This is a genomic window from Nocardioides koreensis (assembly GCF_039531775.1).
GTDB classification, from domain to species: domain Bacteria; phylum Actinomycetota; class Actinomycetes; order Propionibacteriales; family Nocardioidaceae; genus Nocardioides; species Nocardioides koreensis.
The window spans coordinates 283,811-340,473 of sequence record NZ_BAAAQR010000003.1; the positions used below are offsets into that span (position 1 = coordinate 283,811).

The window sequence follows — 56,663 nt, forward strand, 5'->3', positions numbered from 1 at the left end:
GTAGTCCGCGAGGATCGGCAGCGCCATCAGGTGGTCCACCGGGCCGTCGAAGAAGCCCTGGATCTGGTCGGCGTGCAGGTCGACCGTGATCAGGCGGTCCGCGCCGGCGGTCTTGAAGAGGTCGGCCATCAGGCGGGCCGAGATCGGCTCGCGGCCGCGGTGCTTCTTGTCCTGGCGGGCGTAGCCGTAGAACGGCATGACCACGGTGATCCGCTTGGCGCTCGCCCGCTTCAGGGCGTCGACCATGATCAGGTGCTCCATGATCCACTCGTTGATCGGAGCCGTGTGGCTCTGGATCACGAAGGCGTCGCACCCGCGGACGGACTCCTCGTAGCGGACGTAGATCTCGGAGTTCGCGAACTCGTACGCCGACTGCGGCACGAGGTCGGTCCCCAGCAGGCTGGCGACCTCCTGGGCGAGCTCGGGGTGAGCCCGTCCGCTGAAGACCATGAGGTTCTTCTCGGTGGTCCGCTTCATTCCGGTCACGGGGACAGCTCCTGGATCGCCGAACAGGTGCGTTTCAGGATTGTTCCTCACCGGAGCCGGTCTGCCCAACTCCGGACCGGTCCTCGTGAGACGCGTCTCGTTCACCCTGCGGTTCCTGCCCGGTCGCCGCGGCCGCCGCCTCGGCCTGGGCGGTGCCGGGACGCTTCCGCTCGGCCCAGCCCTCGAGGTTGCGCTGGGGTCCGCCGGAGACCGCGAGCGCACCCGGCGGGACGTCACGGCGTACGACGGTCCCGCCCGCGGTGCCGGCGCCGTCGCCGATCTCCACGGGGGCGACGAAGGTGTTGTTGGCGCCCGTCTTCGCGTGCCGGCCGACCTTGGTCCGGTGCTTCTTGACGCCGTCGTAGTTGGCGACGATCGTGCCCGCGCCGATGTTGGCGCCCTCGCCGACCTCCGCGTCGCCGACGTAGGAGAGGTGCGGCACCTTGGCCCCCTCGCCGATCACGGAGTTCTTGGTCTCCACGAAGGCGCCGATCTTGCCGCGCGCGCGGACCTCGCTGCCGGGCCGCAGGTAGGAGAACGGGCCGACGTTGGCGCCCTCGCCGATGACCGCCAGCTCCGCGTGCGCCCGGACCACGCGCGCACCGGACCCGATCTCGCAGTCCTTGAGCGTGCAGTCGGGGCCGATCACGGCATCCTCGGCCACGACGGTCGCGCCGAGCAGCTGGGTGCCGGGCAGGATCGTGACGTCCGGGGCGAGGACCACGTCGGCGTCGATCCACGTGGTGGCGGGGTCCATGACCGTCACGCCGTCCTTCATCCACTGGGTGACGATGCGTCGGTTGAGCTCCCGGCCGAGCTCGGCCAGCTGGGCGCGGTCGTTGGCGCCCTCGGTCTGCATCACGTCGTCGATCGGGTGGGCGCCGACGGTGAGGCCGGCGTCGCGGGCCAGCTGGACCGCGTCGGTGAGGTAGTACTCACCCTTGGCGTTGTCGTTGTCGATCTTGGGCAGCGCCTCGAGCAGGAACTCCGCGTCGAAGGCGAGGATCCCCGAGTTGATCTCGCGGATCTCCCGCTGAGCCGCGGTGGCGTCCTTCTCCTCGACGATCGCCTCGACGTCACCCTCGTCGTTGCGGACGATCCGGCCGTAGCCGAACGGGTCCGGCACCAGGCCGGACAGGATGCTGACCGCTCGCTGGGCGGCCTCGTGCTCCTCGGCGAACGCGCGCAGGCTGTCGCCCCGCAGCAGCGGGGTGTCCCCGGTGACCACGAGCACGGTGCCGCCCGTCGTACCCGCCGCCTCGACCGCCACCCGTACGGCGTGGCCGGTGCCGTCCTGCGTCTCCTGGACGGCCAGCACGGCGTCCGGCACCAGCTCCTGGATGTGCGGGCCGACCTGCTCGCGCTGGTGGCCGACCACCGCCACGATGCGCTCGGGCTCGATCTCCCGCACCGCGGTCAGCACGTGGCCGATCATGCTGCGCCCGCCGACCGGGTGGAGCACCTTCATGGTCTTGGACTTCATGCGGGTGCCCCCGCCGGCGGCGAGGACGATGACGGTCAGGTTGTGTCGAGCATTGGCCATGCTCCCCGGGTAGGAGTCGAACCTACGTCGCTAGTCCTGATTCAAAGTCAGGCGGGCCCTGCCGGCAGACCAACCGGGGATTGCATCCCAGCGGGGATGACGGCCACAGGCTACTTGTCATCACCGGGTGTCATACGAACTGGCCGCGCGGGCAGCCCCCTCGTACGACGTCCCGGCGGCCGGACGGCACGAAGGAGGGCCGGGCATGGTGCCCGGCCCTCCCTGTCGTTCTGGCGACTGGCGCCCGTTACTGAACGGTCGCGCAGATCACCCAGACGCTCACCTTCACCGAGCCGGTGCCGTTGTAGTAGCCGAACACCTCCCAGGCGTTGCCCATCGAACCGTTGGGATCGAGCATCTGCCCCGAGGAGCTGATCAGGACGGGGTCGGAGGTGTAGATCTCGATCTGGCCCGCAGCCGTGGGGTCGCTGGAGAAGCCGCCCGACAGGGCGACCTGCCCCGGGGCGCACCGGGCGACGTCCGAGTGCTGGCCGCTGCTCCAGCCGCCGGACACCGGCGCCTTCACGACGACGACATCGGCGATGCCCGCCGGTCCCGCAGGTCCGGCCGGGCCCGTGGCGCCGGTGTCCCCCTTCAGACCAGCGGGACCGGTGGCGCCCGTGTCCCCCTTCGCACCGGCCGGGCCGGTGTCACCCTTGTCGCCCTTGTCCCCCTTCGGACCGGCAGGGCCGGCCGGACCGGCAGGGCCCGCGGGACCGGCCGTGCCCGCGGCACCGGTGGCGCCCGTGTCACCCTTGTCGCCCTTCGGGCCCTGCGGGCCCGCCGGACCCGTCTCCCCCTGCGGGCCGGGCTGGTTGATCTGGTCCCGGGTGAAGTTGTTGAAGTCGAGCAGGCCGAGCGTGCCGTTACGGACCTCGTTGGACCCCACGGCGCCGCGTCCGATGTCGCTCTTCTGGATGGTCCCGTCCTTGATGTCCTTGGAGGTGATCTGCGTCGCCGCGAAGGCGCCGCCCACCCCACCCAGGGTCACCAGGACCATCGCGCCACCGATCACCGCGCCGGTGCGGCTGTTCACGATTTCTCTCACGGTCATGCAACTTCCCCCTCGTAGTTGTCACTCGAAGCCCCGCCAGCTGCACGACCAGCCGTTCCGGCGGAGCACTGTTCGATCTGAGACCGCACACTGGCCTGTTTCACGGGCGGCGGGGGTGACCGACCGCGACCTCTACCCAATTGGGGGTACCGATCCACCAGTTCTGACGGGCTCCCGCACCGATCCGTGCCGGGGCTAGGGTCTCCCCGTGGACCTCCCCGTGATGCCGCCCGTGCAGCCGATGCTGGCGAAGTCGGTCGCGGGCGTGCCCGACCCCGCGAAGGTCGGCGGACTGAGCTTCGAGCCCAAGTGGGACGGCTTCCGGTGCCTGGTGTTCAAGGACGGCGACGAAGTCGAGCTCACCAGCCGCAACACCAAGCCACTGACCCGCTACTTCCCGGAGGTCGTGGCGGCGGTCCGCGAGCAGCTGCCCGAGCGCTGCGTGCTCGACGGCGAGCTCTTCGTCGCGCTGCCCACCGGCGACGGGGGCGCCCGGCTGGAGTTCGAGACGCTCCAGGAGCGGATCCACCCGGCGAAGTCACGCGTGGACATGCTCGCCGAGAAGACCCCGGCGTGCTTCGTCGCCTTCGACCTGCTGGCGCTGGGCGACAGGTCGTACGTCGACCGCCCGTTCGCCGAGCGCCGCGCGGCGATGGAGGAGGCGCTGGACGGCCTCACCGGCCCCTGCTACCTCACCCGCACCACCACCGACCCGGCCGTCGCCGAGGACTGGTTCCACCACTTCGAGGGCGCCGGGCTCGACGGCGTCGTCGCCAAGCCACTGGAAGCGGCGTACCAGCAGAACGCCCGCACGATGTTGAAGATCAAGCACGAGCGCACCGCCGACGTCGTGGTCGCCGGCTACCGCGAGCACAAGACGTCGACCCCCGAGCGACCGCTGCTGGGCAGCCTGCTGCTCGGCCTGTACGCCGAGGGCAAGCTGCAGCACGTCGGCGTCAGCGCGAGCTTCACCGAGAAGCGCCGCGCCGAGCTGATCGCCGAGCTCCAGCCCCTGGTCTGCCCGATCGCCGAGCACCCGTGGGGTGAGTGGCAGGAATGGGCGATCGCCAACCCCGACCGGGTGCCGGGCACCCAGAGCCGCTGGAGCGCCGGCAAGGACCTCTCCTTCACGCCGCTGCGCCCGGACCTGGTGCTCGAGGTGAAGTACGACCATATGGAGGGCCGACGCTTCCGGCACACCGCCCAGTTCAAGCGGTGGCGGCCGGATCGCGACCCGGAGTCGTGCGGATACGAGCAGCTCGAGGAGCCGGTCAGCTACGACCTCGGTAGGATTTTGGGTGTCAACGAACAGCCGGGAGGCGACCGCGATGAGTGAGAGCAACACCGAGACGTACCACGTCGTCCTGCTCGTCGAGCAGCCCCTGAGCGCTGCCGACGCGACACAGGTGCGGTCGCTGCACGAGGGCATCGACCAGCCCGTCTTCTACCACGTGCTCCTGCCCCTCGAGGACGCCGCGGCGCGGATCGAGTCCGCGATGGGCTCGCTCTCGGCCGGCGAGGTGCTCACCTCCCCCGCCATGGCGATGAACGACGTCGACCTCGAGGCCGTCCGCAAGGACTGCCAGGAGCGCTCCAACGAGGACCTCGCCTCGACGCTGGCCGCGCTGCGGGCCACCGGCGCCACCGCCGAGGGCAAGGTCTGCGGCGAGCCGCCGATCGACGCGCTGGCCGCGGAGGTCAAGCGGGTCGACGGTGGCGAGGCCATCATCCTGACCCGTCCGCACGTGGTCGCCGAGTTCTTCCACGTCGACTGGACCTCCCGCGCCCGCCGCAAGATCGGCGTCCCGGTGCTGCACCTGCTCGAGCACGAGAACTTCGACGAGCAGGCCGAGGGCTACGGCAGCGAGGGCATCACCGGCTTCTAGCCGCTCACGGCCCCGTCGGCCCACCGGCGAGCTCGACGGCGACGTCGAGGTGGCCGGCGTGCCGGGCGTACTCCGCCAGCACGTGGAAGCAGATCCACTCCAGCGTGGGCGGGTCCGCGGCGAACCGGCCCCCGGGTGAGGCCGTCACCGCCAGGTCGTGGTCGCGGAGCACGCCGCGGGTCCGCTCGCCGATCCGGCGCAGCCGCTCCGCGAGCTCCTCGGCGGTGCTCCCGGGCGCGACGTACCAGCGTCCGTCGGCGTCGGCCTCCCACGGCTCGTCGACCGTCCAGTCGCCCCACGGCTCGTCGACCCGCTCGCCGAGGAAGCCCCAGACGAACCACCGCTGCTCCATGTGCAGGACGTGGGACAGCAGCTCGATGGGCGTCCAGCCCGACGCCAGCCGCGTCGTACGCCGCTCCTCGGGCGAGAGCGACAGCACCCCGTCGATGATCTCCTCGCGCACCCAGTCGAGGTACGCCGCCCACCTCGGCGCCCCGGGCGCCCCCGACCTGGCCGGCTCGCCGGGGTTGCGACCCACCCGCTGGTCCTCGGTCACTGCTCGATCCTGTTGCCGTCGGCGTCCCAGTGCGCCTCGACCTTCTTGCTCGGCTGCACCCGCGGCGGCTCGCCGGGCATCTTGGGGTAGTCCGGCGGGTAGTTCATCTCGCCGCCCTCCGAGTCCTCCCAGAGCTCCAGCAGCGGGGTCAGGTCGTGATGCACGTCGTCGATCGACGCCCACGGGTCGCCGCCGGAGGCCAGCCGCTCCGGCACGGTGAACAGGTTGAACGCGGCCGGGTCCTCGACCTCGGCGAGCTCCTCCCACGTCATCGGCGTGGAGACCGGCGCCCCCGGGATCGGGCGCAGCGAGTACGCCGAGGCGATGGTGCGGTCGCGGCAGTTCTGGTTGAAGTCGACGAAGACCCGCTCGCCCCGCTCCTCCTTCCACCACCTGGTGGTCACCCCCTCGTCGCGCTTCTCCAGCGCCCGGCCGAAGCCGATCGCGGCGTGCCGGAGGTCGGTGAACTCCCACCGGGGCTCGATCCGCACGAACACGTGGACCCCGCGGTTGCCGGAGGTCTTCGGGTAGCCGCGGATGCCGAGCTCCTCGAGCAGCTCGCGGGCCACCCCGGCGACGCGCACGGCGTCGCGGAACGTCGTGCCGGGCTGGGGGTCGAGGTCGATCCGCAGCTCGTCGGGACGGTCGACGTCCGAGCGCCGGACCGGCCACGGGTGGAAGGTGAGCGTGCCCATCTGGGCGGCCCAGACCGGCACCGCGATCTCGGTCGGGCAGATCTCGTCGGCGGTCCGCCCCGACGGGAAGGTCACCTCGACGCTCTCCAGGTAGTCCGGAGCCCCCTTGGGCACCCTCTTCTGGTAGAACGCGTCGGCCTTCTCCCCCGGCCGTCCGATGGCCAGCTTGATCCCCGGCAGCACACCCGCGGGCCAGCGCTCCAGCGCCGTCGGCCGGTCGCGCAGCGCCCGCATCAGCCCGTCATCGACGCTCGCGAAGTACTCCGCCACCATCAGCTTGGTGACCTCGGGCGTCCGGTCGGTCGCGGGGTAGATCACCCGGCCCGGGCTCGACACGCGTACGCCGCGTCCCCCGGCGTCGACCTCGGCTGCGGCTGGCTTCGGCATGCGGCCAACCTAGCCCGTCGCTCGCCGGGTCAGCCGGCGACGCGTTCGTCGAGGATCGAGTGCGGCTGGAACGTCGGGCGCCGGTCGAGGTCCTCGGTGGCGGGCCGGACGAACTCGAACGCGGGTGTGGTCACCAGCACCCACGAGGTCACCGGGTCCTCCTGGCCGAGCACCGGCACCGTGATGCCGGAGTACGCCCCGAGCAGCGACTCGGCGCACTCGAGGTGGGCGGGCGGGAAGTGGAAGGCGTTGCGGTCCGCCTCCAGCCGGCTGCCGAGGAACGCGATCGGCCGGCCGAGCCCGGCGCCGCAGACCCCGCACACCCGCGAGAGGGCGCACTGGGTCACCCGCCGGCCGTCCAGGACGCGAGCGGTGGGGGCACCGTCGTCGCGCGGCCCGCCGTACCCGCTGGTGCCGCAGGCGAAGGGCACCGGCAGGCGCAGCTCGGGGTCGCTCGGCAGCTCGGAGAAGGCCCGGGGTGCGGGATCCATCAGTCGTGCCTCCGCTCCTGCGGGCTGCGCGTCCACGCACCGAGCTCGGTACGCCGCGGCTGCCGCTCCTCGTCGGACTTGCGCCCGCGGTCCAGGGACGGCTCGTTCGCCGTGTCCGGGCGCTCCGGCGGGGCCGGGTCGTTGCTGGAGGTCCAGCCGTTCGGGACCGAGAGCTTGATGATCGTGCGCAGCGCCTGGCCGTACTGCCGGTGCAGCGGCCCGGTGGTGTAGGGGATGTCGTACTTGTCGCAGAGCGCCCGCACCTTCTCCCCGATCTCGGCGTACCGGTTGCTCGGCAGGTCCGGGAACAGGTGGTGCTCGATCTGGAAGCCCAGGTTGCCCGAGAGGATGTGCAGCAGCGGGCCGCCGTCGAAGTTCGCCGAGCCCAGCATCTGGCGCAGGTACCACTCGGCGCGGGTCTCGTCCTCGAGCTCCTCCTCGGTGAAGTGCATCGCGCCGTCCGGGAAGTGGCCGCAGAAGATGATCACGTAGGACCACAGGTTGCGGGTCAGGTTGGCCGTCACGTTGGCAGTCAGCGTGGTCTTCCACTGCTTGCCGGACAGCGCCGGATAGACGACGTAGTCCTTGACGATCTGGTTGCGGCCCTTGCGGAAGATCTGGCGCAGCTGGCGCTTCATCTCCTTGGGGTCCTTCTCGCCCTTGCGGATCCTCTCGATGTCGAGGTCGTGCAGGGCGACGCCCCACTGGAACAGCGAGGCCAGCATCGCGTTGTAGACCGGCTGGCCGAGGTTGGCCGGGTGCCACTTCTGCTCCCGCGCCATCCGCAGGATGCCGTAGCCGATGTCGTTGTCGTGTCCGAGCACGTTGGTGAACTGGTGGTGGATGTAGTTGTGGGAGTGCTTCCACTGCTCGGCCGGCTGCGCGGTGTCCCACTCCCAGTTGCTGGAGTGGATCTCCGGGTCGTTCATCCAGTCCCACTGGCCGTGCATGACGTTGTGGCCGATCTCCATGTTCTCCAGGATCTTGGCCAGGCCGAGCAGGGCGGCGCCCGCGACCCACGCTGGCTTGCGGGTCTTCTTCGACTGGGTGCCGACCGCCAGCGTGACCCGGCCGGCCGCGGCGAGGCCGCGCTGCACCTTGATCATCCGGTTGATGTACGCCGCGTCCGCCGCGCCGCGGGACTCCTCGATGTCGGCACGGATGGCGTCGAGCTCGCGCCCGATCTGCTCCACCTCCTCCACGGTGAGGTGGGTGTACTCCTTGACGTCCGAGATGGCCATGATCAGTCCTTTCGTTGGTCGAGCAGCGAGCGCCGGCGAGCGTGTCGAGACCCGTTTCGTCGGTCAGATGTCCAGGACGCAGTCGCCGACCGCGGCGGTGACGCAGGTCTGCACGGGCTCGTTGGGCTGGCCGAACTCGTCGCCGTTGCGCAGGTCGCGCACGGTGCCGGAGACCAGCGTCAGGGTGCAGGTGTGGCAGATGCCCATCCGGCAGCCGTAGGGCATGCCGACGCCGGCCTGCTCGCCGGCCTCGAGCACCGTGGTGGCGCCGTCGGCCTCGATGGTCTTGCTGGAGTTGCGGAAGGTGATCGTCCCGCCCTCGCCGCCGTCGCCGCCGAGCTCGATGGAGAACCGCTCGAGGTGCAGGCGCTCCTCGAGCTCCGCCGCCTCGAAGTGCTCGCTGATCGCGTCGAGCATCGGGCCCGGGCCGCACGCCCAGGTCTCCCGCTCCCGCCAGTCGGGGCACAGCTCGTCGAGGTCGGCGAGCTCGAGCATCCCGTCGAGGTCGGTGTGCAGGCGATGGATGGTGAGCGAGTCGTGGCGCTCCTCCAGCTCGGCCAGCTCGTCGCGGAAGATCATCCGGTCGGGTGTCGGCGAGGAGTAGTGCAGCACGACGTCGGGCATGGCTCTGCCGTTTGCTTGGGAGCGCCGGTCCAGGGTGCGCAGCATCGCCATCACCGGGGTGATGCCGCTGCCGCCGACCAGGAACAGCATCCGGGCCGGGGGCGGGTCCGGGAGCACGAAGTCGCCCTCCGGCAGCGCCAGCCGCACGATCGTGCCGGGCGCCAGCCCCTTGACCAGGTGCGCCGAGAGCAGCCCCTCGGGCATCGCCCGGACCGTGATCGAGATGGTCCGGCCGCGGCGCCGCGGCGGCGAGCTCACGGAGTACGACCGCCACTGGAACTTGCCGTCGACCTGCACCCCGATGCCGACGTACTGCCCGGGCCGGTGGTCGTAGCGCCAGCCCCACCCCGGCCGGATCACCAGCGTCGCGGCGTCCTCGGTCTCGGGGACGACCTCCTCGACCCGGCCGCGCAGCTCACGGGCGCTCCAGAGCGGGTTGAGCAGCCGCAGGTAGTCGTCAGGGTGCAACGGGGTGGTGAGCTTCGAGCCTGCTTCGCGGACCCGGTCCCACGAGATGGTGCTGCTGGACGCCATGCATCCCCCTTGCCTGAAGCGGTGTCGCAGTTCAGTGAACAGTTGTTCTCTCAATACGTCAACCGGCTCCCGCGCCTCGGGTCACGGTGGCGTACGCCACACCCTTGCCCGCGCGCCTACGGTTGTATGCATGGGCTACCAGGTGGACAAGACCGACGAGCAGTGGCGCGAGGAGCTCTCGCCCGAGGAGTACGCCGTGCTGCGCCAGGCCGGCACCGAGCCGGCGTTCCGGGGCGAGTACACCGACACCGAGACCACCGGCGTGTACCGCTGCAAGGCCTGCCAGGCCAAGCTGTTCGAGTCCGACACCAAGTTCCACTCCGGCTGCGGCTGGCCGTCGTTCTACCAGCCGATCAGCGACACCATCGAGTACCTCGAGGACAGCTCCCACGGCATGAAGCGGGTCGAGGTCCGCTGCGCAAACTGCGGGTCGCACCTCGGGCATGTCTTCCCCGATGGCTACGGCACGCCCACCGGCGACCGCTACTGCATCAACTCGATCAGCCTGACCCTCGAGCCTGCCGACTCCTGACAAAGATCCCCCAACCGCGGGATGGCCGGGACGGCGGCGCAGCCGCGAGGCTCGTCGACATGCCCCTCGAACCCATCATCGACAGCCCGACCGACTCCCCCGCCGAGGCCCTGCGCGGGCTCTGCGGGGGCCGCGTGCACCTGCCCGGCGACCCCGGGTACGACGCGGCTCGCCTGCCCTGGAACGTCGCCGTCGACCAGCGGCCGGCCGCCGTGGTCGTGCCCCACGACGCCTCCGAGGTCGCGGAGGTGGTCCGGGCCGCGGCCGCCGCGGGGCTCCGGGTGGCGCCCCAGAGCAGCGGTCACAACGCCGCCCCGCTGGCCGAGCGCGGCCTCGACGGCGTGGTGCTGGTCCGGCTCTCGGAGATGACCGGCGTCGGCATCGACCCCGACGCCGGGACGGCCCGGGTGGTCGGCGGCACGCTCTGGCGCGACGTGGTGGCCGCGGCAGCGCCGTACGGCCTGGCCGCGATGCACGGCAGCTCCCCCGACGTGGCCGCCGCCGGCTACGTGCTGGGCGGCGGGCTGTCGTGGTACGGCCGGCAGCACGGGCTGGCCGCGAACAGCCTGCTCGCGGTGGAGGTCGTGACCGCCGACGGCACGGTGGTGCTCGCCGACGCCGACCACCACGCGGAGCTGTTCTGGGCGCTGCGCGGAGGCGGCGGCAACCTCGGCATCGTCACCGCGCTGGAGCTGCGGCTGCTGCCGGTCGCCGACGTGTACGCCGGGATGCTGCTGTGGGACCGCGAGCACGCCCCCGCGGTGGTGCGCGCGTGGTCGGAGTGGACCCGCGACCTGCCGGACTCGGTGACCACCGCGATGCGCGTGATGAGCTTCCCGCCGCTGCCCGAGCTGCCGCCGTTCCTCAGCGGGCGGCAGCTGGTCGTGATCGACGGGGCGGTCCTCGAGGACGACGACCGGGCCGCCGAGCTGCTCGCGCCGCTGCGGGCGCTCGGCCCGGAGATGGACACCTTCGGCCGGATGCCCGCCGGGGCGCTGCCGGAGATCCACATGGACCCCCCGGGCCCCACCCCAGCCGTCTCGGGCCACGCGATGCTCGGCTCGTTCGACGAGGAGGCGGTCGCCGCGCTGCTCGCCGAGGTCGGGCCCGGCACGACGACCTCGCTGCTGTTCGCCGAGGTCCGCCACCTCGGCGGTGCGCTCGGCCGCCCGGCGCCGGGTGGCGGCGTGCTCGACCACCTGCCGGACGACTACGCGCTTTTCTGCGTCGCGATCGCGCCGGTCCCGGCGGCCGCGGCCGCCGGGCTGGCGGACGCCGACCGCGTGGTCACGGCACTGCGGCCCTGGTCGACCGACCGCCGGGTGCTCAACTTCACCGAGCACGCCGTCGACGCGCGCAGTGGGTACGCCGCGGACGCCTGGGAGCGGCTGTGCCGGGTCCGGGCCGAGCTCGACCCGGCCGGGATGTTCCGCGCCAACCACCCGCTCACCTGACGGGTGGTGCGGCCTCAGTAGATGACCGGGACCAGCATCGAGCGGACCTCGACGACCCCGGCGCCGTACGCCGCGTCCACCTGCTCCTGCAGCGACCCGTCGTCGTGGACCACCTCGACGACCACGGCCGCGGGGGTGGCGTAGACGCTGAGCGTGCCCGGCAGCGGGTGCGCCTCGACCTTGCGCTGGATCTCCTGCTGCTGCGGCCCGGCGAGGCCGGCGTCACCGCTGGGCAACGGCTCCTCGGGCCGCTCGGGGTCCCGGAGGGCGTCGTAGACCTCCTCGGGGATCGCGCCGCTCACGGTCATCGTGGTGCCGTCGAACGTGCCGGTGACCTTGAACAGCCCCCAGCGCACGTCGCCGGACGTCTCGAACCTGCCGTGCTGGTCCGCCCAGTCCCAGCCCTTCAGCGGGATCCCGCGGCACTGCGGCGGGTAGGACTCCGCAACCGGCCCCAGGCAGAGCTCGGGGTCACCGGTGTCCATGACGGTGGCGAGGGTCCGGGTGCTGACCTCGCCGTGCACCCAAGGTGGGATGCTCCCGGTGCTGACCGCACCGGGGGTCGCAGCGGTCGAGCGCGAGTCGGCGGGATCAGTGGCGGGATCGGTGACGGTGTCTGCGGTGTCGGTGCCGCAGGCGGCCACGAGCAGCAGGACGGCCAGGGCGAGCGTGAGCTTCATGCGGGTGGGACGCTCCGTTCTCGCGACCGGTTCCGGGCGAGCACGGTCAGGTGGGACGGCCCCTACGGTAGGCGCTCGACGAGCTCGGCGACGCCGACTCGCGAGCCGGTGTAGAACGGCACCTCCTCGCGCACGTGCCGACGGGCGTCGGAGCCGCGCAGGTGCCGCATCAGGTCGACGATCCGGAAGAGCTCGTCGGCCTCGAAGGCGAGGATCCACTCGTAGTCGCCGAGCGCGAACGACGCGACGGTGTTGGCGCGCACGTCGGGGTAGTCGCGGGCCATCTTGCCGTGCTCGGCGAGCATCCGGCGACGCTCCTCGTCCTCGAGCAGGTACCACTCGTAGGAGCGCACGAACGGGTAGACGCACACGTGCGCCTTGGGCTCCTCGTCGCCCATGAACGCCGGGATGTGGCTCTTGTTGAACTCCGCGGGCCGGTGCAGGGCCATCTGCGACCAGACCGGCTCGAGGCGGCGACCGAACGCCGTACGACGGAAGCGGTGGTAGGCGGCCTGGAGCTCCTCGGAGGAGGCGGCGTGCCACCAGACCATCACGTCGGCGTCGGCGCGCAGGCCGCTCACGTCGTAGACCCCGCGCACGACGACGTCGGCCTCGGCGAGCTCGGCGAAGAGCTTCTCGACCTCGGCACCCTCGGCCTCGCGGTCGGCCTCGTCACCGAGGACGTCGGCGAGCCGGAAGACCGACCACATCGTGTAGCGGATGGAGTCGTTGATCTCGCGGACCCGGGCGGCCTTGGACGTGGGCTTGGTGCTCATGCCCCCATTGTGACTCGCGCTCACGAGCGGCCGAATCCGGCCTCCCGTGCCTTGATGATCGCGGCGGCCCGGTCCGGGGCGTGCAGCTTGGTGTAGATCGAGGAGACGAGGTTGCGCACGGTCTTGCCCGACACGTAGATCTCGCGCGCGATGGCGTCGTTGGAGCGTCCGGCGGCGAGCAGCTCGAGCACGGTCCGCTCGCGGTCGGTGAGCTCCGGGAACGCCACGGCCCGCGGCGCCGGCCCCGCGGCGAACAGCGCGGCCACCCGGGATGCGAGCGTGGCGCCGAAGACCATGCCTCCGGCGTACGCCGCCCGGACCGCGTTGAGGACCTCCTCGGCGCCCGACCCCTTGAGCAGGTAGCCGGACGCGCCGGCCCGGATCGCGCCGAGCACGGTGTCGTCGTCCTCGTTCATGGTGAGCATCACGACGCGTACGCCGGGCTGCCGGGCGGTGATCCGCCGGGTGGCCTCGATGCCGTCGAGCTGCGGCATCTGGATGTCCATCACCACCACGTCGGGCCGGCTCTCGTCGACCACGTGCAGCGCGTCGCGGCCGTCGGCGGCGGTGCCGACCACCTCGACGCCGTCGAGCGCGCCGAGCAGCGCGACCAGCCCGTCGCGGACGATCTGGTGGTCGTCGACCACGACGACGCGGATGGGGGTCCCGGTCATGCCATCTCCTCCGCCGGCACCGACGCCGGCCGTCTCGTCGGCAGCCACGCGCGCACCAGCGTGCCGCCGTCCACCGGGCAGGTCACCTCGCTGCGGCCGCCGAGCTCGGCGGCCCGTTCCCGCAGCGACCGCAGCCCGACCCCGGCCTGCGCCTCGGCGACGATCCCGTCGCCGTCGTCGGCCACCTCGACGACGAGGTCCCGCCCGTCGTGGGCCAGCCGGACCACGCAGCGCTCGGCCCGCGCGTGGCGGACCACGTTGGTGAGCGCCTCGGCGGCGATGCGGTACGCCGCGACCTCGACCGCCGCCGGCAGCGCGCCGAGGTCGTCGGGGTCGTCGGACTCGACGCGCACCGCCAGGTCCGGGCCCGACAGCCGCTCGGCCTGCTGGCGCAGCGCGCCCACGAGCCCCAGGTCGTCGAGCGCGGGCGGGCGCAGGTCGTGCACCAGGCGGCGTACGTCGGCCACGACCTCCTGCACCAGCTCGCTGGTGTCCGCCAGGTGCCCCTTCGCGGCGTCCGGGTCGCGGTCCACCAGCAGTCGCGCCGACTCCAGGCGGAACACCACCCCGCTCAGCGCCGGGCCCAGGCCGTCGTGGAGGTCGCGGCGGATCCGCCGGCGCTCCTCCTCGCGGGCCACGACCAGCCGCTCGCGGCTGTCCTGGAGCTCGTCGGCCATCCGGCTGGTCCGGGCAGCCGTGGCCGCCTGGCGGACCAGGTCGCCGAGCAGTCGCTCGTCGCGGCGGCTGAGCCGGCTGCGCATGCCGCGCGCGGGCAGCACCAGCCGGCCGACCTCGGCGTCCCGGTAGGTGATCGGCAGCGTGCGGGTATCGATGGGCCGCTCGCCGTAGGTGGCCACCAGCCGCTCCCCCGCCCCGCGGTCCACCTCGACGCTGACGAAGCCCACCCCGAACGCCGCACCGACGGCGCGGGCCACCGCGGCCAGCTGCCCGGGGCCCTCGTCCGCGGTCTCGAGGCTGGCGGCGAGGCCGGCCACCGCGTCGTACGGCGCGGCGCGCTCGCCGAGCACCACGCGGCGCACGACCAGCGCCAGCCGCTGGCGCAGCGGCCCGTAGAGGACCGCGGTGAGGAGCAGCACCGTGACCACGACCTGGCGCTGGTCGAGGCTGTCGCCCAGCGCTGCGGTGAGCACGGCGACCGCGGCCAGGTCGACCAGGACGAGGACCAGCGAGAGCACGCCGTACAGGACGGTGCGGCCGACGAGGTCCTCGACCGGGACCACGGTCGGGTTGACGATGCCGATGGTCATCGCGATCGGTGGGAGCGCGGCGAGGACGAAGACCACCCCGTCGTTCACGTACTGCAGCTCCACGACGAAGCCGAGCCCGATCACGACCGCCATGGCGACCACGGACCAGAGCAGCCAGCGCATCCGCTCGCGCTCGAGGCCGCGGGCACGGCGGTAGCGCACCACCACGGCGGCCATGGACAGGACCAGGCCACCGATGGACAGGGCCACGACGACCGGCATCGCGAGGTCGGCCACCTCGAGGGGCAGCGGCAGGGTGAACGCGTCGACGTCCACCCCCGGGGGCAGGTCGGCGGTGGGCGGGCCCGTCGGCGCGAGGATCGCGGCCGCGACCGAGAGGACCATCAGCGCCAGGCCGACCCGGCAGGCCCGGCCCCAGCGTCCCTCGAGGAACCGGCCGGTCGGGAAGATCATCAGCAGGACCGCCACGGTGACGGGCAGGAACGCCCCCAGCCGGTTGAGGTTCCAGAGCGCGAAGTTCTCGCCCGGCAGGGCGTGGTCGGGGCGGATGCCGAAGCGCACGTAGGACTGGGCGAGGCCGTCGGTGGCCCAGAAGACGCCGAGCCAGGCCAGCGCCCAGCCCCAGCCCTGGCGCACGTCGCGGAGCAGGATCACGGTGGCGAGCCCGCACAGCAGCGGCCCGAGCAGCGCGTAGGGCCAGCCGTAGCCGGGGGCCAGCTCGACCCCGGGGCCGGACGCCGGCGTCGCGACGTCGAGGGCCACGGTCACGGCGAAGCAGGCCGCGGTGAGCAGCGGCAGGGCGAGCACGGTCCAGGCGGCGCGTGCCGTTGCGGGGCTCCCCTGTCGTCTCACCGGGACATTGTGGGGCCGGCCCGGCCCCGAGGGGGCCGGACCGGCCAGAGTTGCCCGAGTCCTGTCGACCATGCCGATGGCTGCCGCTGCGCAGCCGGTCAGCGGGCCGCGGTGCGGTACCGCTTGTCGCCCAGGGTGAACCCGAGGGCGGTGACCAGCAGCCAGAGCACTCCGGTCACGCCGGACATGTACTCCAGCGGCGAGATGCCCAGCACGACGGTGAGGCCACCGAGGACCAGCCCGACCCGGCCGATCCAGCGGGGAACGACGCCCTGGCGGGCGGCGGAGAACAGGGCGAGCCCGGCGAGGCCGGCGAGCACCCAGAGCCACGGGATGGTGCCGATCCAGTGGTTGTACATCGCCGCGTTGGCGTCGTCGACGATGTCGCCGCCCTGCGCGAACGCCATCATGTACTCGGTGTCGAGCCCGGCTCCGAGCACCGACACGACCGCGGTGCCGGCGAGCCCGGCGAAGGCGACGGTCGGCGCGATGCTGTCCGGCATCGCGGTGCGCAGCCGGCGGAACAGGCCGGCGGCGAACACGATCATCAGGATCGCACCGGTCATGGCGATCGAGTGGAAGGCGAACATCAGCGGCGCCTTGTCCTGCAGGTCGGCGGAGATCCCGGTCGTGGTGCCCTCGAACTCGGGGGTGTAGACCGTGTCGACCATCGACGTGGTGACGATGGTGCCGGCCCCCAGCAGCGCGGAGCCGATGCCGGCGAGTGCCCAGGTGCGGGAGACCTGCTTCCGCGGGCGGGTCCGGATCTCGGGGCTCGGGGTGTCGAGCACGTCGGAGCGGGCCGGGTTGTGGGTGGTGACGTGGGTGGTCATCGGGTTTCCCTTCAGGTGGTGCGGTTGTCGATGACCTGACCGTGCCGGGCCGGTTGTCCCGGGTGACAGGGACAACGCGGCAAGCTTGCCGAGGCGGCGCAGTTGCACGCCGTGACACCGCCGAGTCGGCGCAGTTGCACGCCGAATCGGTCGCTCAGCGGGAGAACTGCGCCGACTCGACCTCGAGTGCGGCGCGGTGGGCCGAGGCGATCACGGCGGGGATCCCGACCCCGTCGTACGCCGCGCCGCAGACGGCGAGCCCGGGGACCCGGGCGACGTCCGCGCGGATCCGGGCGACCCGGTCGAGGTGGCCCAGGGCGTACTGCGGCAGCCCGCCGCCCCACCGCTGCACGTGGATGTCGACCGGCCGGGCGGTCAGCCCGATCGCCTCGGCCAGGTCGGCCAGCGACGAGGCGACCAGCTCGTCGTCGGACGCCTGCAGCGCCACCTCCTCGCGGTGCCGGCCCAGCGAGGTGCGCAGGTGGACCACGTCCTCGCCGTCCAGCGCGCCCCGGCCCGCCGCGCGGACCCAGCCCCACTTGGCGAAGGAGAACGTCGAGGCCTTGATCCGGCGTCCCTCGGTCGGCGGCACCAGGAACCCCGAGCTGGGTGCCTCCTCGCTGAGCGAGCTGGCTCCGCTGATCGAGCCTGTCGAGATCACGTCGGCGGCCCGGAACGCCAGCGTCACCACCGCCACCGACGCGGACTCGACGGCAGCGAGCTCACCGGCCGCACCGGGAGCCAGGTCCGTGAGCAGCCGTGCGGTCGGCGCGGCCGGCGTGGCCAGCACGACGGCCTCGGCCTCGACCAGCTCCTCGGCGTTGGTCGGGCCGACGACGAGCACGAAGCGCGCCGGTTCTCCGGCGTCACCGGGGACGCGCCGCAGCGCGCGCACCGTCGCCCCGGTCCGTACCTCGAAGGAGCCCGCGGCCAGGGCCTCGGGGAGCCGGCCCATGCCCCCGGGGATGCCGGCGAAGACGGGCAGGTCGTAGCTCGGCGGGATCGCCGAGGCCTGCTCGAGCAGGGAGCCGCGCTCGGCGTACGCGACCAGCTGCGGCACGGCCGCGCGCGCGGAGATCTCCCGCGCCCGGCCGGCGTACACCCCGCCGAGCAGCGGCTCGACCAGGACGTCGGTGACCTCGTCGCCGAACCGTCGCGCAACCAGGTCGCCCACCGACACGTCGCCCTCGATCACCTCGGGCGGAAGCTCCGGCTCCCGCCGGGCCCGCGCGAGGCCGGCGGCCGAGAGCACACCGGAAGCGGCCAGCTGGTCGAGGTCGAGCGGCACGCCCATCAGCGACCGCGGCAGCGGCCGCAGCGCGCCGCGTGTCCAGATCCGCGACGAGACCACCGCGGGGTGCTCGATCTCCAGGCCGGCCGCGACGGCCAGGTCGACGCCCTCGGGACGCCGGTTCAGCATCGCCTCCGCCCCCACGTCGACGACGACGCCGGCGACCGGGTGGCGGCGCAGCTTGCCGCCGACCTGCGGCGAGGCCTCCAGGAGCAGTACGTCGTGCCCCGCGGCCGCGAGGTCGCGCGCGGCGGTCAGACCGGCGATGCCGCCACCGACGACGACCACGCGGCGACTCTCCGGGCTCACCCGGCCAAGAGTAGGGCCCGGCGTCGAGGCGGGGTCCGACCGGTCGCGTCGGGAACCGCCGCCGCGGCGCCTACGTCCCAGACCACATGACCCACTCGTCGCTCGTCCGCCGGGCACCGGTCGCCGTCGTCGCGACCATCTGCCTCCTCGCGGGAACCCTGCTCACCGGCTGCTCGGACGCCGGCTCGTCCGAGACCTCGGCCGGGTCCGCCTCCGCGGACCGCGCGGCCATCGGCGCCGACGCCCCCGCCCCGGCCGACACGAAGGTGGACGCGATCGCCTCGAACGCGCGCGGCGGCGGCAGCCAGGTCCAGCACCGTGCGGAGATCTCGCACGGCAACGTCATCCTGCGCGCGCCCGACGTCGCCGACGCGCGGACCGACGTACGCCGGCTGGTCGACCGGTACGACGGCGAGGTCGCCGCCGACCAGACCGACACCGACGACGACGGTCGCGTCGTGAGTGCGAACCTCGTCGTGCGCGTGCCGTCCTCGGACTTCGTCGACGCGATGGACGCGTTGCGCGGGGTCGCCGAGCTCGCCTACGCCAGCTCGGACACCAAGGACGTGACGACCAGGGTCATCGACACCCGCGTCCGGCTGCGCGCCCAGCGTCGCAGCGTGCACCGGGTCGAGACGCTGTTGGGCCGCGCGCAGGACCTCCGCGACATCGTCCTCATCGAGAACGAGCTGGCGCAGCGCCAGGCCGCGCTGGACTCCCTCGAGCAGCAGTCGGCCTACCTCGCCGACCAGACCTCGCTGGCCACGATCGCCGTGGAGATCGACAGGGCGCACCACGCGGCGGCGAAGAAGCACGAGGACCACACCGGGTTCCTCGCCGGACTGTCCGCCGGCTGGCACGGGCTGACCGCGGTCGCGGTCGGGCTGGCCACGGCGCTCGGCGCGGTGCTGCCGTTCGCGGTCGCGCTGCTCGTGCTGGCTGCGCTGGCCTGGCCGGCCCTGCGGGTCGCGCGCCGGCGGCACCGGCCCCCCACACCGTCGACTCCGGCCGGCTGAGGACGGCTGAGGACGGCGAAGCGCCCGGTCCACCGGCCTGGTGCAGCTCCGGGATACTCCTGGACGTGCTTGACGTGTTGGTTGAAGTCATGGCGTCGCTGTACGCCCGCCTCATCGGCCGCCCGTGGCAGCGGCGACGTGCCGAGCGGCTCGTCAAGCAGGGGAAGGTCAGGTGTGTCCTGTTCGACGCGGACGAGGGCGCTCTGGCCGGCCGGACCGTCGATGGTGTGGCCGAGGTGTCCGAGAAGCGGCTCCGCGTCCAAGGCGCGGAACTCCGGGTCAGTCGCATCGAGGGACCGCCGGAGCAGGGTCCCACGGACCCGTTCTCGCACGACGGAAGGTTTCAGCCGCCCGCCGGCAGGCTGGTCTTCGAGCCCCGGACACGCATCTACAGACTCCGCCTGCACAACGGGTCCACCGTGAGGTGGGCGGTCCTCGCGTTCCAGGCCGGACAGGCTCTCGCGCTCCTTGGCCTCAGCGAGGAAGGGTCGAGGGCGGCCGAGTGAAGGAGCCCGCACGTCGGCTGCCTGACATGACTCCTGCTGAGCCGCACAGGCTCGCCTCTGGTGGGAACGCTGCGCCAGCAAGGCCGCCTGCCAGTCGGCAGTGAGCCGGCGTCGAGCCGGGAAAGGCTGCGTACCCCCGCCGGAGGTGCGACGCTGTCGGCGTGCCAGCCAACACACGACTCGCCGTCCTCATCGACGCCGACAACACCTCGGCCACCCACATGAGCGCGCTGCTCGAGGAGCTGGCCAAGTACGGCGTGCCGACGGTCAAGCGGGCCTACGGGGACTGGACGACCCCGCAGCTGGCACCGTGGAAGGAGGAGCTGCACCGCCACGCCGTGCAGCCGATCCAGCAGTTCTCCTACACGTCCGGGAAGAACTCCACCGACTCCGCGCTGATCATCGACGCGATGGACCTGCTCTACTCCGGCAACCTCGACGGCTTCGCGATCGTCTCCAGCGACAGCGACTTCACCCGGCTCGCGACCCGGCTCCGCGAGTCCGGCAAGACGGTCATCGGCCTCGGCCGGCGGCGTACCCCAGCCTCGCTGGTCGCGGCCTGCGACCGGTTCATCTACCTCGAGGTGCTCGGCGACGAGAGCAGGTCCGCAGGAACGGCCGAGACGGCCGACGACGAGGCGATCGTCCCGCTGCCCGACCTGCGCACGATCCTGGTGGCGGCGATCAACTCCACCTCGCAGGACGACGGCTGGGCGGCGCTGTCGGCGGTCGGCAGCCACATCAGCACCAACAACCCGTCGTTCGACCCGCGCAACTACGGCTACCCGAAGCTGGTCGAGCTCGCGCGCGCCCAGAACTACGTCGACGTCGACCAGCAGCCCCAGGGCCCGGTCAAGGTCAGGCTGCGGTCCTCGCGCCCGGCCAAGAAGTCCAGTGCCAGGAAGTCCGCCGCCAAGAAGTCCGTGGCCGAGAAGGTCACCCGCAAGCAGGTCTAGCCCTCGAGCGAGTAGCCCTGCACGAACTCCGTCAGCCGCTTGAGCTGGTCGGGGTCGGTGGACGGGATGACCCCGTGCCCGAGGTTGAAGATGTGACCCTTCGCGGCCCGGCCGGCCTCGATCACCTCGGCGGCGCGCGACGTCATCACGTCGGTCGGGGCGAACACGAGGGTCGGGTCGAGGTTGCCCTGCACGCCGCGGTCGCCGACCAGCGGGACCGCGTCGGCCAGCGGCATCCGCCAGTCGACCCCGACCACGTCGGCCCCGGCCTCGCCCATCAGCGTGAGCAGGTTGGAGGTGCCGACGCCGAAGTGGATCCGCGGCACACCCAGCGCGCCCGCCCGCTCCAGGACGGCGGCCGAGTGCGGCATCACCTGGGCGCGGTAGTCAGCCGGGGTCAGCGCGCCGGCCCAGGAGTCGAAGAGCTGCACCGCGCTGGCGCCGGCCGCGACCTGCACCTCGAGGTACGCCGCGGCAATGCCGGCGATCTTGCGCATCAGCGCGTCCCACACGTCCGGGGCGCCGAACATCATCGCCTTGGTCTTCGCGTGCTCCTTGGAGGGACCACCCTCGACGAGGTACGACGCGACGGTGAACGGGGCGCCCGCGAACCCGATCAGCGGGGTGCCCCCCAGCTCGCCCACCAGACCGCGGACCGCCTCGGTGATGAACGGGACGTGCTCGGGCGTGAGGTCCGGGATCGCCTCGACGTCGGCGAGGGTGCGGACCGGCTCGGCCACCACGGGCCCGACGCCCGGCTTGATGTCGAGGTCGACACCGACCGCCTTGAGCGGCAGCACGATGTCGGAGAAGAAGATCGCGGCATCCACGCCGTACCGGCGCACCGGCTGCATCGTGATCTCCACGACCAGCTCCGGGTCCATGCACGACTCGAGCATCCCGACGCCCTCGCGGACGCGGAGGTACTCCGGCAGCGAGCGCCCCGCCTGGCGCATGTACCAGACCGGCGTGTGCGGCACGGGCTCGCCGCGCGCGGCCTTGAGAAAGGCGCTCTCGGAGAGGTCTGCACGGCTGCTCACGAGACGAAGCCTCGCAGGTCACCCGGCGTGTTCGCACATCGAGACTCGCTCCCCGACCTACTGTGAACCCATGGTCGTCCGTCAGGAGACGCACCCGGGCACGGGTGCGGGCGCTGTTCCCCCCGAGTTCCGGGCCGCGGTGAGCAGCATGCATGCCGCGCGACTGCGCCCGGAGGTCTTCTGCGAGGAGATGCCGGCACCGCAGCGGATCGCGCCCTACGCCGCCGCGCTGTCGGCGGACGTCACCGTCGACGACATCGACGTCGGCACCGGCCGGATCATCCTGCTCCACGACCCCGCCGGCAACGACGCCTGGGAGGGCACCTACCGCGTCGTGGCCTACTCCCGGGCCGAGATCGACCTCGAGCTCATCACCGACCCGATGCTCGCCGCGGTGGGCTGGTCCTGGCTCACCGAGGCCCTCGAGGCCCACGGCGCGGTGTACGCCGCCGCGTCCGGCACCGTCACCCGGGTCGCCACCGAGAGCTTCGGCGGCATGTCCGAGGACGGCGGCACCGCCCAGATCGAGATCCGCGCCTCGTGGACCCCGCAGCCGGCCCCGTCGGCCGCACCCGGCGCCCCCCTGGACCTCGGCCCGCACGTCGAGGCGTGGGGTGAGCTGCTGTGCACCGCGGTCGGCCTGCCGCCGGTCCCCGAGGGCGTCACGGTGATGCCGAGTCGCCGCGGCCAGCGAGGTCCGGGACACTGACCTCCATGGCCCCACTTGCCGACGCCTCCGCAGCCGAGCCGCACGACGACCCGCGACAGCTTCCGGCCACGGAGCCGGAGGAGGCCCCGGCCGAGGCGAAGAAGCCGCTGCTGACCCTGCGCGACGGCCTCCCCCCGGTGGTGGAGACCGAGGCCGCGCTGCGGGAGGTCTGCGCCGCGCTCGTCGCCGGCTCCGGTCCGGTGGCGATCGACGCCGAGCGCGCGTCCGGCTACCGCTACTCCTCCCGGGCCTACCTGATCCAGCTGCGGCGCGAGGGCGCCAGCACCGCGCTGGTCGACCCCATCGCCTTCGAGTCGCTGACCCCGCTGCAGGAGGCCCTCGAGGGCACCGAGTGGATCCTGCACGCCGCCACCCAGGACCTGCCCTGCCTCACCGAGCTGGGCCTGCGCCCCACCTCGCTGTTCGACACCGAGCTGGCCGGACGCCTGCTGGGCTACCCCCGCGTCGGCCTCGCCACCCTGGTCGAGACCCTGCTCGGCTACCGCCTCGCCAAGGAGCACTCCGCCGTGGACTGGTCCACGCGCCCGCTCCCGGAGCCGTGGCTGGAGTACGCCGCCCTCGACGTCGAGGTGCTCGTGGAGCTGCGCGACGCCCTCGCCGAGGAGCTGGTCGCGGCCGGAAAGGACGACTGGGCGCGCCAGGAGTTCGACTACCTGCGCACCTTCGAGCAGCCCGCCCGGGTCGACGCCTGGCGGCGCACCTCCGGCCTGCACCGGGTCCGGGGCCGCCGCGGGCTGGGGGCGGTGCGCGCCCTGTGGGAGACCCGCGACCAGATCGCCGAGCAGCGCGACGTGACGCCGGGCCGGATCATCCCCGACGCGGCGATCGTGGCGGCCGCGCAGGCCATGCCCGCCGACCGGAACGCGCTGCTCAAGGCGCGCGGCTTCCACGGCCGTGGCGCCGAGCGGTACGCCGGCCGCTGGCTCGCCGCGCTCCGCGAGGCGCAGGAGATGACCGAGGAGGAGCTGCCCACCCGCTCCCCCCGCGGTGACGGACCCCCGCTCCCCCGCGCCTGGGCCGAGAAGGACCCGGTCGCGGCCAAGCGGCTGTCGCTGGCGCGCGAGGAGATGGCCCGGCTCGCCGAGCAGCACGGGGTGCCCGTGGAGAACCTGCTCACCCCCGACTACCTGCGCCGCACCCTGTGGACCCCGCCGCGGACCCGTGAGCCCGGTCAGCTGCTCGACGAGATCGCCGCCCAGCTGGCGGCGTACGGCGCCCGCAGCTGGCAGATCGGGCTCACCGCGCCGATCCTGACCACGGCGACCCTCCAGGCGGACGTCTCGGCAGCAGACCTGCCCCCGGCCGCGTCCCCGGAGGACTGAGCACCCCGGCGGGTCGACCTACTGGGCGTCCTCGGTGGCGCCCTCGGGGTCCAGCACCGGCTGCGACTCCTCGTCGATCTTGTCGGTGACCGCCTCGAGGTCGAGGACCGGCACGTTCAGCAGGTCGTCCAGGCTGCCGGAGACGGCCTTCTCGAGCTCGGGCATCGTGTCGATGAGCGGCGGCACCCGCAGCGTCCGCACGCTGGTGCTGAAGACCGCCGAGTGGTTGGGCAGCCGTCCCGGCTGCCGGAAGTCGTCGGACGCGGCGACCTCGAGGTTGGCCGGCACCAGGTAGCCCGACCGCACCACCCGGCTCACCGCCTCGGTGGAGAGGGCGTGGACCAGGAAGTCGGCGGCCGCCGAGCTGCTGGCGGCGTCGGCCGAGAGGCACAGGCCGGTGATGTCCCCGACGGTGGCGCCGCCGTCGAGGGACGGCATCGGCATCACGTCGAAGTCCAGGCCCTGCACCTGGCGCAGCTCGGGCACCAGGGAGCGGAAGCCCGCGATCATGCCGAGCCGGCCGCGCTCGAACCACGTCAGCGCCGACGCCTTCGCCAGCTGCTGCTGGGTCGGGGTCACGTGCGGGTCGCGCAGCAGCTGCAGGGTGCGCTCGAGGGCACTGCGCGTCTCCTCGGAGGAGAAGGCCAGCGACGTGGGGTCCTCCTCGTCGTCGAAGACCTGCCCGCCCCCGGAGTAGATGAACGGCGCCAGACCGGTCAGGGTCGGGTCGATGTAGACGCCCCGGGTGCCCTTGCGGGGCCGGGTGGCGAACTGCGCGGCGGCGGTGAACTGGTCGAAGTTCCAGTGCGGGTTGTCGCTCTCGGGGTCCGGAGCGGAGATCTCGCGCTTCTGCATCCGCGTAAAGTCGACGAGCTTCTTGTTGAGGTAGATGACCATCGGCGAGATCGCGTAGGGCATGCACTGGAGCCGGTTGTCGGAGCTGAAGGCCTCGAGCGCGTCGCGGGAGTAGCCGTCACCGAAGTCCACACCCCGCTCGTCGAGCAGCTCGTCGACCGGCTGGTTGAGCTGCTTCTCCTGGAGCCAGGCCAGGTCCGCACGCGAGACCATGAACACGTCGGGCAGCTTGGCGGCCGAGCCGTCCTGGCCCCGCAGGTCCGCCATCATGGCGTCGTGGTCGTCCCACGAGCGGAGCCGGACCTCGCTGTCCTCCGCGCTCGCGTTGAAGTTGTCGACCACGCCCTGGAAGGCGGAGACCTCCTCCTCCGGCCCGAAGACACCGAAGGTCAGCGCGGTGCGCGGCTCGGGACTGGCGGAGCCGCTGCGCAGGATCGGTCCGGGCTCCGCGCCGCCGCTGTCGCAGCCCGCGAGCGCCAGCACCAGCGCGGCGGCTGTCGCGGTCGCGGCCACCCGGCGTACGCCGTGCCGCCGACGCTCGGCCCCCACCGCTGGCCCACGACGCACCCTCACCTGCACCTCTACTCTCCCCGCCTGCCACGTGTCGCGCCCGGCGCATCGCCGACAGGGCGCCGCTGGCGGCCCCACCCTACCGACCGGCGAGTAACAGCCGGCCGCATGTCGTACCACCGTCCGGGGCCCGCGGCTCCCTACGATGCGACACGTGCCCCGCCTTCCCCTGCTGTCCCTGGTGGCGCTTGCCCTCGTCGTGAGCGGGTGCGGCTCCTCCCACTCGAGCCAGCCGCTGTCCTCCGCGCCCGTGCACCAGCGCCAGCACGACGGTGACGCCGGGAGCACTCCCCGGACCCCCTCGACCTCGCCGGCCACGCCGAGCGCCGACGCCACCGAGACGGCGCCACCGGCGAAGACGCACGCTCCGCGCCACCGGCAGCGCGTGCCCGTCCCGGCGCCGGGACGTGCGAGCGCACGGCGCGCACCCCTGGAGACCCACCTCCTGGCGGCCGAGCGGGTCCCCGCGCTGACCGCGCGCACCGACGGCGGCGGCTGGACCGTCACGTCGACCGGGCCGGAGGACTCGGTCAGCGTCGGCGCCTGCCAGGAGACCGCGCTGGAGACCATCGGGGCCGTCAGCGCGGTCCGCCGCACCTACGCGCCCTCCGACGACAGCCGCGGCTCGGCGGTCCAGGTGGTCGCGCGGTTCGCCGACGACAAGTCCGCGTGGCGCGCCCACGAGGTGCTGCGGTCCTGGCACGAGGCGTGCGAGACCGAGGTCGGCCCGCTGCGCACCGTGACCGTGGACAGCGGCACGGGTGAGAACTACCGGGTCCGCTACGCCGCCTCGCAGGCCCGCCGGGCCCGGGTCGCCGCGTTCGGCATCGTCGCGAACGGCCCCTACCTGTGCGTGGTCGAGATCAAGGCGGTGCGGGGCGACTTCCCCGCCGACCGGGCGCCGGCCCGCTCCGCCGTACGCCGGATCGCGCGCTCGTTCACCTGAGCCACCTCGTCCACCTCGTCCAGCGCGGCTACAGGGAGTGCAGCCCGCGGGCCGCGCTCAGCACCCGGTCGAAGGTGGCGCGGTCCAGCGCGGCTCCCTCGCGACGGATCGCATCGGGCGCCAGCACGATCAGCCGGTCCAGGCGCACCTCGCTGGGCCGGCGCTCGCGGTCCCAGCCGCCGGTCCCGACGTCCATCCACTGCCGCCCCCAGCGCGCCTCGTCGGCGGCGTCGCGGTCGTGGTCCTTGCTGGTGAGCATCAGGCCGAGCCACTGCGGGCCACCGGCCGACCGGCGCCGGCCGACGAGCAGCACGGGGCGGTCCTTGCCGCGGCCGTCGTTCTCCTCGTACGGCACCCAGCCCCAGACCACCTCGCCGAGGTTCGGCTCCCCGTCGGCGCGCGGCGAGTAGCCGAACGTGTCACCGCCGCGCTTGCGGGCGGGACGGGAGCGGAGGAGGGACTGGAGCCGGTGCCGGAGCTTCACCATGGCCGCGAGCCTAGAGGGAGAGGAGGAGTACGTCGGACCGGGAGCGCCTCACGGCGCGTGGCCGCTCGTAGCGGCTTATTTTGGGACCCGGGGCTGCCGCGGCCCGACGTACTCCGAGGACCAACCATACGACGCCGGGCGTCGCACTCAAGGCATTCCGCTGAGACCCGACGCACACCCGCCGTTCAGGCCAGGCCGTGCCGCAGCTCCGCGTGGCCCGCGGCCTCGAGCTGCTCGGCCAGCACCAGCATCCGGCGCACCTCGGCCTCCGAGGGGCCGGTCAGCGTGGCCCGTCCGGTCGCGACCACCCGGGCGAATGCCGCCGCGCGCAGCAGCACGTCGGCGAAGTCGCTGCCGGCGATCCCCCGCAGCACCTGGTCGACCATCGCCTTGAGCTCGTCGGGCCCCGGCGGGTCGGCGACGCCGGCGACGACCCGGGCGACCTGCGCCCGGACGCGACCGGCCTCGAACTCCCGCGCGACCGCGACCGGGTCGGCGTACACCCACGACCGCAGCAGGTAGAGCCGCCACAGGCAGCCGGCCAGGGAGTCGGCGGGCGAGCCGGACCAGACCTCCGCGATCGCCTCGATCCCCTCGGTGTCGGCGAGGTGGAGCAGCCGGTCGGCGATCTCGTCGTCGTCGGCCTCGCGCGCGCCGCGGACCAGCAGGGAGGCGGCCCGGTCCGCGGCCTCGCTGACCAGCGCCGGGTCGACGCCGCCGGTGATGGCCTCGAAGAAGTTCGACCCGGGCGTCATCGGGCGATGGTGGGGGCGACTGGTCACCGGCTCAGGCTACGACGCGGCCCGGTCCCCCGCGTGGAGCGCCTTGCGGATCCGCTGGTCGCTGACGGGGTACGGCGTGCCGAGGTGCTGGGCCCACAGCGAGATGCGGTACTCCTCCAGCATCCAGCGGACCTGCCGCAGGTGCGCCCCCGGCGGCCGACCCTCGGGCAGTGCCTCGACCTGGTGCAGCCAGGCGTCCTGCAGGTCCCCGATCTGGTCCATCAGCTGGCGGTCGCGGTTGACCTGCTGGGGCAGCCGCTCGCGGCGGTGCCGCAGCGCGGTGAGGTACGCCGGGTAGCGGCGCAGCTGGGTGGCGCCGGCCTCGCCGATGAAGCCGCGGTGCACCAGCCGGCCCACCTGGGCCTTCATGTCGGCCAGGGCGGGCAGCATGGTCATGTCGGCGCGGCCGCTGAGCGCCTTCTCCGCCTGCCGCCAGGCGTCCAGCACGCCGATCACGTCGCCGAGCACCGCCCGCAGCGCGGCCTCCTGCTCCTGGGCCGCCGCCGCGCGCAACGCGGCGAACCCGGCCTCGTCGCGCACCACCGGACGGGAGTCGACCAGGGTGCCGAGCACCGCGGCCCGGCAGTCCTCCAGCAGCTCGGCGACCGAGGGGTAGGGCGACCCGGCCAGCCCGAGCTTCTGCGCGTTGTCCAGCCCGTCCAGCACCGCCTTGACCGGGGAGGGTGTCGTCAGCAGGAGCAGGCGCCGAACCCCGAGCCGGTGCCGGGCCTCCTGTTCGACCTCCGAGCCGAGGACCCGGAGCCCGACGGTCCCGCCCTCGTCGACCAGGCCGGGGTAGCCGCGGACCTCGTGGCCGGCCCGTTTCTGGATGAAGGAGGGCTCGATGGTGCCGAAGGCCCAGTCCGTCTCGCCGGTCCGGGTGATCCCGCTGTCGGCGGCCACCTCGGCGATGGCCCGGGCGAACGTCGGCCGCAGCGGCTCCTTGAGCGCCTCGAGGTCCTTGCCGCGGCCCTGCTCGCGGCCGGCGTCGTCGACGACCCGGTACGTCGGTCGCAGGTGGTCGGGGACCTTGCTCCAGTCCCAGGCATCACGGGGCACGACGACCCCGGTGGTGGAGCGGAAGTAGCGCTCCAGCGCGTCCAGCAGCGGCTCCTCGCCCGGCGGCACCGCCGCGAGGAACTCCCGCGCCTTGTTCGGGGCGGGCACGAAGTTGACCCGCAGGTTCTTCGGCAGGCTGCGGATCAGGCTGGTGACCAGCTCCTCGCGCAGGCCGGGGACGTTCCAGGAGAAGTCGTCGGCGGCGACCCGGTTCAGCGTGGCCACCGGCACGTCGATGGTGAGGCCGTCGTCCGCCGCGCCCGGCTCGAAGTGGTAGCTGATCGGGAAGGTCAGCCCCTCGCCCGCCCAGGTCTCCGGGTAGTCCGACGCGCGGACCTCCTCGGCGGTGTCGTGGGTCAGCATCGCCGGGTCGAAGGTGAGCAGCTCCGGCTGGCTCCGGCGGGCCTGCTTCCACCACTGGTCGAAGTGCGCCCCGCTGACGACCTCGGCACCCACCCGGGCGTCGTAGAAGTCGAACAGGGTGTGCTCGTCGACGACGATGTCGCGGCGCCGGGCCCGGTGCTCCAGCTCCTCGGCCTGCTCGAGCAGCGCGAGGTTCTGGGCGTAGAACCGGTGTCGGGTGTGCCACTCGCCGTAGACGAGGGCGTGCCTGATGAACAGCTCCCGGGACAGCTCGGCATCGACGCGCCCATAGCTGATCAGCCGGTCGGCCACCAGCGGTACGCCGTACAGCGTGACCCGCTCGTAGGCCATCACCGCGGCCCGCTTCTTCGACCAGTGCGGCTCGCTCCAGGAGCGCTTGACCAGGTGCTGGCCGAGCCGCTCGGCCCACTCGGGCTTGATCGCGGCGTTCTGCCGGGCCCACAGCCGGCTGGTCTCGACGAGCTCGCCGGCCATCAGGAACTGCGGGTTCTTCCGGTGCAGCCCGCTGCCGGGGAAGATCGCGAACCGCGCGCCCCGGGCGCCGAGGTACTCCCGCGGCCCGCGCTGCTCCTTCTCCCGCTCCTGGAGCAGGCCGATGTGCGAGAGCAGTCCCGACAGCAGCGCCTGGTGGATCCCGTCGGCGTCGGTCTCGGTGGTCGAGCCTGTCGTGGCCGCGGGGTGGCCCACGTCGATGTCCATCTCCCGGCAGACCTGCCGCAGCTGGGACTCGAAGTCCTGCCACTCGCGCACCCGCAGGTAGTTGAGGAACTCCCGCTTGCACATCCGCCGGAACGCGCTGCTGGACAGCTCCCGCTGCTGCTCCTTGACGTAGCGCCACAGGTTGAGCCAGGTCAGGAAGTCGCTGCCCTCGGCCTTGTAGCGGGCGTGCAGCTGGTCGGCCTGCGCCCGCATCTCGGTGGGCCGCTCGCGCGGGTCCTGCAGCGACAGCGCGGCCGCGATCACGACCACCTCGCGCACGCAGCCCAGCCGCTCGGCCTCCAGGATCATCCGCGCCAGCCGCGGGTCGATCGGCAGCCGCGCCAGCCGCTTGCCCACCCGGGTCAGCCGCGGCCGGCCGTCGCGCCCCGCGTCGGCCGGGCTCGCCGAGGCCAGCGCGCCGAGCTCCTCGAGCAGCTGTACGCCGGCGGTCACGTTGCGCTTGTCGGGCGGCTCCACGAACGGGAACCGGCCGATGTCGCCCAGCCCGAGCGACGTCATCTGCAGGATCACCGAGGCGAGGTTCGTGCGCAGGATCTCGGGGTCGGTGAACTCCGGGCGGGACTCGAAGTCCTCTTCCGAGTAGAGCCGGATCGCGATGCCCGCCTCGACCCGACCGCAGCGGCCGGACCGCTGGTTGGCCGACGCCTGGCTGATCGGCTCGATCGGCAGCCGCTGGACCTTGGTGCGCGCCGAGTAGCGGCTGATCCGCGCGACGCCGCTGTCCACGACGTACCGGATGCCGGGCACGGTCAGCGACGTCTCGGCGACGTTCGTGGCGAGCACGACCCGGCGCCCGGTGTGCCCCTGGAAGACGCGGTGCTGCTCGGCGGCCGAGAGCCGTGAGTAGAGCGGCACGATCTCGACGCCGCCGCCGCGGGTGGACGTGGTCAGGTCGGCCAGGGCGTCCGCGGTGTCGCGGATCTCCCGCTCGCCGGGCAGGAACACCAGGATGTCGCCGGGGCCCTCGGCCGAGAGCTCCCTGACCGCGTCGACGATCGCCTCGGTCTGGTCCCGGACGACCGGCTCGCCCTCCTCGTCCTCCTCGGGCAGCTCCATGAGCGGCCGGTAGCGGACCTCGACCGGGTAGGTGCGCCCGGAGACCTCGATGATGGGCGCGGGCTCCCCGCGCCGGTCCGCGAAGTGGCGGGCGAACCGCTCGGGGTCGATGGTGGCGGAGGTGATGACGAGCTTGAGGTCGGGTCGCTTCGGCAGCAGCCGGCGCAGGTAGCCCAGCAGGAAGTCGATGTTCAGGCTGCGCTCGTGCGCCTCGTCGATGATGATCGTGTCGTACCTGCGCAGCATCCGGTCCCGCTGGAGCTCGGCGAGCAGGATGCCGTCGGTCATCAGCTTGACCCGGCTGGACCGGGAGGTGCGGTCGGTGAACCGCACCTGGTAGCCCACCAGGTCGCCGAGCTCGGTGCCGAGCTCCTCGGCGATCCGCTCGGCCACCGACCGGGCCGCGATCCGGCGCGGCTGGGTGTGCCCGATCAGGCCACCGCCCTGGGCGCCGCGGCGTCCCCGGCCCAGCTCGAGGCAGATCTTCGGGATCTGGGTGGTCTTCCCGGACCCGGTCTCGCCGGCGATGATCACGACCTGGTGGTCGCGGATCGCGGCGGCGATGTCGTCGCGGCGCTGGGTGACCGGCAGCTCCGGCGGGTAGACGATCGTCAGGTCTGCCGATTCGTCGGGTACGCGTGCGGGGCCGGACATGATGTCGGCCATTGTGCCTGCGAGGTGGTGCCCCCGGCGAACGCATTGCCCGCGGTCAGGAGCCGGCGGACCCGTCTCCCTGCTGCGGCGCGGTGCTGGGCGGCAGCTGCCCGGGCATCCCGAGCGGAGGGTTGCCGTGGTTGCCGGGCCCGCCACCGGGGCCGCCGCGCATCCCGCTGCCGTCACCCGCGTCGCTGACGGCACCGAGGACGGCGCCGCCGACACCGCCGAGGATCACGCTGGCCAGGGCAACCCCGGCGACGCCGCGCCACCCGAGCACCCGGTCCCGGAGTCCGGGTCGAGCGGGGGTCGTGGTGGCGGGCACGGGGGTCTGGGAGGTCTCGTCGTCCATGACGGCGACTCTCACCCGCGCTCCTGTGCGAACCCTGTGGCGGCTCCGTGAGCCGGCCGAGCAGTGCCCCGAGGCCCGGAGACACAGGATCCGCACAGGGAACGCACAGCGGTTGGCAGCACCTTTGCGGGCACAGTGGACCCATGGAGCTGACCAGGGCCGACGGGTCCCCCCTGCGCGTGCTCGTCGTCGACGACGAGGTGAACATCGCCGAGCTGATCTCGATGGCGCTGCGCTACGAGGGCTGGGAGGTGGCCACCGCGCACACCGGGTCGAAGGCCGTCTCCGCGGCCAAGGACTTCAGGCCGGACGCCGTGGTGCTGGACATGATGCTGCCGGACTTCGACGGCCTCGAGGTGCTGCGCCGGATGCGCAGCACCGACCCCGACGTACCGGTCGTGTTCCTCACCGCCCGCGACGCGGTCGAGGACCGGGTGGCGGGCCTGACCGCGGGCGGGGACGACTACGTGACCAAGCCGTTCTCGCTGGAGGAGGTCGTGGCCCGGCTGCGCGGACTGATGAGGCGGGCCGGCGCCCAGCAGGCCGCGACCTCGTCGGTGCTGACCGTCGGCGACCTGAGCCTCGACGAGGACAGCCACGAGGTGTTCCGGGCCGGTGAGGAGATCTCGCTGACCGCCACCGAGTTCGAGCTGCTGCGCTTCCTGATGCGCAACCCGCGCCGGGTGCTGTCGAAGGCGCAGATCCTGGACCGGGTCTGGAACTACGACTTCGGCGGGCAGGCCAACGTGGTCGAGCTCTACATCTCCTACCTGCGCAAGAAGGTCGACGCCGGCCGCGAGCCGATGATCCACACCATGCGCGGCGCGGGCTACGTGCTGAAGCCGGCGACGTGAGGTCCCCCTTCGCCTCGCTCACCTCCCGGCTGGTGCTCACGGCCGTGGCGCTGGTCGCCGTCGTCTGCCTGCTGATCGCGACCGCGACGACGCTGGCGATGCGCTCCTCGCTGATGGACCGCCTGGACCGGGACGTGAGGTCGTCGGTCCTCAGGGCCGGCGACAACGACAACGACCACGACGAGGCCGGCCCGCCGCGGCCGCCGCTGGACTCGCGCTACCAGGGCCCGGGCACGCTGATCGCCTCGATCGGCGGCGGCACCGCCCGCGGCTTCGTGAACAGCGAGGAGCGCGCCGGCAGCACCCCGCTGTCGACGTCCGCGCTGCAGGAGCTCTCCGCGGTGCCGACGGACGGGGGCGTGCACGGGGTGAGCCTGCCCGGGTTCGGCTCCTACCGGGTGACCGTCGTGCAGACGCCCGACGGCGACCGGCTGGTCACCGGCCTGCCGACCAGGGACGTGGACGCCACCGTCAGCTCCCTCGTCGGCTGGGAGCTGCTGCTGACCCTGCTCGGCGTGGGCGCGGCCGCCGGCGCCGGGCTGGTCGTCGTACGCCGCCAGCTGCGGCCGCTGCGCGAGGTGGCGCAGACCGCCCACACCGTGGCCGAGCTGCCGCTGGCGTCCGGGGAGATCGACCTGACCGAGCGGGTGCCCGAGCACCTCACCGACGAGCGCACCGAGGTCGGGCAGGTGGGCGCGGCGCTGAACACGCTGCTCGTCCACGTCGAGTCCTCGCTGGAGGCGCGACACCGCAGCGAGCAGCAGGTGCGCCAGTTCGTGGCCGATGCCTCCCACGAGCTGCGGACCCCGCTGACGACGATCGCGGGGTACACCGAGCTCGCCCGCCGGCGTCCCGGGGACGCCGGCACCGCCCTGGGCAAGGTGGAGGAGGAGTCGGGCCGGATGACGGCGCTGGTCGAGGACCTGCTGCTGCTCGCCCGCCTCGACGCGGGGCGTCCCCTGGAGCGGGAGCCGGTCGACCTGACCCGGCTGCTGCTCGAGGCCGTCTCCGACGCGCGCGTGGTCGCCCCGGACCACCGGTGGCGGCTGGACCTGCCCGACGACGCGGTCGAGGTGACCGGCGACGCCCACCGGCTGCACCAGGTGGTCACCAACCTGCTCACCAACGCCCGGAAGTACACCCCGGCCGGCACCACGGTCACGGTGTCGGCCCGGCGTACCCCCGACGGCGGCAGCTTCGCGGTGCACGACGACGGCCCCGGCTTCCCGCCGGACCTGGTCGAGCACGCCTTCGAACGGTTCGCCCGCGGCGACGTGGCCCGCACCCGCGCCTCCGGCGACGGCGAGCAGCCGGTCGGCGGCGCCGGCCTCGGCCTGTCCCTCGTCCAGGCGATCGTCCACGCCCACGGCGGCCGGGTCTCGCTCACCTCGCATCCGCGCGACACCACGATCACGGTCAGCCTGCCCGGGTAGTCCCACAGCCGCCCCACAGCGCGGTCCGAAAGGGGTGCCAGACCGGCCCGACAGGCTCGCCCGCATGACGACCCAGACCCTGCCCCCGTCCGTGCCGGCCACGCCGCCGCACTCCCCCGGCCCGCGGCCCTCCCCGTGGTCACGGGAGCGGCTGGCGCCGGCCGGGCTGCTGGCCGGGACTGCGGTGCTCTACCTGTGGGGGCTGGGCAGCTCCGGGTGGGCCAACCCCTTCTACGCCGCGGCCGTCCAGGCCGGGTCGGAGTCGTGGCAGGCGTTCTTCTTCGGCTCCTCCGACGCGGCCAACGCGATCACCGTCGACAAGACCCCGCTCGCGCTGTGGCCGATGGCGCTCTCGGTGCGGGTCTTCGGGCTGTCGTCGTGGAGCCTGCTGGTGCCACAGGCGCTCGAGGGGGTCGCCACGGTCGCGCTGCTCCACGCGGCGGTGCGTCGTACGACGGGCTCCGCGGCGGCCGGCCTGCTCGCCGGTGCGACCCTGGCGCTGACGCCGGTCGCGGTGCTGATGTTCCGCTTCGACAACCCCGACGCGCTGCTCGTGCTGTTGCTGGTCGGGTCGGCGTACGCCACCCAGCGCGCCATCGAGACGACCCGGTTCGCGGAGCCCGGCCGGCCGCTTCCGTGGCTGGCGCTGGCCGGCGGCCTCGTCGGTCTGGCCTTCCTCACCAAGATGCTGCAGGCCTTCCTGGTGCTGCCCGCGCTCGCGGTCGCGTACGCCGTGCTCGCCGCCGTCCCGCTCCGCCGGCGGCTCGGCCACCTGCTCGTCGCGCTCGCCACGATGGTGCTGGCGGGCGGCTGGTGGGTCGCGATCGTGGAGCTCCGGCCGGCCTCGTCGCGCCCGTACATCGGAGGCAGCCAGCACAACTCGATCCTGGAGCTGACCCTGGGCTACAACGGCTTCGGCCGCCTGACCGGCGACGAGACCGGCTCGGTCGGCGGCAACGGCGGCTGGGGCGAGACCGGGATCCTGCGGATGCTCGGCAGCGAGATCGGCGGGCAGGTCGCCTGGCTGCTGCCGGCCGCGCTGGTGCTGGGGGTGGTGGGGCTGTGGTTCGCGCGCGGCCGCGGCCCGGCCCCTCGGCAGGTGCAGGCCGGGCTGGTCATCTGGCTCGGCTGGCTGCTGGTCACCGGCCTGACCTTCAGCTTCATGGCCGGCATCTTCCACGCCTACTACACGGTCGCGCTCGCGCCGGCGGTCGCGGCGCTGGTCGCGATCGGCGCGCACACGCTGTGGCGGCACCGCGCCTCGCTGGTCGCCTCCGGGGGGCTGGCCTTCGCCACCGCGGGCACCACCGCGCTGGCGTTCGTGCTGCTCGACCGGGCCGGCGGCTGGCACCCGTGGCTGAAGTACGCGGTCGCCACGCTCGGCTTCGCGGCGGCGCTGATGCTGGCCGGGGTCCGGCACCTGCCCCGGCGAGCCGGCCGGGCCGTGGCGGCCACCGCGCTCGTGGCCGCGTTGGCCGGCCCCACGGCGTACTCCCTGGCCACGGCCGCCAGCCCGCACACCGGCTCCATCCCGACCGCCGGGCCGACGACGCAGGGCGGGTTCGGCGGTTCGCCCGCCGGCGGGCTGCTGGACGGCAGCACCCCCGGCACCGGGCTGACCGCGCTGCTGGAGGAGGACGCGGACTCGTTCACCTGGGTGGGGGCCGCGGTCGGGTCGAACGCGGCGTCGGGCTACCAGCTGGCCACCGGGGAGCCGGTGATGGCGATCGGCGGCTTCAACGGCAGCGACCCGAGCCCGACGCTCGGGGAGTTCCAGCGGCGCGTCGCCGACGGCGAGGTCCACTGGTTCATCGCGGGTGGCGGCACGGGCGGCGGTCCGAACGCCAGCGGCAGCACCTCGACCGAGATCGCCGCCTGGGTGGCGGCGAGCTTCGAGGCGCGGACGGTCGACGGGGTCACGGTCTACGACCTCTCGCCCGGGGTTCAGTAGCCGCGGCCGCGACCGCTCACCACCGGGTGCGGCCAGTGCGGGCCACCCACCCGGCGGCCGGTGAGCTCGCGCCACTCCAGCCGCAGCCACATCGGTCGGAACCCGCCCGCCCAGGGTTCGGGTCCCGGTCCGTCGTGGTGCCAGCTGCCGGAGCCCGGCTGCTCGAAGCGCTCGCAGACGCCGTGCGCCACGACGCTCCAGCCGCGACGCCGCTCGCTGTCGAGCTGGTCGATCTCGAAGGCGATCTCGTGGCCGGGGGCGTAGACGGCGAGCTCGCTGTACGCCGTCGTCCGCATCTCGAGCCCCTCGCCGTGCAGGGCGTAGTTGACCGGCACGATCCGCGGGCCGGCTGGGGTCACGAAGGCCACCCGGCCGACCGTGTCGGTCTCGAGCAGGTCGCGGCACTCGGCGTCCGACAGCAGCACGACGTCGTCCATGACTCCAGTGTGCCCCGGGGTGACGCGGCGGCTCAGCCGGACGCCGCGTCGACCAGGGCGGGCAGCGAGGCGGCCATGATCGTGAGCAGCTGCTCGCGGGTCACCCCGGCCGGCTCCCGCACCCAGGTGAGCACGAGCTCCTCGGTCATGGCCGACCAGCCGCGCACCACCAGCCGGCTGGCGGGGGTGTCCGGGATGATCTGTCCCTGGGCGTCCTCGCGGAAGACCCGGTCGGTGAGCGCCGAGCGCGCCTCCTCGTAGATCTCCCGCAGCGTGTCGTTGCCGCCGGCCGCGCCCTTGACCAGCGAGAGGTAGCCCTCGTAGTTGGCCTCGACGTAGTCCAGGTACGCCGTCACCGAGATCAGCAGCCGCTCCAGCGGCTCGCCGTCGACCGGCGGGGCGGTCTGGGCGATCAGGTCGTCGGCGGCGCGGCGTACGACGGCCTCGTGGAAGGCGTGCTTGTTCCCGAAGTAGTGGTAGAGGAGCCCGCGGGAGATGCCGGCCTCCTCGGCCAGCAGGTCGATCGAGAGCTCGTCGAGGGACCGGGTCGCGAGCAGCCGCACGCCAAGGTCGAGCAGCTGCGAGCGGCGCTGCTCGGGGCTGAGCCGGGTGCGGCCGGCACCCGCCCTCGGGTCCGTCGGTGTGTCAGCGGTCACGGCCCCCATTCTATTGACACTTGTTCAATAACGCCAATACCGTCGGGCCATGACCACGAACGGGCACGTGAAGCACCTCGTCGTCGGAGCCGGCTTCGCCGGGCTCTGCGCGGCGATCAGGCTGCAGGAGGACGGCGAGACCGACTTCCTGGTCATCGAGAAGGGCGGCGACGTCGGCGGCACCTGGCGCGACAACACCTACCCGGGCGCGGCGTGCGACGTGCCCAGCCAGCTCTACTCCTTCTCGTTCGCGCCCAACCCGGACTGGTCGATGTCCTTCTCCCCCCAGCCGGAGATCCAGGCCTACATCCGCCGGGTCGCCGAGGAGTCGGGCACCCTGGACCGGTTCCGGTTCCACACCACGCTCGAGTCGGCCGCCTGGGACGACGACGCCCAGCTGTGGCGGACCGAGGTCTCCGACCCGACCGGCCGGCACACGATCACCTCGACCACGCTCGTGGTCGGCGCCGGCGGGCTGTCCGAGCCCAGGCTGCCCGACATCGACGGCATCGAGGGGTTCGACGGCGAGCTGTTCCACTCCGCGCGCTGGGACCACGACGTCGACCTGGCCGGCAAGCGGGTCGCGGTGATCGGCACCGGCGCGTCGGCGATCCAGATCGTCCCGGAGATCCAGAAGGTCGTCGGCCACCTCGACGTCTACCAGCGGACCGCGCCGTACGTGCTGCCGCGCAACGACCGCAGGTACGGACGCCTGGAGCGGCTCGCCCTGCGACACGTGCCCGGGCTGCAGAGGCTCTACCGGACCGCGATCTACTGGGGCCGGGAGACCTACGTCCCCGGCTTCACGCTCCAGCCGAAGCTGGCGCTGCCGGCGAAGAAGATGGCGCTGGCCAACCTGGCCAAGGGCGTCTCCGACCCCGAGCTGCGCGAGCGGCTGACCCCCATCTTCGAGATCGGCTGCAAGCGGATCCTGATCTCGAACACCTACTACCCCGCGCTGGACTCCGACAACGTCGAGGTCGTCACCGACCGGATCGCGAAGGTCACCGGCGACGCCGTGGTGACCGAGGACGGCGTCGAGCGGCCGGTCGACGTGCTGATCGTGGCCACCGGCTTCTTCACCACCGAGCTGCCGATCACCGGCCACATCACCGGCCGCGGCGGCCGGACCCTGGCCGAGCAGTGGCGCGAGGGCGGGATGGCCGCCTACAAGGGCACCACGGTCCCGGACTTCCCGAACCTGTTCATGCTCGTCGGTCCGAACACCGGCCTGGGCCACTCGAGCATGGTGTTCATCATCGAGTCGCAGGTGGAGTACCTCCGCGACGCGATCCGGACCATGGACCTGCACCGCTACGCCACCGTCGAGCCCACGCCGGCCGCGACCGAGGAGTGGAACGCCGACCTCCAGCGCCGGATGCGGCGCACGGTGTGGAACACCGGAGGGTGCTCGAGCTGGTACCTCGACGAGGACGGCCGCAACACCATCCTCTGGCCGCGCTCGACGTTCGCCTTCCGCGGGCTGCTCTCGGAGTTCGACGTGGCGGCGTACGACGTCACCGCGGCCCGCACCGCCTCCCCCTCCCGACCCGCCACTGCTGAGGAAGTGACCGCATGAAGACCCTCGACGACAAGGTGGTCGTGATCACCGGCGCCGGCTCCGGCATCGGCCGCGCGCTCGCCGTCAACCTGGCCCGCCGTGGCGCGCTGCTCGCGCTCTCCGACGTCGACGAGACCGGGCTGGCCGAGACGGTGGAGCTGGCCGCGACCGCCGGCGCGCGGGAAGTGCGCAGCGACCGCCTCGACGTGGCCGACCGCGCCGCGTTCACGGCGTACGCCGCCGCCGTGGCCGAGCAGTTCGGCCGGGTCAACGTGGTGGTCAACAACGCCGGCGTCGCGCTCGCCGGCGACCTCGCGGACCTCCACTACGACGACATGGAGTGGATCGTCGGCGTCAACTTCTGGGGCGTCGTGCACGGCACCAAGGAGTTCCTGCCGCACCTGATCGCCTCCGGCGACGGGCACGTCGTGAACCTCTCCTCGCTGTTCGGGCTGATCTCGATGCCCGGCCAGAGCGCCTACAACGCGACCAAGTACGCCGTCCGCGGCCTGACCGAGGCGCTGCGCGAGGAGATGCTGATCGCCGGGCACCCGGTGGGCGTCACCGCCGTGCACCCGGGCGGGATCAAGACCGCGATCGCCCGCAACGCCCGGGTCTCCCACCGGGAGGACAAGCACGCGACCGCGAAGCTGTTCGACGAGAAGCTTGCCCGGATGTCGCCCGAGAAGGCCGCCGAGATCATCGTCAAGGGGATCCTCGGCAACAAGGCCCGGGTGCTGGTCGGGATCGACGCGCACGCGCTGCACCACTTCGCCAAGCTCACCGGCTCGCGCTACCAGGACGTTGTCGCGAAGGCGTCGAAGAAGGTCGTGCCGCCGAGGACAACCGTCGTCTGAGTGGTAGAACCGCGGTGTGACGCTTCGCGCGGGGGCCGCGGTCCGGACGGTGATGACCAAGTGGGGCGAGCGCCCCCACTGGGAGTTCGACGCCGTGCTGCTCGGCTCCGACGAGCACGGTGACTGGCTGGGCATCCCCGGCGGCACCCACATGGCGCGGCCGGGGGCGGAGTACGTCGCCCCCGTCGACCAGGTGGGGCTGGTGCCGGCGCCCGGGCCGGACGAGGAGCGCGGCTGGCTGGCGACCTTCCACGCCGTCGGCGGCCCGGTGCAGGTCTACGTGGACATGACCACGCCGCCGGTGTGGGACGGCACGGTGCTGCGCGCGGTCGACCTCGACCTCGACGTGGTGCGCGGCCCGACCGGACGGGTGTGGGTGGACGACGAGGACGAGTTCGCCGCGCACCGGGTCGCCTACGGCTACCCCGACGAGGTGGCCCGGCTGGCCATGACGTCCTGCGACCGGGTGCGCGCGGCGGTGACGGCCGGGGACGCGCCGTACGACGGCAGCGCCGCGGCGTGGCTGGCGCTGCTCGCCGACCGGCGAGGACTCACTCCTCGACCGTGACCGTGACCGGCGCGGCGACCGGTTCCTGCTCGCGGCGCCGTTCGCGGCGGGCCATCCGCCCGGTCCGGGTCCGCAGCGGACCCACCAGGCGCGGGCCCGCGAGCCGGTTCTCGAGCTTCTGCGCCTCGCGCTTGAGCGGCTGGGCGACGTACTCCCCGAGGATCACGCCGGACGCCAGGGCCGTGGCCACCGAGGCCGCGGTCACCATGGCCAGCAGCCCCTCGGAGGCGGAGGTGTCGCTCTCCGTGAGCAGCGACAGGCCGCGGTAGATGGAGAGGCCCGGCAGCATCGGGACGACCGCCGACACCACGACCACGAGTGGTGGGACCCGCAGCCGGCCGGCGACGGAGTAGCTGACCAGACCGACGAAGAACGCCGCCAGGCCGGTCGGCCAGGTGCGTCCGGCGTCCTGCAGCGCCAGGGTCTGGGAGATGACCATCGAGACCGCGGCGATGCCCGCGATCGGCACGATGATGCGCCCGGGCGCGTACGACGCGAACGCGAACGCCGCCGCACAGATCGCGCCGCCGAGCGCCATCATCGAGAGGGCCTTGACGCTGCCGGCCGCGCCCGGGTCCAGCCGTCCGACGTCGACACCGACCATCTTGGCCAGGGTGAGGCCGCCGCTGACGCCGGCGATGATCCCGGAGGTGGCCAGCAGCGCCTCGGTGAGTCGGGCGCCGCCGGTGACGTAGAAGCCGGACAGGGCGTCCTGGAGCGCCCCCATGAAGCCGATCCCGGCGAGCAGCATGATGATGTTCGCGGTGACGACCAGCGAGGGGTTCTCCACCAGCCCCGTCGCCGCCGCCCCGGTGGCCAGCAGCGTGGCGATCCCGCCCCCGGCGACCTGCTGGTAGAAGAACGGCAGCCGGCGCCGCGACATCATCAACTGCGACCGGTCGATGCACACGGCCGCGGCGAACGCGATGGCGATCACCGTGGCGTCACCGCCGAGCTGCAGGCCGACGCCCGCGCACATCACGCCCCAGCCGAGGGTGACCGCCCAGCGCGGCGTGCTGTGGCCCGAGGAGACGATCCGGGCCAGGGTGGCGCGCGCCTCCATCAGGTCGACCCGGTCCGAGAGGACGTCGCGGACCAGGTGGTCGACCTGGGTGAGGTCCTCGTAGTCGATGTCGCGCTGCTTGACCTGCCGGATCTGGATGAGCGGCGGGTCCTCGGGGCTGGGCTGGAACGTCATCGACAGCGAGGTGAAGGTGACGTCGATGTCGGGGTGGCGCACGCCGAGGTGCCAGGACAGCGACTTCATCGTGGCGGTGACGTCGGCGGCACCGGCACCGGAGGACAGCAACATCTCGCCGACCCGGAGGCAGAAGTCCAGCGTCAGGTTCAGCGCACGTGCCTCCAGCATGAGCACCATGCTGACAGGGCGCGGATGTGCTTCGCTTGCGGGGTGCGCATCGACTTCCGGGCCTCGCCCGAGCCGACGATCGGTGTCGAGTGGGAGCTCGCGCTGGTCGACAAGTCGAGCCGTGACCTGGCCAACACCGCCGCCGACCTGTTCGCCGCGGCCGGCCCCCGACTGCCCGATCCGGGGCGGCTGCACAAGGAGCTGCTGCGCAACACCGTGGAGGTCGTCACCGGGGTCTGCCACACGGTCGGCGAGGCGATGGCCGACCTGCGCCGCACCCTCGAGGTGGTGGTCCCGGTCGCCGACGGGCTCGGGGTCGACCTGTACGGCGGCGGCACGCACCCGTTCTCGTCCTGGACCCGGCAGCAGCTCACCGAGGGGCACCGGTACGAGGAGCTGATCAACCGGACCCAGTGGTGGGGCCGGCAGATGCTGATCTGGGGCGTGCACGTGCACGTCGGGCTGCCCGCGCAGGAACGGGTGCTGCCGGTGCTGTCCTCGCTGCTGAACCACTACCCCCACCTGCTGGCGCTCTCGGCGTCGTCGCCGATCTGGGCCGGCATGGACACCGGCTACGCCTCCAACCGGGCGCTGATGTTCCAGCAGCTGCCGACCGCCGGGCTGCCGTTCCAGTTCGAGCGGTGGTCGGAGTTCGAGGCGTTCGCGTCCGACCAGCTGGTCACCGGGGTGATCGACGAGCTCTCCGAGATCCGCTGGGACGTCCGGCCGGCCACGCACCTGGGCACCCTGGAGAACCGGATCTGCGACGGGGTCTCCGACTTCGACGACCTCGCGCCGCTGGTGGCGCTGATGCACTGCCTGGTGGTCGACCTCGACTCCCGGGCGGCGGCGGGCGAGCGGCTGCCGACGATGCCGCCGTGGCACGTCCAGGAGAACAAGTGGCGGGCCGCCCGCTACGGGCTGGACGCCATCGTGGTGCTCGACGCCGAGTCCCACGAGCGGCTGGTGACCGACGACCTCGCCGAGCTGCTGGTGCGGCTGGCGCCGGTCGCGGAGCGCCTGGGCTGCGCGGCCGAGCTGGCCGCGGTGGCCGACATCCCACGGCGCGGCGCGTCGTACCAGCGGCAGCGGGCGGTCGCCGAGCGCACCGGCGGGGACCTGGTCGCCGTGGTCGACTCGGTCGTCCGCGAGCTGCGCGCCGGGCTCGGCTAGCTCGGCGCCCAGTCAGCGCTCGTAGCCGCCCTCCGGCTCGGTCATCTCCAGCCGCACCCCCAGCAGCCGCACCGGCCGGTCCTGGTCGACCCGGTCCAGCAGCGAGACCGCCGCCTCGGCGAGCAGGTCGGGGTCGTTGCTCGGCGCCGGGAGGGTGAGGCTGCGGGTGACGGTGACGAAGGGCCGGAACCGCACCTTGATCCCGACCCGCGCCGCCGGCCGGCCCTCGCGGTCGATGTCGGCGACCACCCGCCGGGTCAGCGCCCGCACCTCGGCGGCGACCTGCGCCCAGTCCTCGAGGTCGGCCTGGTAGGTCTCCTCGCGTCCGTGCGCCCTCGGCACCCAGGGGGTCGCGTCGACGGGGCTGCTGTCCACACCCCGGCCGAGCCGGTGGTACCACGGCCCCATCGTCGGGCCCAGCTCCGCGGCCAGCACCCGGGCGTCGGCCTGCGCCAGCTGCGTGACGGTGTCGATGCCGAGCGCCGCCAGCTTGCGGGCGGTCTTGCGGCCGATCCCCCACAGCGCGTCCGTGGGCCGCTCCCCCATCACCTCGAACCAGGTGTCCCCGGTCAGCTCGGCCACCCCGCGGGGCTTGCCGAAATCGGTCGCGATCTTGGCCCGCAGCTTGTTGTCGCCGATCCCGACCGAGCAGTGCAGCCCGGTCGCCTCGAGGACCCGGGCCCGGATCTCCTCGGCGAACCGGTGGGGGTCGCTGTCCCGGGGGGACCCTCCCCCCACCCCCTCCCCGGCCGCCACGAACGCCTCGTCCCAGCCCAGGACCTCGACGACCACCGGCACGCCGTCCCAGGTCAGCGAGCGCAGCGTGGCCATCACCTCGTGCGAGGCCGCGTCGTACGCCGCGTGGTCGGCCGGCAGGAACACCGCGTCCGGGCACTTGCGCGCGGCGATCCGCAGCGGCATGCCGGACCCGACGCCGTACTCCCGCGCCTCGTAGGACGCGGTCGCCACCACCCCCCGCTCGGTGGGGTCCCCGCGGCCGCCGACCACGACCGGGCGGCCCGCCAGCTCCGGCCGGCGCAGCACCTCGACGGCCGCGATGAACTGGTCGAGGTCGACGTGCAGCACCCACCGCTGCGAGGCGCGCGGCTCGGTCATCGCGGTGGCGGGGGCAGCGCGTCGGTCGACTCCATCTGGTCCATGCCGGTGAGCATCAGCAGGTCGACGACCACCGAGCGGATCTGCGCGAGCACCACCTCCGCGGCGAGCTGGTCGGTGCGCTCGACCTGCCCCGAGGCGTTGCCCACCGCCAGCAGCGCCGGCCGCGCGTTGACCGCCATCCGGTCCACGCTGAGCTCGTCGGCCACCGCGTCGGCGGCGTCGGCGAGGTCCAGGGCGAGCAGCGAGTAGGAGCCCGGCACCCGGCGCCGGTGGTATGCGGCCACCGCCGTCTGCCGGACGAGGACGCGGGTGCTGCGCAGCGCCCGGTCGAGCGGGTCGACCAGCTCGACCATCCGGCGCAGGTTGCCCTTGTGCCGCACCCGGAACGGCGAGGACGCCACCACCGACAGACCTTCGTCGGCGGCCGCCTGCAGCTCCTGGATCAGGTGGTCGGTGGACCGCGCGTCGGCCAGCAGCTCGAGCGCCCGCTCGACCTCACCGTCCACCATCACCTCGCCCGCCGCCCGCAGCAGGGCCGCGATCTTGCGCATCACCACGGCCGCCTGCTCCCGTGGCCGGCGCAGCGGAGCCGCGGGCACGGCCGTGGCGGCGACCAGCGCCACCGCACCACCGACCAGGGCGTCGGTCCACCGGGTCAGCGCCGCCCCGGGATCCGGGATCAGCGTGCTCACCACGATCGACTGCACCGCGGCCTGGGTGACGAAGAGCTGGCCGCCGTCGAGCAGGAACGCGGTCGACATCGCCAGCGCCACGATCAGGCTCAGCTGCCACCAGCCGGTGCCGAGCCAGGCCACCAACAGGTCACCGACGAAGACCCCGATCGCGACGCCGATCGCCACCTCGACCACCCGGCGCAGCCGCTGGCCGTACGACGTCCCGAGGCTGACCACCGCCGCGATCGGCGCGAAGAACGGGGTGTCGTGCCCCAGCACGTCGGCGGCGATCAGCCAGGCCGCACCGGCGGCCAGCGAGCACTGGGCGATCTGCCAGCGCTTGGACTCCCATCGCTTCACCCGCGCCCGCAGCGAGGTACGGCCCCGGCTCCACACCCGGTCGAGCGGTCCGGCCTCCTCCATGCCGGAGATCCTAGTGAGCGCGCGCCCGGCGCCTCCGCCTCAGGCCCGCGGCCGCCGTGTCAGGCGGCGTTCGCGTAGTCCAGCGCCACCTTCATCCGCTTGAGGTCGCGGTACCAGACGATCACCTCGGTCCGGCACCGCACGCGGTTCACCCGGTTGCCGTACTCGTCGCACTCCGCCTTCGCCTCCGAGATCGTGGGCGGGTAGCGGACCGTCCCGTCGTAGTGCTCGATCGTGAAGCCGTTGTACTTGTCGCCGCTCACGTCGATGATCGTGCCGTCCGGGGGCGGGTTGCCGGCGGCCGCCCAGGCGGCGCCGCCGGTGCTGAGGACGCCGACGGTGGCGGCGAGGACGAGGACCTTCTTCATCTGCAACTCCTGTGTCGAGACGCCGGCGAGTTCCGGCATACGCAGGACGCTAGGAGCAGGCAGGGACCGGCGGCCGGGGTCGAGAGCCGCCCTGGGGAGGACCCGTGCCGAGGCCTCCCCTGTGCAGGACAAGTGGCCCGTCAGCGGGCCAGGTGGACGGTGATCTTCGCGTTCTTGCAGTCCGCCGAGAGCGACCGGAGGGCGCGGCGCTCGGGCCGGTCGACCTTCAGCCGCCACCGGTGCTTCACCGCCACCCACTCGCGCACGTAGCGGCAGGTGCCGAACTCCGGCATCCACTCCGCGGGGTCCCGGTCGCCCTTGGACTGGTTGACCGAGTCGGTGACCCCGACCAAGCTCCGGTGGTCGCCGAGGTCGTTGGCGTACCGCCGCCGGGTCCCGGTCTTCCAGCGTCCGGCCCCGGAGTCCCAGGCCTCGGCCAGCGGGACCAGGTGGTCGATGTCGATCCGGCTGGGGTCGGTCCACGAGACCCGGTCGTAGTAGGAGAACCAGCGGCCGCCGCTGAGCGCGCAGCCGCCGCCCACGGTCACCGGGTCGTCGGCCTCGGCGATCAGCACCTCGTCGCGGGTGTCGCAGCCGTCGCCGTCGGCGTCCACCCAGTGCGGGAAGAGGTCGCGGTCGTAGCCGGCCCGCACCTCCTTGGCCACCTTCAGCTCCGTGATCGCCCGCTGCAGCGGCGCCGAGTAGTCCTCGGCCGAGGCCGCGGCCGGTACGGCGAGCACGCCCACGGCCAGCGCGACCACGACGAGCAGCCGGGAGAGCGGGTGGTGCCCGTGATCACGCCCGCGAGGTGGGTTCGCCATGGGGCGCATCGTACGGAACCCGGTGTCCCGGCCGGCGGACCCTTGTCCCGGCCGTCCCCACCGGCAAGGATCGGACGCCACGACCAGAAACGGGGTAAGCGTGGTCTCACCGATCGATCCGACGTCGACAGCCTTCCTGCTCGCCGAGAACCGCAACCAGCCCATGCACGTGGGAGGCCTCCAGCTCTTCGAGAAGCCCGAGGGCGCCGGTCGTGACTACGTCCGCCAGATGTTCGAGGAGATGCGGGACGTCGACGCGATCGCGCCGCTGTTCCTCAAGCACCCGAAGCGGTCGGTGAGGACCGCCGGCCAGCTGGTGTGGGAGAACGACGACGAGTTCGACATCGAGCACCACGTCCGGCACAGCGCGCTGCCCAGGCCCGGCCGGGTACGCGAGCTGCTGGAGCTCTGCGGCCGGCTGCACAGCACCCGCCTGGCGTGGGAGCGGCCGCTGTGGGAGGCCCACGTGATCGAGGGCCTGCGCGACGGACGCGTCGCGATGTACACCAAGACCCATCACGCGCTGGTCGACGGCATCTCCGCCATGCGCCTGATCCAGAGCGTGCTCAGCACCGACCCCGACAAGCGCGGCATGCCGGCGCCGTGGGGGGTGCGCGCCGCGCCGGCGCGGGCGGCGCTCGCCGAGGAGAAGGCACAGGAGCAGCGCGACCTCGCCCAGGTCCCGATCCAGGCGCTGCGCACGGCGTTCGGGATCACGGCGGAGGCGGCGGGGATGCCGGGCGCGTTCGTGCGGACCCTGAACAAGGGCATCCGCAACGAGACCTCGGCCCTCTCGCTCTTCGCCCCGCGCACGATGTTCAACCGGAGCATCACCGGGTCGCGCCGGTTCGCCGCGCAGGACTGGCCGATCGAGCGCCTGCGCGCCATCGGCAAGGCCAGCGGGGCCACCCTCAACGACGTGGTCCTGGCCATGTGCAGCGGCGCGGTCCGCACCTACCTGCTCGAGCTGGACGCGCTGCCCGACACCCCCCTGGTCGCGATGGTGCCGGTCGGCCTGAACGCCAAGCAGTCGCAGATCGCCTCGGCCGAGGGCGGCAACGCGGTGGGCGCGGTGATGTGCAAGCTCGGCACCGACCTGGCCGACCCCGGCGACCGGCTGGCGGCGATCCACCGGTCGATGCGCGAGGGCAAGGAGGCCCTCTCGAGCATGACCCCGATCCAGATCATGGCCATGAGCGCGCTCGGCCAGGCCCCGGCGATCCTCCCGCCGCTGCTGAAGATGCAGGGCATCGTGCGGCCGCCGTACAACCTGATCATCAGCAACGTGCCGGGCCCGCGGACCACGCACTACTGGAACGGCGCGAAGCTGGTCGGCCAGTACCCGCTCTCGATCCCGATCAACGGGATGGCGCTCAACATCACCTGCACGTCGTACGACGGCCAGATGGCGTTCGGCCTGACCGGCTGCCGGCGGACCGTCCCACACCTGCAGCGGCTGCTGACCCACCTCGACGAGGAGGTCGTCGCGCTGGAGCAGGCGGCCGGCGTCTGAGTCGGTCCGCAGTCCCCGACCCCTCGAGGCACGCGGCGTTCAGGTAGTTGAACGCCGCGCTCCGACGGGGCGCACCGGGCGTTCAGGTTGTTGAACGCGAAAACGCCTCGCGGCGCCGACCGACGTTCCTACGGTCGTTCTCGACCCGTCGCCGTCACCCAGCACGGCGCGCCGATGAACGAGCTCGTCCCGGAGGAACAGGATGTCCCAGCCCACCCAAGCCGGCCGCAGCGCGCGGCCCAGCAGCAGCCCGCCGCGCCGCGCCCGCCGACCGTGGCGTGCGCTGCTCACCACCGCCGTCACGACCACCACGGTGCTCGGCGGCGCCGCCCTGGTGCCCGCCACCGCCGCCACCAGCACCACGACCGCCGCCTTCTCCGGCACCGCCGGCACCACCGGCACGGCCACCAGAGGTGGCGTTCTCTACGCGAAGGCGAACGCCCCGCTGACGCTGACCGTGAACGCGCCGACCGACACCCAGTGCATCACCGGGGTGCCGGCCGGCTTCACCGGCGAGACCTTCTCCTCGTCGGGGAAGTCGCTCTGGACGTTCACCGGGACCGCCCAGGGCGGCGACGGCTCGAGGACGTTCACGATCGGCGCCTCGGGGGCCAACAAGCAGGGCAACTGCAGCGGGCAGTCAAGCACGGCCACCCCGTCGTACACCTCGGACAACACCGGTCCGGTCGTGACCGCGGCGCTGAGCCCGGCGGCCAACGTCGCCGGCTGGAACAGGGACAACACGACCGTCACCTGGTCCGCCAGCGACGCCGGCTCCGGCGTGGGCACCGGCCCCAGCCCGGCCTCGAGCACCGAGAGCGGCAACGGCACCGCCACTCGCACCTCGACTGCGACCGACGCGGTGGGCAACAGCGGCAGCGGCTCGGTCGTCGTCCGCATCGACAAGGCCGCACCGTCGATCACGGCCGCGCAGGTCAAGAACCCGGACGGCAGCGTCACCGTGACGTTCACCTGCGACGACAGCAACTCCGGGAACGAGGGGTCGGGCATCGCGAGCTGTCTGGTCAATGGCAGCACGACGAACTCGGTGATCGTCACCAAGAGCGGCGACGTCACCGGCACCGCCACCGACAAGGCGGGCAACACCGCCTCGACGAAGGTCACGGTCCAGGCCGGCGACACCTCTGCCCCGGTCCTCTCCGGCGCACCGACCACCGCGCCGAACGGCAACGGCTGGTACGCCGGCGACGTCAAGATCCACTGGACCGCCTCGGACCCGGAGTCCGGGATCCCCACGGCGCCCGCCGACACCACCATCACCGGTGAGGGTTCCGGGCTCACGAGCTCGGTCACGGTGACGAACGGCGCCGGCCTCAGCACGACGGCGACCAGCTCGCCGGCCGTGAGCATCGACCGGACCGCGCCGACCACCGGGATCACCGGCCCGTCCAACGCCTGGACCAACGGCGACGTCACCGTGACGCTCAGCCCGAAGGACGGCGGCTCGGGCGTCGCGAAGACCGAGTACTCCGTGGACGGCGGCGCCTTCCAGACGGGCACCAGCTTCCCGCTCTCGACCGAGGGAACCCACGCGGTGACCTACCGGAGCACCGACAGGGCGGGCAACGTCGAGGCGCTGCAGAGCGCGACCGTGAAGATCGACAAGTCGGCGCCCACGATCGGCCATGCCTTCGACCCCGCCGGTTACGTGGACGGCAGCTGGACCAACCAGGACGTCACCGTCACGTTCGTCTGCACCGACCAGGGCGGCTCGGCTGTCGCCGACTGCAGCGCGCCGGTGACGAAGACCGCCGAGGGCGAGCACAGTGTCACGGGCACGGCCCGTGACGGCGCAGGCAACACCACCACCGACACCGCTACGGTCCGCATCGACAAGACCGCGCCGACCGTGACCGCCACGGCAGTGGGCACAAAGAACGACGCCGGCTGGTACCGGGACGACGTGCGCGTCGTCTACACCGCCAACGACGACCGCTCCGGCCTGACCGGCTCGCCCGCGGCCGACGTGCTCGGCGAGGGCAGGGGCCAGAGCGCCGGCACCACCGTGACCGACGCCGCCGGCAACAGCGCCTCGGCTCGGGTAGCCAACATCGACGTGGACAAGACCCCGCCGGTCCTCGGCGCCGCAGTCCCGGCCGGCTGGCACACCGGTGCCGTCACCGTCACCTGGACCTGCACCGACACCCTGTCCGGCGTGGCGCAGAAGCCGGCCGCCACCGTGGTCAGCGGCGAGGGCGACAACCTGTCCGCCACCGCGAGCTGCACCGACATGGCGGGCAACACCACCGTGAGGACCGTTGACGGCATCAAGATCGACGGGACCGCACCGGTGACGACCGCTCACGTCGGGGACGCGAACGAGGCCAACTGGTACGACGCGCCGGTCGAGGTCACCTTGCACGGCGTCGACAACCTCGGTGGCACCGTGGCGACCTACTACCGGATCGACGAGGGCGACGCCCAGCGCTACGACGGACCCTTCTCCGTGGGTGAAGGCGAGCACGCCGTCTCCTACTGGAGCGAGGACGCCGCGGGGAACGCCGAGAAGCCGGGCACTCCGCTGACGCTTCAGGTCGACGGCACCGCCCCGAAGACGGAGGTCGTCAACCCGATCTCGCCGGACTCCGGCTGGTTCGTGAAGAGCGGCATCCCGGTCGCGTTCAAGGCCACCGACGCCGGCTCCGGCGTTGCCGCGACCTACTACGAGGTCGACGAGGGCGACACCCAGAAGTATGGCGGGCCGTTCACCGCGAACCTCTCGGACGGCACCCACAGCATCACCTACTGGAGCGTCGACCTCGCCGGCAACGTCGAGGCGAAGTCGACGACGAAGACCATCCAGGTCGACACCGTCGCACCGTCGATCACAGGCAAGTCCACCCCGGCGGCGAACCCCAATGGCTGGAACAACACCCCCGTCGACGTGACGTTCACCTGCACCGATGACGGGTCCGGCATCCCAGAGGAGAGCCAGACCGGCGTGGCCGGCTGCGCCGGTGACACGACGCTGGCCAACGACGGCGCCGGCCAGGTGGCGCCCGGTGACGCCGTGGACGTGGCGGGCAACACCAGCCACACCACGGTCGGGCCGATCAACATCGACACCGTGGAGCCGACCCTCGCCGGGGTGCTTCCCGACCCGAGCGGCACCGACAGGGACGGGCTCGCCTGGTACAGGGGCGACGTCGCGGTCAGGTGGGTCGGCGACGACGCCCTCTCGAAGATCGACCCGGCGAGCCAGCCGGCCGACAGCGTGGTCGAGGGCGAGGGCAAGGGCCTCGTCACCGACCCCGCCAGCATCAGGGACAAGGCGGGCAACGAGAGCGCGCCTACGACGGTCAGGGGCATCAACATCGACCGCACCGCACCGGTCGTCGCCGGCGCGCCGACGACCGAGCCCAACGCGGCTGGTTGGTACCAGAACAGCGTGATCGTCGACTACACCTGCAGCGACCGCCTCTCCGGCGTGGCCACGTGCCCGACCAGCAGGCTGGTCAAGGGAGACGGCGCGGACCAGTCGGTGACGAGCGACCCTGCCCGCGACGTCGCAGGCAACGTCTCCGCCGGCACGACCGTAGGAGGCATCAACATCGACGGCACCGCTCCGAGCACCACCGCGAACAACACCTGCGTCGCGGAGAACGACTGGTGCAAGGGCGACACGGCCGACGTCGTGCTCACCGCCGCCGACCAGGCCGGTCTCTCGGGCGTCAAGGAGATCCGCTACAGCATCGACGGCGGCGCCGAGCAGGTCGTCGCCGGCGGCCGCACCACGGTCAGCGTGCCTCTGACCGGGAGCGGTGCGGGCACCGTGAAGTTCTACGCGGTCGACAACGCCGGCAACAAGGAGACCGTCAACGGGGTCGCCCTGAAGTGGGACAACATCGCCCCGACGGTGACCCACACCCTCTCGCCGGCCGCGAACGCCGGGGGTTGGAACAACAGCGACGTGACGGTCGCCTTCGCCGCCAAGGACGACGACAAGGGTTCCGGCGTCGCCAGCATCTCGGCTCCGGTCACCGTCACCGACGAGACCGTCGGCCGGGTCGTCACGGGCACCGCGAAGGACACCGCCGGCAACGTCGGCACCGACTCGGTAACCGTCAAGCTGGACAAGACCAAGCCGACCATCACCGGTGCCGTCACCAGCGGCACCAAGGGTGACAACGGCTGGTACGTCGGCCCCGTCACGGTGACGTTCAGCTGCTCCGACAGCCTGTCGGGCGTGGCGACCTGCCCCGACCCGGTGGTGCTCTCCGCCAACGGCGAGAACAACACCGCCACCGGGACGGCGACGGACAAGGCGGGCAACACCGCGACCACGACCCTCGGTGGAGTCAAGATCGACCAGGAGAAGCCGACCCTGACCACGGGGGACGTCAACGTCCAGGGCGGCACCTACACCCTGGGCAGCGTCCCGACGGCCACCTGCACGGCCAGCGACAGCTTCTCCGGGCTGGCGTCCTGCACCGTCAAGGTCACCGGTGGCAACGCCAACGGGACCGGGACGTTCAGCTACACGGCGACCGCCACGGACAGGGCCGGCAACACCAGCCAGGTGAGCGGCACCTTCCAGGTCGTCTACAAGTTCGGCGGGTTCCTGCAGCCCATCAACGACACCGCGCACCAGGTCGGCACGTCGACCAGCATCTTCAAGTCGGGGAGCACGGTGCCGGCGAAGTTCCAGCTGGCGAAGGCGGACGGCACCCCCGTCCAGGCGACCACGGCCCCGGTCTGGCTGGCCCCGGTCAAGGGCAGCAGCACCGCGGCCCCGGTCGACGAGACGGTCTACACCGCCAGCGCCGACAGCGGCACGACGTACCGCTACGACACCACGGCCCAGCAGTACATCTACAACTGGAAGACGGGCACGGGTGGCAACTACTGGCGGATCGGGGTCAGGCTCGACGACGGGCAGACCTACTACGTCAACATCGGTCTGCGCTGAGGACCGCCTGAGGCCCGGGGCTCCGCGTCGTACGACGCGGGGCCCCGGCACCTCTTCCACCACCCGACCGCCCCCTCCCGCCCCCAGGAGGACCCCAGTGGCCCCCACCCGGGACACCCACAGGCCTGAGCCCTGCCCGGCATGGTGCTCGATCGGGCACCGCGCCGTCCGAGAGGCCGAGGTGCACCTCGGCGGTGCGCTGCTCGTACGACGCACCGTGCTGCGACTGTGCACCACGATCGACACCGCCGCCGGCACCGAGGACGGACCGTTCGTGCTCCTCGGAAGCTCGGAGTTCACCCTCCACGAGGCCGAGGCGCTGATCGCCGCGCTGAGCCAGCTCGTCGACCAGGGACGACAGTCACTCCCCGCGCAGCAGGCGTAGCGCGCTCTCGCGGTCCTTGACCCGCAGCTTCTTCAGCACCGCCGAGACGTGCACCCGCACCGTGGTGGGTGAGACGAAGAGCTCCCTGGCCACCTCATCGGTGGAGCGGCCCGCGGACAGCAGGTGCATGATCTCCCACTCGCGAGGGCTCAGGCGCGCAGCCGCGGGCGAGCGGCGCCCGAAGCGGCGCTTGGTGGGGCCGCGGAACTCGTCCATGACGCGGGTGAGCATGCGCGGGGACATCGCCCCGTCGCCGGCCAGGACGCCCCGCAGGGCGTCGGGGAGCTCTCGGGGGTCCATGTCCTTCAGCAGGTAGCCTGCGGCGCCCGCGCGCAAGGAGTCGAACAGGTCGTCCTCCTCCGCCGATTGGGTCAGCATCACCACCGGCGTCCCCGGCAACCGGCCGGCGATCTCGCGCGCTGCCCAGATGCCGTTGCCGGGCATGTGGATGTCGAGCAGGACGACGTCGGGCCGGTGCTCCTCGGCGAGCTCGACGGCTTCCTGGGCCGTGGCCGCCTCGGCACTCACCGTGCAGCCGCCCGACTCCAGCGCCTCCCGGATGCGGCCACGCATGCGGGCGTGGTCGTCGGCCAGGACCACCCGCAGCACGTCTGCGGAGGCACGCGCGACCACCTGGTCCGGCGTCTCCTCCTCCATGGCCACATCCTTCTTTGTCATCGCGTTCCTCGTTGGTCCGCCGCGCCCGCGGTCACCAGACCACGGTCACGGCCGTGCCCTGTCCGTCGGCCGAGGTGATCTCGAACGCTCCCGGCAAGGCCGCGGCGCGCTCCCTCATGCTGGTCAGGCCGTAGCCCGTGCTCACCGCAACCACCGCCGGCTCGATCCCACGGCCGTCGTCGCGCACAACGAGGCGGCGGCGTCCGGCGTCACGCTCCAGGCGGATGGTCACCGACCGCGCCGTGCCGTGTCGGATCGCGTTGGAGACGGCCTCGCGCGTGATCCGCACCAGGGCGTGGCGCTGGGCATGGCCGACCTCGATGGAGTCGTCGAGGTCGACGAGCACGCGGCCGCCGTACCGCTCCGCCACCTGCCGGGCCGCACGGTGGAGGACGAAGCCGAGGGGTTCCTCGGCGCTTCGACCAAGCGCGTCGACGGCGGCCCGGGCCTCGTCGATCGCCCGATCGCACGCCGAGAGCAGGTCCGCGCGCGCGTCCTCGTCGGGTACGGCGAGGACCGTGGTGCTGCGGATGTAGCCGAGCTCCTGCACCACCCCGTCGTGCAGCTCCCGGGCCAGCCGGCGGCGGTCCTCGAGGACCGCGGCCGTTGCCCAGCCGGTCCAGTACTCCCCGATCTCGCGGGCGGCGCCCACCAGCATCAGCGCGTATGCCGCCGAGCGCAGCAGGTCCCCGGTGTAGACCCAGTCGGTGTAGAGCGACGGGAAGAGGAAGTAGTTGACCCGGGCGAAGGCAGCCACGCCGCACGCCGGCGCCATCCACAGCAGCAGGACGTCGCGGCGTCGACTCGCCTGGGCGGCGAAGACCAGCGAGGCGGCGCCGAAGGCGACCGCGCCAGCGGCCTGCGCGGCGAGCAGCAGCGGGTGTCCGGTGACCACCGGCCGGCTCGCGGACGCCGGTGGGTCCAGGGGCAGGGCGAGGGGCAGGGAGTCGCGAACCCACCACAGCGCGACGAACGCCGCAGCGAGGACGAGCACCGGGGCCAGCTCGTGGAGCCGGGCGTTACGGGCGAGCCGACGGTCACGCCCCACGAGCGCCGAGGCGATGACCAGCGTGGAGGCAGTCACCCGGATCACGATCGCCCACCACACCTCGGTGGTACCGGGCGCACCGAGGTCGAGGACGGCGTCGAGGGCGCCCGGCAGCACGCTGGCGGCCGCGAGCAGGAGCAGCCCCTGGGCCAGAAGCAGGTCCTGCAGGCGCAGGCTGCGGCGGAACCGTCCCCAGAGCAGGAACGTCACGAGCAGGGCCACGCACGCGTCCACGGTGTCCAGGACGAGGTGGGCCGAGCGGCTGTGCACGCCGAAGACCAGGTGATGGGAGCCGGCGACGGCGGCGGTCGTGCCCATGCCCAGCAGCCACCCGGCCACGGTCGGCCCCACGGGGTCTCGTGACAGCAGGCAGCGATTGTCCAGGCGCCGCGACCCCCCGCTGAGCATGCGTGCACAGTGCTCGGAGACCCGGACCCGCAAACGGGTGTCGAGGGCGCATACCCCAAATTGGGTAGGCGCGTCTCCCGGCGCGATGGTCACCCCCGTCACGCCGCGAGGCGTCGCTACGGCAGGTACATCCGCTTGACGACGGCGTCGAAGGCGCGGTCCGGGAGCAGCCGGCGGGCGCGCAGGATGGTGCCGGCGTTGCGGCCGACCGGGTAGCGGGCGCGCGGGTTGCCGGCGGTCGCGGCCTTGACGATCTTCCGCGCGACCACCGACGGCGGGCTCGACATCAGCCTGCTGGTGTCGGCGCGCCCGAGGACCTGCCGGACGTTGCCGGCCATCTCCTCGTAGGCGCCGCCCCTGCTGGTCTCGGTCAGGCTCTCGCGGGAGATCTCGTTCCACTCGGTGCGGATCGGGCCCGGCTCGACGAGGACCACGTCGATCCCGAACGGCGACAGCTCCACGCGCAGGCTGTCGCTGAAGCCCTCGACCGCGAACTTCGTGGCGTGGTACCAGGCGCCGAGCGGCTCGTAGAACTTCCCGCCGATCGAGGAGATGTTGATGATCCGGCCGCTGGCCTGCCGGCGCATGTGCGGGGTGACGAGCTGGGTGAGGCGCGCGAGCCCGAACACGTTGACCTCGAACTGGCGCCGGGCCTCCTCGATCGGCACGTCCTCGACCGCGCCGTAGGAGCCGTACCCGGCGTTGTTGACGAGTACGTCGAGCCGCCCGCGCTCGGCGATGATCCGGTCCACCCCTGCCACCATCGAGGCGTCGTCGGTGACGTCCATCGCGAACGTGGTCACGCCCTCACCCTCCAGCGCGGCCATCCGGTCCACGCGGCGCGCCACGGCGTACACCTCGAAGCCGGCCTTCCGCAGCCGCGACGCGGTCTGCTCCCCGATCCCGCTGGACCCTCCGGTCACGAGGGCGACGGGCGTGCTGCTGCGCTGGGACTCCGGGGGCTGGCTCTGCGGGGACTGGCTCGGCGGGGGCTGCGTCATGGGCGTCAGTGTGGCGGGTCCTCCACCAGGCCACCACCGACCGTCTCAGCAACGGCCCGCAGCCGCGCGCGGGTGATGTCGGCGACGGTCAGCAGGCCGGCGTTGCGGGCGTTGGAGCCCTCCCGCGTCGGCTCGGCGGAGTTGATGCTGAGGCAGCGCCGGGTGCCCTCGTCCTCGGCGTTCTGCAGCGCCACCGCGTGCCCCGTCGTACCGCTGCCGGCGAAGAAGTCCAGCACCAGCACGTCCCTGGGCATCGTCGCGAGGATCCGCCGGATCAGCCCGGTCGGCTTCGGGGACTCGAAGACGTGGCCGACGATCGACTTCAGCTCCGCAACGGCGGTGTCGGTCGAGCCGATCTCCTCGGCGAGCCAGATGGTGCGCAGCTTCTTGCGCCGGCCCGCGTGCAGCCAGTCCCTCTGGAACACGTCGACCCGCTCGCCGTTGCGCCCCTTTACGCGACGGCAGACCAGGTCGTCGGGGCGCCGGTCGATCAGCGGCCGGGACCACCGCCAGACCGCCGGGCGGCCGTCGCCGAAGACCGGCCCGATCTCCTCCGCACCCTCGAACGGGAGCGTCGCCACCCGCCCCGTCTCGGGGTCGCCCCAGACGGTGAAGTGCAGGGTGCGCGCGGTGGTCGGGTTGAACTTCTTGTTGGTGTTGCGCAGCGGCAGGTGCCGGTAGCGCCGGCCGTCGGGGGTCGTCAGCGGGAAGTCCCGCTCGTCCACGGTGTCGGGGCTGCTGGCGTCGAGCACGGTCAGCCGTGCGTCCTTGGCGTAGACGAGGAGGTACTCGTGGCTGGTCGCGAACCCCTTACCCAGCTGCCGCCCCTTGGCGTTGAGGTTGACCACCACCTGCGCCAGGAAGTTGGCCTCGC

Annotated in this window: 51 protein-coding genes and 1 tRNA gene (2 of these 52 running past the window's edge); 20 read left to right on the forward strand and 32 right to left on the reverse strand. The window is 72.8% G+C overall.

Annotation, left to right across the window (positions count from 1 at the left end):
- The 4 genes from ABD268_RS07610 to ABD268_RS07625 form a co-directional block, all read right to left on the reverse strand.
- Positions 1–486 carry the 5' portion of a ribose-phosphate diphosphokinase gene (locus ABD268_RS07610; RefSeq protein WP_425573690.1) on the reverse strand. It extends 495 nt beyond the left edge of the window, so 486 of the gene's 981 nt are visible here — the first part of the coding sequence; it begins with the start codon at positions 484–486; its stop codon lies off the left edge, out of view.
- 34 nt (positions 487–520) lie between these two features.
- Positions 521–2,029, reverse strand: a complete 1,509-nt coding sequence (glmU, locus tag ABD268_RS07615) for a bifunctional UDP-N-acetylglucosamine diphosphorylase/glucosamine-1-phosphate N-acetyltransferase GlmU (protein ID WP_344149706.1) — start codon at positions 2,027–2,029, stop codon at positions 521–523.
- Position 2,030: 1 nt separating this feature from the next.
- Positions 2,031–2,109 (reverse strand) — tRNA-Gln (locus ABD268_RS07620).
- Positions 2,110–2,276: 167 nt separating this feature from the next.
- Positions 2,277–3,083 (reverse strand): hypothetical protein, encoded by an 807-nt coding sequence (locus ABD268_RS07625; RefSeq protein ID WP_344149708.1) that lies wholly within the window; start codon positions 3,081–3,083, stop codon positions 2,277–2,279.
- Between the two features lie 208 nt (positions 3,084–3,291).
- Here ABD268_RS07625 and ABD268_RS07630 point away from each other — a divergent pair, with 208 nt between their 5' ends.
- The gene (locus tag ABD268_RS07630) at positions 3,292–4,419 is read left to right on the forward strand and encodes an ATP-dependent DNA ligase (RefSeq protein ID WP_344149710.1); all 1,128 of its coding nucleotides are present in this window, start codon (positions 3,292–3,294) and stop codon (positions 4,417–4,419) included.
- The gene (locus ABD268_RS07635) at positions 4,412–4,969 is read left to right on the forward strand and encodes a hypothetical protein (RefSeq protein WP_344149712.1); all 558 of its coding nucleotides are present in this window, start codon (positions 4,412–4,414) and stop codon (positions 4,967–4,969) included. The genes ABD268_RS07630 and ABD268_RS07635 overlap by 8 nt, the downstream gene beginning before the upstream one ends.
- Before the next feature lie 4 nt (positions 4,970–4,973).
- On the opposite strand, the gene ABD268_RS07640 is transcribed toward ABD268_RS07635, so the two are convergent.
- The 5 genes from ABD268_RS07640 to ABD268_RS07660 all read right to left on the reverse strand — a co-directional run bounded on the left by ABD268_RS07640 (position 4,974) and on the right by ABD268_RS07660 (position 9,497).
- A complete protein-coding gene (locus ABD268_RS07640) occupies positions 4,974–5,525 on the reverse strand; it encodes a mycothiol transferase (protein ID WP_344149714.1) in 552 nt (183 codons plus the stop codon).
- A complete protein-coding gene (locus ABD268_RS07645; RefSeq protein WP_344149716.1) occupies positions 5,522–6,607 on the reverse strand; it encodes a DNA polymerase domain-containing protein in 1,086 nt (361 codons plus the stop codon). Before ABD268_RS07645 ends, ABD268_RS07640 begins: the two co-directional genes overlap by 4 nt.
- A gap of 29 nt (positions 6,608–6,636) precedes the next feature.
- Positions 6,637–7,098 (reverse strand): hypothetical protein, encoded by a 462-nt coding sequence (locus ABD268_RS07650; protein WP_344149718.1) that lies wholly within the window; start codon positions 7,096–7,098, stop codon positions 6,637–6,639.
- Positions 7,098–8,339: a fatty acid desaturase family protein gene (locus tag ABD268_RS07655; RefSeq protein WP_344149720.1), complete on the reverse strand. Its 1,242-nt coding sequence runs from the start codon at positions 8,337–8,339 to the stop codon at positions 7,098–7,100. The genes ABD268_RS07650 and ABD268_RS07655 overlap by 1 nt, the downstream gene beginning before the upstream one ends.
- A gap of 63 nt (positions 8,340–8,402) precedes the next feature.
- Positions 8,403–9,497: a ferredoxin reductase gene (locus ABD268_RS07660; protein ID WP_344149722.1), complete on the reverse strand. Its 1,095-nt coding sequence runs from the start codon at positions 9,495–9,497 to the stop codon at positions 8,403–8,405.
- 130 nt (positions 9,498–9,627) lie between these two features.
- Here ABD268_RS07660 and msrB point away from each other — a divergent pair, with 130 nt between their 5' ends.
- Entirely contained in the window at positions 9,628–10,029 is a 402-nt protein-coding gene (msrB, locus tag ABD268_RS07665; protein ID WP_344149724.1) for a peptide-methionine (R)-S-oxide reductase MsrB, read from the forward strand.
- Positions 10,030–10,088: 59 nt separating this feature from the next.
- On the forward strand, positions 10,089–11,483 hold the full coding sequence (locus tag ABD268_RS07670; protein ID WP_344149726.1) for an FAD-binding oxidoreductase: 1,395 nt from the start codon (positions 10,089–10,091) through the stop codon (positions 11,481–11,483).
- Between the two features lie 14 nt (positions 11,484–11,497).
- Here the strand turns inward: ABD268_RS07670 and ABD268_RS07675 are convergent, their stop codons facing one another.
- From ABD268_RS07675 to hemG, 6 genes are all read right to left on the reverse strand, one after another.
- Positions 11,498–12,163 (reverse strand): hypothetical protein, encoded by a 666-nt coding sequence (locus tag ABD268_RS07675; protein ID WP_344149728.1) that lies wholly within the window; start codon positions 12,161–12,163, stop codon positions 11,498–11,500.
- 62 nt (positions 12,164–12,225) lie between these two features.
- A complete protein-coding gene (hemQ, locus tag ABD268_RS07680) occupies positions 12,226–12,939 on the reverse strand; it encodes a hydrogen peroxide-dependent heme synthase (protein ID WP_344149730.1) in 714 nt (237 codons plus the stop codon).
- Positions 12,940–12,959: 20 nt separating this feature from the next.
- Entirely contained in the window at positions 12,960–13,613 is a 654-nt protein-coding gene (locus ABD268_RS07685) for a response regulator (RefSeq protein ID WP_344149732.1), read from the reverse strand.
- The gene (locus ABD268_RS07690; RefSeq protein ID WP_344149734.1) at positions 13,610–15,694 is read right to left on the reverse strand and encodes a histidine kinase; all 2,085 of its coding nucleotides are present in this window, start codon (positions 15,692–15,694) and stop codon (positions 13,610–13,612) included. The genes ABD268_RS07685 and ABD268_RS07690 overlap by 4 nt, the downstream gene beginning before the upstream one ends.
- Before the next feature lie 98 nt (positions 15,695–15,792).
- Complete coding sequence (locus ABD268_RS07695; RefSeq protein ID WP_344149736.1) at positions 15,793–16,527, reverse strand: hypothetical protein; 735 nt, start codon at positions 16,525–16,527, stop codon at positions 15,793–15,795.
- A gap of 154 nt (positions 16,528–16,681) precedes the next feature.
- Positions 16,682–18,127, reverse strand: coding sequence for a protoporphyrinogen oxidase (gene hemG, locus ABD268_RS07700; protein ID WP_344149738.1), 1,446 nt, complete (start codon positions 18,125–18,127; stop codon positions 16,682–16,684).
- Positions 18,128–18,213: 86 nt separating this feature from the next.
- On the opposite strand from hemG, the gene ABD268_RS07705 reads away from it, so the two are divergent.
- The 3 genes from ABD268_RS07705 to ABD268_RS07715 all read left to right on the forward strand — a co-directional run bounded on the left by ABD268_RS07705 (position 18,214) and on the right by ABD268_RS07715 (position 20,605).
- Positions 18,214–19,143, forward strand: a complete 930-nt coding sequence (locus tag ABD268_RS07705; RefSeq protein WP_344149740.1) for a DUF4349 domain-containing protein — start codon at positions 18,214–18,216, stop codon at positions 19,141–19,143.
- A 65-nt stretch (positions 19,144–19,208) separates the two neighbouring features.
- Positions 19,209–19,649 carry a cupredoxin domain-containing protein gene (locus tag ABD268_RS07710; RefSeq protein WP_344149742.1) on the forward strand — a complete coding sequence of 147 codons (441 nt, stop codon included), beginning with the start codon at positions 19,209–19,211 and terminating at the stop codon, positions 19,647–19,649.
- Between the two features lie 161 nt (positions 19,650–19,810).
- A complete protein-coding gene (locus ABD268_RS07715) occupies positions 19,811–20,605 on the forward strand; it encodes an NYN domain-containing protein (protein ID WP_344149744.1) in 795 nt (264 codons plus the stop codon).
- Here the strand turns inward: ABD268_RS07715 and hemE are convergent.
- Complete coding sequence (gene hemE / locus ABD268_RS07720; RefSeq protein ID WP_344149746.1) at positions 20,602–21,645, reverse strand: uroporphyrinogen decarboxylase; 1,044 nt, start codon at positions 21,643–21,645, stop codon at positions 20,602–20,604. The two genes, ABD268_RS07715 and hemE, sit on opposite strands and share 4 nt — an antisense overlap.
- Positions 21,646–21,715: 70 nt before the next feature.
- Here hemE and ABD268_RS07725 point away from each other — a divergent pair, with 70 nt between their 5' ends.
- Positions 21,716–22,354, forward strand: coding sequence for a DUF3000 domain-containing protein (locus ABD268_RS07725; protein ID WP_344149748.1), 639 nt, complete (start codon positions 21,716–21,718; stop codon positions 22,352–22,354).
- A gap of 5 nt (positions 22,355–22,359) precedes the next feature.
- Positions 22,360–23,697: a ribonuclease D gene (locus ABD268_RS07730; protein ID WP_344149750.1), complete on the forward strand. Its 1,338-nt coding sequence runs from the start codon at positions 22,360–22,362 to the stop codon at positions 23,695–23,697.
- Between the two features lie 18 nt (positions 23,698–23,715).
- Here ABD268_RS07730 and ABD268_RS07735 read toward each other — a convergent pair whose 3' ends face one another.
- The gene (locus ABD268_RS07735) at positions 23,716–25,125 is read right to left on the reverse strand and encodes an ABC transporter substrate-binding protein (protein ID WP_344149752.1); all 1,410 of its coding nucleotides are present in this window, start codon (positions 25,123–25,125) and stop codon (positions 23,716–23,718) included.
- A 151-nt stretch (positions 25,126–25,276) separates the two neighbouring features.
- On the opposite strand from ABD268_RS07735, the gene ABD268_RS07740 reads away from it, so the two are divergent.
- A complete protein-coding gene (locus tag ABD268_RS07740; RefSeq protein ID WP_344149754.1) occupies positions 25,277–26,068 on the forward strand; it encodes a hypothetical protein in 792 nt (263 codons plus the stop codon).
- Positions 26,069–26,096: 28 nt separating this feature from the next.
- On the opposite strand, the gene ABD268_RS07745 is transcribed toward ABD268_RS07740, so the two are convergent.
- From ABD268_RS07745 to ABD268_RS07760, 4 genes are all read right to left on the reverse strand, one after another.
- On the reverse strand, positions 26,097–26,555 hold the full coding sequence (locus ABD268_RS07745) for a type II toxin-antitoxin system PemK/MazF family toxin (protein ID WP_344149756.1): 459 nt from the start codon (positions 26,553–26,555) through the stop codon (positions 26,097–26,099).
- A 185-nt stretch (positions 26,556–26,740) separates the two neighbouring features.
- Positions 26,741–27,337: a hypothetical protein gene (locus ABD268_RS07750; RefSeq protein WP_344149758.1), complete on the reverse strand. Its 597-nt coding sequence runs from the start codon at positions 27,335–27,337 to the stop codon at positions 26,741–26,743.
- Between the two features lie 9 nt (positions 27,338–27,346).
- Entirely contained in the window at positions 27,347–31,210 is a 3,864-nt protein-coding gene (hrpA, locus tag ABD268_RS07755; protein ID WP_344149760.1) for an ATP-dependent RNA helicase HrpA, read from the reverse strand.
- Between the two features lie 55 nt (positions 31,211–31,265).
- The gene (locus ABD268_RS07760) at positions 31,266–31,562 is read right to left on the reverse strand and encodes a hypothetical protein (protein ID WP_344149762.1); all 297 of its coding nucleotides are present in this window, start codon (positions 31,560–31,562) and stop codon (positions 31,266–31,268) included.
- 143 nt (positions 31,563–31,705) lie between these two features.
- Between ABD268_RS07760 and ABD268_RS07765 the strand changes: the two genes are divergently transcribed.
- The 3 genes from ABD268_RS07765 (at position 31,706) to ABD268_RS07775 (ending at position 35,800) form a co-directional block, all read left to right on the forward strand.
- Positions 31,706–32,416, forward strand: a complete 711-nt coding sequence (locus ABD268_RS07765; RefSeq protein ID WP_344149764.1) for a response regulator transcription factor — start codon at positions 31,706–31,708, stop codon at positions 32,414–32,416.
- Positions 32,413–33,849: a sensor histidine kinase gene (locus ABD268_RS07770; protein ID WP_344149766.1), complete on the forward strand. Its 1,437-nt coding sequence runs from the start codon at positions 32,413–32,415 to the stop codon at positions 33,847–33,849. The genes ABD268_RS07765 and ABD268_RS07770 overlap by 4 nt, the downstream gene beginning before the upstream one ends.
- Before the next feature lie 64 nt (positions 33,850–33,913).
- Positions 33,914–35,800 carry a mannosyltransferase YkcB-related protein gene (locus ABD268_RS07775; RefSeq protein WP_344149768.1) on the forward strand — a complete coding sequence of 629 codons (1,887 nt, stop codon included), beginning with the start codon at positions 33,914–33,916 and terminating at the stop codon, positions 35,798–35,800.
- On the opposite strand, the gene ABD268_RS07780 is transcribed toward ABD268_RS07775, so the two are convergent.
- Together ABD268_RS07780 and ABD268_RS07785 are read right to left on the reverse strand one after the other, a co-directional pair.
- Positions 35,794–36,237: a pyridoxamine 5'-phosphate oxidase family protein gene (locus ABD268_RS07780; RefSeq protein ID WP_344149770.1), complete on the reverse strand. Its 444-nt coding sequence runs from the start codon at positions 36,235–36,237 to the stop codon at positions 35,794–35,796. The genes ABD268_RS07775 and ABD268_RS07780 overlap by 7 nt on opposite strands.
- A 32-nt stretch (positions 36,238–36,269) precedes the next feature.
- Positions 36,270–36,902, reverse strand: a complete 633-nt coding sequence (locus ABD268_RS07785; RefSeq protein ID WP_425573692.1) for a TetR/AcrR family transcriptional regulator — start codon at positions 36,900–36,902, stop codon at positions 36,270–36,272.
- A gap of 40 nt (positions 36,903–36,942) precedes the next feature.
- On the opposite strand from ABD268_RS07785, the gene ABD268_RS07790 reads away from it, so the two are divergent.
- The 3 genes from ABD268_RS07790 to ABD268_RS07800 are packed head-to-tail and all read left to right on the forward strand — an operon-like array spanning position 36,943 to position 39,879.
- The gene (locus ABD268_RS07790) at positions 36,943–38,472 is read left to right on the forward strand and encodes a flavin-containing monooxygenase (protein ID WP_344149774.1); all 1,530 of its coding nucleotides are present in this window, start codon (positions 36,943–36,945) and stop codon (positions 38,470–38,472) included.
- Positions 38,469–39,311: an SDR family NAD(P)-dependent oxidoreductase gene (locus tag ABD268_RS07795; protein ID WP_344149776.1), complete on the forward strand. Its 843-nt coding sequence runs from the start codon at positions 38,469–38,471 to the stop codon at positions 39,309–39,311. Before ABD268_RS07790 ends, ABD268_RS07795 begins: the two co-directional genes overlap by 4 nt.
- A 16-nt stretch (positions 39,312–39,327) precedes the next feature.
- Positions 39,328–39,879, forward strand: a complete 552-nt coding sequence (locus tag ABD268_RS07800) for a DUF402 domain-containing protein (protein ID WP_344149778.1) — start codon at positions 39,328–39,330, stop codon at positions 39,877–39,879.
- Here the strand turns inward: ABD268_RS07800 and ABD268_RS07805 are convergent.
- Positions 39,863–41,248, reverse strand: coding sequence for a threonine/serine exporter family protein (locus ABD268_RS07805; protein ID WP_344149780.1), 1,386 nt, complete (start codon positions 41,246–41,248; stop codon positions 39,863–39,865). The genes ABD268_RS07800 and ABD268_RS07805 overlap by 17 nt on opposite strands.
- 42 nt (positions 41,249–41,290) lie before the next feature.
- Here ABD268_RS07805 and ABD268_RS07810 point away from each other — a divergent pair, with 42 nt between their 5' ends.
- Entirely contained in the window at positions 41,291–42,421 is a 1,131-nt protein-coding gene (locus ABD268_RS07810; RefSeq protein WP_344149782.1) for a glutamate--cysteine ligase, read from the forward strand.
- Between the two features lie 12 nt (positions 42,422–42,433).
- Here the strand turns inward: ABD268_RS07810 and ABD268_RS07815 are convergent, their stop codons facing one another.
- The 4 genes from ABD268_RS07815 to ABD268_RS07830 all read right to left on the reverse strand — a co-directional run bounded on the left by ABD268_RS07815 (position 42,434) and on the right by ABD268_RS07830 (position 45,826).
- Positions 42,434–43,537, reverse strand: a complete 1,104-nt coding sequence (locus ABD268_RS07815; protein WP_344149784.1) for a DNA polymerase IV — start codon at positions 43,535–43,537, stop codon at positions 42,434–42,436.
- A complete protein-coding gene (locus tag ABD268_RS07820) occupies positions 43,534–44,637 on the reverse strand; it encodes an FUSC family protein (protein ID WP_344149786.1) in 1,104 nt (367 codons plus the stop codon). The genes ABD268_RS07815 and ABD268_RS07820 overlap by 4 nt, the downstream gene beginning before the upstream one ends.
- 59 nt (positions 44,638–44,696) lie before the next feature.
- Entirely contained in the window at positions 44,697–45,005 is a 309-nt protein-coding gene (locus ABD268_RS07825; RefSeq protein ID WP_344149788.1) for a hypothetical protein, read from the reverse strand.
- Between the two features lie 140 nt (positions 45,006–45,145).
- Positions 45,146–45,826: an HNH endonuclease family protein gene (locus ABD268_RS07830; RefSeq protein ID WP_344149791.1), complete on the reverse strand. Its 681-nt coding sequence runs from the start codon at positions 45,824–45,826 to the stop codon at positions 45,146–45,148.
- Between the two features lie 100 nt (positions 45,827–45,926).
- Between ABD268_RS07830 and ABD268_RS07835 the strand changes: the two genes are divergently transcribed.
- The 3 genes from ABD268_RS07835 (at position 45,927) to ABD268_RS07845 (ending at position 52,654) form a co-directional block, all read left to right on the forward strand.
- Positions 45,927–47,339 (forward strand): WS/DGAT/MGAT family O-acyltransferase, encoded by a 1,413-nt coding sequence (locus ABD268_RS07835; RefSeq protein WP_344149793.1) that lies wholly within the window; start codon positions 45,927–45,929, stop codon positions 47,337–47,339.
- Between the two features lie 202 nt (positions 47,340–47,541).
- Positions 47,542–52,269 (forward strand): OmpL47-type beta-barrel domain-containing protein, encoded by a 4,728-nt coding sequence (locus ABD268_RS07840; RefSeq protein WP_344149795.1) that lies wholly within the window; start codon positions 47,542–47,544, stop codon positions 52,267–52,269.
- Positions 52,270–52,366: 97 nt separating this feature from the next.
- A complete protein-coding gene (locus ABD268_RS07845) occupies positions 52,367–52,654 on the forward strand; it encodes a hypothetical protein (protein WP_344149797.1) in 288 nt (95 codons plus the stop codon).
- Here the strand turns inward: ABD268_RS07845 and ABD268_RS07850 are convergent.
- From ABD268_RS07850 to ABD268_RS07865, 4 genes are all read right to left on the reverse strand, one after another.
- Positions 52,631–53,311, reverse strand: a complete 681-nt coding sequence (locus ABD268_RS07850; RefSeq protein WP_344149799.1) for a response regulator — start codon at positions 53,309–53,311, stop codon at positions 52,631–52,633. The two genes, ABD268_RS07845 and ABD268_RS07850, sit on opposite strands and share 24 nt — an antisense overlap.
- 52 nt (positions 53,312–53,363) lie before the next feature.
- On the reverse strand, positions 53,364–54,731 hold the full coding sequence (locus ABD268_RS07855) for a sensor histidine kinase (protein WP_344149801.1): 1,368 nt from the start codon (positions 54,729–54,731) through the stop codon (positions 53,364–53,366).
- 173 nt (positions 54,732–54,904) lie between these two features.
- On the reverse strand, positions 54,905–55,789 hold the full coding sequence (locus ABD268_RS07860) for an oxidoreductase (RefSeq protein WP_344149803.1): 885 nt from the start codon (positions 55,787–55,789) through the stop codon (positions 54,905–54,907).
- Between the two features lie 5 nt (positions 55,790–55,794).
- Positions 55,795–56,663, reverse strand: the 3' portion of a protein-coding gene (locus ABD268_RS07865; protein ID WP_344149805.1) for a site-specific DNA-methyltransferase. 310 nt of this gene lie beyond the right edge of the window; only the last 869 of its 1,179 coding nucleotides appear in the window; its start codon lies beyond the right edge, outside the window; the stop codon is at positions 55,795–55,797.

Bases quoted from the DNA above. Each gene is read 5' to 3' on its own strand.
- glmU (WP_344149706.1), bottom strand. From the start codon at position 2,029: ATGGCCAATGCTCGACACAACCTGACCGTCATCGTCCTCGCCGCCGGC.
- ABD268_RS07625 (WP_344149708.1), bottom strand. From the start codon at position 3,083: ATGACCGTGAGAGAAATCGTGAACAGCCGCACCGGCGCGGTGATCGGT.
- ABD268_RS07635 (WP_344149712.1), top strand. From the start codon at position 4,412: ATGAGTGAGAGCAACACCGAGACGTACCACGTCGTCCTGCTCGTCGAG.
- ABD268_RS07645 (WP_344149716.1), bottom strand. From the start codon at position 6,607: ATGCCGAAGCCAGCCGCAGCCGAGGTCGACGCCGGGGGACGCGGCGTA.
- ABD268_RS07650 (WP_344149718.1), bottom strand. From the start codon at position 7,098: ATGGATCCCGCACCCCGGGCCTTCTCCGAGCTGCCGAGCGACCCCGAG.
- ABD268_RS07655 (WP_344149720.1), bottom strand. From the start codon at position 8,339: ATGGCCATCTCGGACGTCAAGGAGTACACCCACCTCACCGTGGAGGAG.
- ABD268_RS07660 (WP_344149722.1), bottom strand. From the start codon at position 9,497: ATGGCGTCCAGCAGCACCATCTCGTGGGACCGGGTCCGCGAAGCAGGC.
- msrB (WP_344149724.1), top strand. From the start codon at position 9,628: ATGGGCTACCAGGTGGACAAGACCGACGAGCAGTGGCGCGAGGAGCTC.
- ABD268_RS07670 (WP_344149726.1), top strand. From the start codon at position 10,089: ATGCCCCTCGAACCCATCATCGACAGCCCGACCGACTCCCCCGCCGAG.
- ABD268_RS07675 (WP_344149728.1), bottom strand. From the start codon at position 12,163: ATGAAGCTCACGCTCGCCCTGGCCGTCCTGCTGCTCGTGGCCGCCTGC.
- hemQ (WP_344149730.1), bottom strand. From the start codon at position 12,939: ATGAGCACCAAGCCCACGTCCAAGGCCGCCCGGGTCCGCGAGATCAAC.
- ABD268_RS07685 (WP_344149732.1), bottom strand. From the start codon at position 13,613: ATGACCGGGACCCCCATCCGCGTCGTCGTGGTCGACGACCACCAGATC.
- ABD268_RS07695 (WP_344149736.1), bottom strand. From the start codon at position 16,527: ATGACCACCCACGTCACCACCCACAACCCGGCCCGCTCCGACGTGCTC.
- ABD268_RS07705 (WP_344149740.1), top strand. From the start codon at position 18,214: ATGACCCACTCGTCGCTCGTCCGCCGGGCACCGGTCGCCGTCGTCGCG.
- ABD268_RS07725 (WP_344149748.1), top strand. From the start codon at position 21,716: ATGGTCGTCCGTCAGGAGACGCACCCGGGCACGGGTGCGGGCGCTGTT.
- ABD268_RS07730 (WP_344149750.1), top strand. From the start codon at position 22,360: ATGGCCCCACTTGCCGACGCCTCCGCAGCCGAGCCGCACGACGACCCG.
- ABD268_RS07745 (WP_344149756.1), bottom strand. From the start codon at position 26,555: ATGGTGAAGCTCCGGCACCGGCTCCAGTCCCTCCTCCGCTCCCGTCCC.
- hrpA (WP_344149760.1), bottom strand. From the start codon at position 31,210: ATGTCCGGCCCCGCACGCGTACCCGACGAATCGGCAGACCTGACGATC.
- ABD268_RS07760 (WP_344149762.1), bottom strand. From the start codon at position 31,562: ATGGACGACGAGACCTCCCAGACCCCCGTGCCCGCCACCACGACCCCC.
- ABD268_RS07765 (WP_344149764.1), top strand. From the start codon at position 31,706: ATGGAGCTGACCAGGGCCGACGGGTCCCCCCTGCGCGTGCTCGTCGTC.
- ABD268_RS07775 (WP_344149768.1), top strand. From the start codon at position 33,914: ATGACGACCCAGACCCTGCCCCCGTCCGTGCCGGCCACGCCGCCGCAC.
- ABD268_RS07780 (WP_344149770.1), bottom strand. From the start codon at position 36,237: ATGGACGACGTCGTGCTGCTGTCGGACGCCGAGTGCCGCGACCTGCTC.
- ABD268_RS07785 (WP_425573692.1), bottom strand. From the start codon at position 36,902: ATGGGGGCCGTGACCGCTGACACACCGACGGACCCGAGGGCGGGTGCC.
- ABD268_RS07790 (WP_344149774.1), top strand. From the start codon at position 36,943: ATGACCACGAACGGGCACGTGAAGCACCTCGTCGTCGGAGCCGGCTTC.
- ABD268_RS07795 (WP_344149776.1), top strand. From the start codon at position 38,469: ATGAAGACCCTCGACGACAAGGTGGTCGTGATCACCGGCGCCGGCTCC.
- ABD268_RS07805 (WP_344149780.1), bottom strand. From the start codon at position 41,248: ATGCTGGAGGCACGTGCGCTGAACCTGACGCTGGACTTCTGCCTCCGG.
- ABD268_RS07815 (WP_344149784.1), bottom strand. From the start codon at position 43,537: ATGACCGAGCCGCGCGCCTCGCAGCGGTGGGTGCTGCACGTCGACCTC.
- ABD268_RS07820 (WP_344149786.1), bottom strand. From the start codon at position 44,637: ATGGAGGAGGCCGGACCGCTCGACCGGGTGTGGAGCCGGGGCCGTACC.
- ABD268_RS07825 (WP_344149788.1), bottom strand. From the start codon at position 45,005: ATGAAGAAGGTCCTCGTCCTCGCCGCCACCGTCGGCGTCCTCAGCACC.
- ABD268_RS07830 (WP_344149791.1), bottom strand. From the start codon at position 45,826: ATGGCGAACCCACCTCGCGGGCGTGATCACGGGCACCACCCGCTCTCC.
- ABD268_RS07840 (WP_344149795.1), top strand. From the start codon at position 47,542: ATGTCCCAGCCCACCCAAGCCGGCCGCAGCGCGCGGCCCAGCAGCAGC.
- ABD268_RS07850 (WP_344149799.1), bottom strand. From the start codon at position 53,311: ATGGAGGAGGAGACGCCGGACCAGGTGGTCGCGCGTGCCTCCGCAGAC.
- ABD268_RS07860 (WP_344149803.1), bottom strand. From the start codon at position 55,789: ATGACGCAGCCCCCGCCGAGCCAGTCCCCGCAGAGCCAGCCCCCGGAG.